The organism is Pontibacter sp. HSC-36F09 (genome assembly GCF_024171605.1).
GTDB lineage: Bacteria > Bacteroidota > Bacteroidia > Cytophagales > Hymenobacteraceae > Pontibacter.
Map to the genome: position 1 here is coordinate 692,058 of NZ_JALKAA010000002.1, position 57,671 is coordinate 749,728.

Sequence of the window (57,671 nt, forward strand, 5' to 3'; positions counted from 1 at the left end):
ACGAACTGTTTGTGGAAAATGCCGACGGCTTTATCAAATTTGCTTTGGGTGAAAACGTGAAGCATTCCAACCGCGCTCCTGCACACAACGTGCGCTTCCCGCAAACAAGAATGGGTGTGGAGCAGGTATACGTAGATGCTTTCCAGCGTGCCAAAGAGTACGAGCAGGCCTGGAAGAACTACAACAAAATGTCGAAGAAGCAGAAAGCTGCTGCCGGTGAGCCACGCCGCGACATCGAACTAGAGACCCTGGTAGAAATTCTGAATGGCAAGCGCCATATTACGTGCCACTCTTACGTGCAGTCAGAGATCAACATGATGATCAAAGTTGCCGACCAGATGGGCTTCAAAGTGAATACCTTTACCCACATCCTGGAAGGGTATAAAGTAGCTGACAAAATGCGCGACCACGGTGCCGGCGGTTCTACCTTCGCTGACTGGTGGGCTTATAAGATGGAGGTGAAAGACGCCATCCCGCAGAACGCCGGTATTATGCATCACCTTGGCGTGACCACAGCTATCAACTCTGATGATGCTGAAATGGCCCGTCGCCTGAACCAGGAAGCTGCCAAAAGCGTGAAGTATGCCGGGGTGAGCGAAGAGGATGCCCTGAAAATGGTGACCCTGAACCCAGCTAAACTCCTGCACCTGGACGACCGCATGGGTAGCATTAAAGTAGGCAAAGACGCCGACGTAGTGCTATGGAACAACCACCCGCTTTCGATCTACGCCCGTGCTGAGAAAACATTTGTGGACGGCATCGCTTACTACGACCTGGAGCGTGACACGCAAATGCGTACCGAACTGGAGAAGGAGCGCATGCGCCTCGTGCAAAAGATGCTGCAGGCCAAAACAACTGGTGCCAGAACACAGGGCCCGCCAATGCGTCGCGCCTCTGTGGTACACTGCGAGGACGTAGAGCACCACGCGGAAGAGGACTACATGGCTTACTAAATTGTTAAATTGTAAAATGGCTAAATTGCTGTTTGGGGATTGTGAAAATCGCAAGCGAACTAACAATTTAACAATGCAGCAATCTAACAATCAATAAGATGAAAATTCACACAAGATATATTTCCGCTTTCGTGGCTCTTATGCTGAGCGTGCCTGCCTTTGCGCAGGTGCCGGTGCCCGCCGCGAAGCAAAGTAAGCCTGTACTGCTCACAGGTGCTACCCTGCACGTGGGCAACGGCAAGGTGGTAGAAAACGCCGCCGTTGGTTTCGACAATGGCAAGATCACCTATGCAGGTCCGCTAAGCGGCGCAAACCGCAACGGGCACGAAGTGATCGACGTGGCCGGGCAGCACATTTATCCAGGTCTGATCCAACCGAACTCACAGCTTGGTCTGAACGAGATTGAGAGCGTGCGTGCTACGCTGGATATGCGTGAAGTGGGGCAGTTTAACCCGAACGTGCGCGCTGTGGTAGCCTACAATACCGACTCTGATATTGCCCCGACCATACGTGCCAATGGCGTTTTAATGACGCAGGTAACGCCGGTGGGCGGAACGATTTCGGGTTCTTCGTCGGTCGTGCAACTGGACGCCTGGAACTGGGAAGATGCCATTGTGAAAGCCGACATAGGTATACACCTGAGCTGGCCGAACATGATCATCAACACAGGTATGGCGCCTAACCCGCGCATGGCCAGCATGGGCCAGAACCGCGAGCAGGCCATTGTCGAACTGGGTCAGTTGCTGCGAGACGCTTCAGTGTACAAGCAGGCCAAAAACGAAAGAGAGAACCTGAAACTCTCCTCGCTGACAGGTTTATTCGACGGCTCTAAAAAGCTATACCTGCACGCCAACTATGGCAAGGAGATCATTGAAGGAGTGAACTTCGTGAAGCAGCACGGCGTGAAGGACATCGTAGTAGTAGGTGCCCGCGACGCAGTTGCCGTAGCCGATTTCCTGAAAGCTAATAACATTGCCGTGATCTATTCTGGCGTACATGCTCTGCCCTCCCGTTCTGACGAGGATGTGGACATGCCATACAAAACGCCATTCCTGTTGCAGCAGGCCGGTATCCCTTTCGCTTTGGACTATGACCTGAGCACACACGGTATCCGTAATCTGCCTTTTATAGCCGGTACAGCGGTGGCCCACGGTCTTGACAAGGAGCAGGCACTGGCTGCGATCACCCTCAACACGGCCAAAATCCTGGGCGTAGACCAGCAGGTAGGTTCTGTTGAAGTAGGCAAAGACGCGACCATCGTAGTTTCCGCCGGTGATATCCTGGATATGCGCACCAACAATGTAACGCACGCCTTCATCCAGGGCCGCAAGATCGACCTGAACGACAAGCAGAAGTACCTCTACGAGAAGTTCAACGGCAAGTACCGGACAGAGCAGCCTGCTACTGCAGGTCCAAAAGCTCAGAAATAAAATTTTACACTCTCACCTTAAACGAAAGAGCGCTGCCCGGTTGAGGCGGCGCTTTTTGTTTTTGTTGCTATCGCAGGTGCTGTGATGGCGCGAGCGTCCACGTTCGTGTCTACGATAGTGGGGCCTCTGGCCCGGGTATAGGTATAGGTATAGGTATAGGTATAGGTATAGGTATAGGTATAGGTATAGGTATAGGTATAGGTATAGCGGGAATGTGGTTTTGCATAGGACCAGTTTTTAACTGGCGTAGCGGCGGCTTTTGCAGGTATAGCAAATAGTTTCGTTGCATTGCTTCGCCTGTGCGGCGGGCACCTTCTTTTTGTATTGACACAAAAAGAAGGCAAAAAAGTCAAGACTCCCCAAACTCGCTGAACGCTCAAACAGTGGGTAGTCATTTAAGTGCACCTGGCTCAGGAAATTTGTTTCATAGCCTAAGGGGCAAGTTACTCTTGCTATACCTGCAAGCGTGCTGATACAATAACTACAACGCTTATACTTATAAATTCGCAACGGCAGGAAAGTCCCCCTTTGAAGGGGGCAGGGGGATGTTAAGCGTGCCGGAAAATCTTATCAAAAACCCTGAGATAGACCTCTGCTACAACTCCACCACCAACGCCCCTAACTCCGTCACATCATAAAACGCTATACCTGCCTCTGCCAGTTGTGGCCTTAATCGCTGCAGGTACCAGGGGGCATTGGAGGCGTCGAGTACTAACTGTTTGAAGCGGAAGGGCTGCAGTTCCTCGGGCTTTATTCGCACGTTTTGGGTGATCAGCAGGTAATCAACTTCAAAATCGGGGAGTGGCTGCACTTTGATCGGTTTCGAAACCACGAGCAGGCGCTTGCCCTGCCAAACAAGCAGACTGTTGTTGTCAGGTAGTATCACGTGGCTTATACCTGTAGTTGAAGCATCTGTGAAGGTATAGGTATTGGCTTGTTGCACACCTTTGTGCCACAGGTAGGGCTGAATATTGAAGGTATAGTTCTGTGGCGCCAGCGGTTGGTCGCTTAATACTGCTCCCTGCTGTCCGCGTACAAAGCTGAGCGCAGTGGCATTGCGCATGTTGTAGACCACTAAACTACGTTGGTTGCGCTGCGAGCTTATTTCTATAATTTCCTGAACCGCCAGCATGGCCACCACAACAGTAGCCAAAGCAAAGTAGCGGAGTTTTTTGTACGAGAAAAATAGAATGATGAGGAGCATCAGGGCATAAAGCAGCCAGGCTTGGGTATAGCTGATATCGATGCCATTTATCAGGGCCTCCGGAAGCTGGTGCACCCGTATGGTGAATTCGTTCATGAACCAGATGGACCAAAAATGGGATTGGAACGCCAGGTACGACAGAAAAGGCACCCACGAGAAGGCCAGGGCTGCCACACCGGTATACAGCGCCAGGGTAGAAAGCGGCACGACGACCAGGTTAGCCAACCAGAAGTAGACCGGGAACTGGTGGAAATATAGCAAGCCCAGCGGGAAGGTGATGAGTTGCGCGGCTACCGAAATCGTAGACAAAGCCCAGACCTTATCCAGCAGCCAGTTATCAAATGTCACGATCTTGTAGAGCAAAGGCTGCAGGTATACGATGCCGAGTACGGCCAGGAAGGAGAGCTGAAACCCGACGTCCAGCAGGTAGTAAGGTTCGTAGAGCAGCAGGAAAAAGGCCGCTATACCTAGTGTATTGTAGATGTTGGGGCGGCGGCTGATGGTGCGCGCTACCGTTACCAAACTGAACATGACCACAGCCCGGAGTACTGAGGGAGAAAGACCCGTGATAAAGGCATACATCCACAGAAAAGCGATCAAGAAAGCAGCTACAACTATTTTTTGGCGGCGGGTGCGGTTCACATACACCAGAAACAACATCAGCACACTGTAGATCAGGCCCACGTGTAGTCCCGATACGGCCAGCACGTGCGTAGTGCCGGTGTTGTTGTATACCTGCAGAATCTCGTTATCCAGTTCGTCTTTTACACCCAGCAGCAACGCCGAGGAAATGCCATATTCGCGACGCTCTTCTATAGATTCTTTCAGCAGCACGTCCAGTTTGCGACGAAGTTGAATGCTGTAGTGTAGGACCGGATTCGGCGGATCGGAGCCTATGAACTGGTACTGCTGCGGCTGCAAAAAATGGCGGTGGTATACCTGTTTGTTGGCCAGGTACTGACGGTAGTCGAATTGGTTGGGGTTGGCAGGTGGTGCCACAAGCAGAGGCGCGCCTTTTATCAGCAGCCGGTCGCCATAACTTACTTCATACTCCCGCTTAGAGTCATGTGGCACGGAGAGCTGCACTTTGCCCTCTGCAACTTGCCACTGGCCGTTTACCTGCACCTGTTCTATTTGCAGCACCGTGTTCTGGTAGCCGGGTTTCTGCACCACGTAATCATCCACGACACCAACATAGTAAGCGGGCGTAGCAGAAAGCTTGCTCAGGTGCAGCGGGCGGTGCACTTCGGTATGCTGATGCGTGACCCACATGCCGCCGGCAACAAAGCAAAACAGCCCGGCTATACCTGCCAGTGTGTTGGCTTCTACGGATTTCAACCGGCGTGCGACAAGGTATAGCACCAGGTATAGGGCAACAAAAAAGGCAAAGAGCTCAGGGCTATACCTGAACTCTTTGCCTTTGTACAGGTACACGAGTATACCTGCTATAAAGCTAAGAACAATGCGAACAAAAGGGTAGGGAGCCCACCGTTTCATCAGCCCTTAAAGACCATTTTGTAGTGCTGTATATCGCACTCCGTGAACATATTGCCTTCGGCCACGAAGCCGTGGCGCTTGTAGAAGTTAACGGCCAGCAGCTGTGCGTTCAGGTATACCTTGCTGTAGGCATGGTCGGACTGCACATCCTGCAGTACGGCCTGCAACAGCGCGGCACCTACCTGTCGGTTGCGGTAGTCAGCCAGCACGGCAAAGCGCTCCAGTTTTATACCTTGCTCCGTCTGGCGCCAGCGGGCAGCGCCGCAGGGTATACCCTCACAGGTAGCCAGGTAGTGACGGGCCGTGGACTCAAACTGGTCACGTTCCGCCTCACGGGGCACCTGCTGCTCTTCTACAAAAACCTGTTCACGTATGCTGAACGCGGCAGACCTATCCTGCTCACGTTCAGCACGTATTACCTCAATCATCTTGTGTTATCCGATCAGCTGCTATACCTTTCTTTTGCGGCCATTCACGCTCACGGGAGTGCCTTCTTCAGCGGCTTCAGCCTCGAGTCTGGCGGTTTGCCGATCCTCGTCTGCTTTGGTATAGGCCTCCACGATGTCGCGCACCAAGCGGTGACGCATTACGTCTTCCGGCTGCATTTCGATGAAACCGATCCCTTTGATATCGCGCAAGGTATGCAGGGCATCAATAAGGCCGGATTTCTGGCGATGCGGCAAGTCGATCTGCGAACGGTCGCCGTTGATCATGACCTTCGAGGTAGGGCCCATACGGGTCAGGAACATCTTGATCTGCGCCGGCGTGGTGTTCTGCGCCTCGTCCAGCAACACAAAGGCATTGCTCAGGGTACGGCCACGCATGTAAGCCAGCGGTGCGATCTCAATTATCTTGCTTTCCTGATAGTATTTGAGCTTTTCCATCGGGATCATGTCCTCCAGGGCGTCGTAGATCGGGCGCAGATATGGGTCCACCTTCTCCTTCATGTCGCCTGGCAGAAAGCCCAGGTTTTCGCCGGCTTCCACCACAGGGCGGGAGATGATGATCTTCTTTACCTCTTTGTTCTTGAGCGCGCGCACAGCCATAGCCACCGAGATATACGTTTTGCCGGTACCCGCAGGCCCCAGCGCAAACACCAGGTCATTGTTCTCCACCAGGTCTACCAGTTTTTTCTGGTTAGGCGTCTTGGCTTTGATAATGCCGCCCTTGCTGCCATATACAATCACGTCCGGCGAAGTGACGATTACATCTTCCTCCGTAAAAGAGTCAGATGAAAGGTATCTATTTACGCTGTTATGCGTAATCTTCCCGAACTTGTGATAGTGATCGATCAGCGAAGAAAGGATCTCGTGTATTTTAGTTATCTCGGGCGTTTGCCCCTGAATTTTGATTTCGTTGCCTCTGGATATGATCTTGCTGCTCGGAAATGCGGCTGCAAGCTGCTTGATATTCTGATTCTCTGTCCCCAGAAAATCGATAAGAGAGATATTCTCTAATGTTATTACTTTCTCTACCAAATGTTTAAGCTTATATAGTACGTTGGTAATATATTCTGTAAATTAGCTAAAATTGTTACAATATGATGACAAATCTACTTAAATTATAGTTCGCTCTATGGCTGTAATTACATTCACCTCCGACTTTGGTTATACCGACCATTATGCGGCTGCTGTTAAGGCCGCCATGCTGTCGCTGCAGCCACAGGCCCGTATCGTGGACATTTCGCATGGCATCGATCCGTTCAACATTCCGCAGGCCGAATACGTGATCGGCTCCGTTTTCCGTGAATTTCCGGAAGGCACTGTGCACCTGATCGCCGTAGATACGCACGGTTGCAAACAGGGCAAATATCATGCTGCGAAATACAAAGGACACTACTTTTTGCTGGCTGACAACGGGTTGCTTTCCCTGCTCACCGACGGGCAGGCCGAAATTGTGGTAGAGCTGCAAACCGATGAGGCTGTGCTGCCTTTCCCGGCCAAAGAACTGCTGGCTCCTGCCGCACTCTTCCTGGCAAAAGGTGGCGATATTGATGTGCTGGGCGAGCGCACTACCAGCTACAAGCAACTGCTTAACCGCCAGTTGCGCCTCAACGACCACGCTGTAACAGGGCACGTCATTCATGTGGACCGCTACGGCAACCTGATCACCAACATTACCAAAGACAGTGTGGAAACCATTGCGCATGGCCGTACCTATACCGTGCACTTTGGCCGCGAAACGGTTGGTCGCATCCACCAGAACTATACTCAGGTAGAAGACGGCGATTGCTGCTGCCTTTACAATCACCTCGGCCAGCTCTGCATCGGCATCAACAAAGGCAACGCCGCCGAACTGCTCGGCCTCGGCTTCGACTCGCAGGTTGATGTGCGGTTTTACCCGGGGGCTTAGTTTTGGAATGAGTGGATGAGTGATTGAGTGTATGAGTGATTGTGTAAATGAGTGAGTTTCTTGATTTGGGGGTTGATTGATGGGGAGAATCGGTGGGGATCTTACACTTCTACATGAAATGGGTTCTGGAGTTTATGGCATAAGCCATACCTTTGTGTGCCTATTTGGTTTGAGTGATTAAGAAAATAACAATTCACTCAATCACTCATTCACTCAATCAAAAATCAAGCTATGCTTATTCGCATTGTACGCATGACCTTTCAGCCGGAGAAGACAGATGATTTTCTGGAGATTTTCCGCAATTCCAAAGACAAGATCAGGGCCTTTGAGGGCTGCAACCATGTAGAGCTGCTGCAGGACCTCAACCACCCGAATATCTACAGCACCTACAGCCTCTGGGACTCCGAGGAAGACCTCAATAACTACCGCGACTCTGCACTTTTTGGTCAGGTATGGAAAGCCACCAAAGCCCTTTTTGCCGACAAACCGCAGGCCTGGTCGAATGTGGCAGTGAACATTTAAACCGTGATCAGTTACCCGTAAACAATTTGCAGGTATAGCCGTGATGTTTTTGACAGTTTAAACAATCCAACTGCTTTTCCTGTACCTTTGCTACGTATACCTGATAACTGTTTATTGCTAACTGTTAACTGTAAAAAATGAATTACTTCGAGCTATACCATATACCTGAGAGTTTTTTGCCGGACGAGAAAGCGATCAAGCGTCGCTATTACGAACTGAGCCGCGAGTATCACCCGGACTTTTATGCCAACGAAGACCAGGGCACACAGCAGAAGATACTGGAGCTTTCCACACTCAACACCAACGCCTATCGTACCCTCGGCGATGCCGACCTGCGCATGCAATACATCCTGAAAGAGCATGGTATACTGGAGGAAGGCAAAAACGAACTACCCGGCGATTTCCTGATGGAAATGATGGAGCTGAATGAGGAGCTGATGGAGCTGGAGTTCGACTTCGATGCCGCCAAACTGCACGAAATAGGAGAGAAGAGCACCGGTGCCATGGCACAGCTGGAAAATGATATATTGCCGGTGCTGCAGCGATACCCTGAGCTTTATGGAGTTACCAAAGAAGAGGCCCTGCAGGAGGTTAAAACCTACTATTTGAAGAAAAAATATTTGTTGCGTATTCAGGAAACTTTATCTAAGTTTGCAACCCGTTCCTGATAGTCGATCAGGGATTGCAGTTCGACTCCGGCCCAAGGTACTATACCTGAAACCGGTCAGAACAAAATGCCTTGGTGGCGGAATTGGTAGACGCGCTGGTCTCAAACACCTGTGAGGTTACACTCGTGCCGGTTCGACTCCGGCCCAAGGTACAGAAACAACAAAACCCACTGATTGTCAGTGGGTTTTGTTGTTTATAGGGGCATAAATACTGGCACAATCTCTAGGATTCTACATTTTTTAGATTTTCTGCTCTTTGGCGCCATTGTTCAGCAAGATCTTTGTCCTTTCTAATGCCTTTGCCACCCATTTCATAAAGCTTCGCTATATATAACATTCCTTGAACGTTTCCCATTTCGGCCGCTTTTTGATACCACTCTAAAGCAACTCTATAGTTTTTCTTAACACCTTTACCTTCGGTATAAAAGATTCCTATGTTTACCATTGAATCTGCATTGCCTTTTTCTGCTGCTTGCAAAAACCACTCTCTGGCCGTTGTATAGTTTCTTTTTACTGCTTTACCATCTAAATACATGAATCCAACTGCATGCATAGATCTTGCCTCTCCTAAGGCAGCGCTCTTTTTATACCACTCAAGCCCTTCACGGTAGTCAGCACTGACACCATGCCCTTTAACGTACATTGAAGCTATGTTGTGCATCGCTGCCGCAATTCCCTGATCAGCTGCTTTTAGATACCAATTCATGGCAACATGCTGATCTTCTATGACACCATGGCCACCTCTAGAATAAATGTTACCTAAGTTAATCATTGAATCCGCAAACCCCTCCTCAGCAGCCTTTTCATACCACTCAATTGCTTGTGTATAATCTTTATCAACTCCCAGACCGTTGGCATAAAGAACTCCTAAGTTGTGAAAAGCACCTACATTACCGTTATCGGAGGCTCGCAAAGACCATTTTAAGGCTTCTTTGTAGTCTACCTCTGTCCCGCGCCCCATTAAGTAGGCAATTCCTAAATTAGCCATAGCGTTTAAGTTTCCCTTTTCTGCAGCTATTCTATACCATCTTAATCCTTCAGCAGCGTCTGCCTCTACGCCTATACCTCTACTATACCAAATTCCAGTAATAAGCATTGCATCTGAATTACCTTTCTCTGCTGCTGCTAAATACCACTTGATTCCTTGTTTAGCACTTTGGTCGACACCTAACCCTTCTGAATATAGCCGACCAATCTGAAGCATTGCGTTTGATAGTCCCATTTCAGCAGCTTTAAAGTAATACTGCATCGCTGCCTCATACATCTCTTCCGTTTTAGCAGAGTTACCTTTAATATACATTGGAAGCGCTTTTAGTGCAGTATTAAGTTGTACAACAACCTTCTGGTTTTCTTCCTCACCATTGTTAAACTTGATGTAGTTATCTACTTCAATTAGTAAGGAGTCATTTAGGGCGATATCTACGTAGTCATTATTTTGAGTGAGGTTGTGAAGTGCATGTATTTTCACTAAAGCAACCTCGGAATTCCATTCTTTCAAAAGCCTTTCTGCAGCAATTGCTTTTTCAAAAGCTATAGAATACTCAGCATTTTCTAATGCGAACTGCGCTTCACTATAGTTAATTTCCCAGGAGTCAGACTTGGTGTAACTCTGCGCATTTGCAGGCGATACTGCTATAAAAAAAATAAACAGCAGCACTATGATACTTCTCATACTATGTAAATTTTTTAGTAGTTCTGTTAAATATATATAAATTCTAATAAAGATTTTTTGTTCTCAGGGGATGTTTTTTAGAGTGATTGAGCCACAGCCACCTTCCCATACCTTACCATTGAGCTTATTAGCTGTACTGGACAATCCATAGATGTTGGATGAAACTACTTCTGCAGATTCTGCAATATGATAGTCTGCAGCACTCTTCTTGCCTCTATCTTCCTCATTCTCAAGGTATAGTGTGGTGTTAATAACTGATTTATATATTTTTTAAAGAATATTCAGTTTGTGCTCACTTTGGAATTATAGGAGAATTGTTTTAGCAGTTTGGGGGTGATGATGAATGCTTTCTCTGTTAAAACATCATTCAAACGCGAGAGACAAAGATTTTGAAGATCTGTAAGTATTAATACTTATGGATTTATCACTTATGAATGAAAAAGCGAGTGGTTTTTAAATATTATAATTTTCTAATGTAATATAAGTATAGTTATTAGAATATATAGGAAGCACATAAATTTGCTGGGAAAATACTGATGCTGTATCAGTATAAATTCTTCCAACCCAGCCAATTCATGAAATCCAACACTGCTTTCTCCACCTCGAAAAGGAGCGGTAAAGTCTATGATGTTTTCAAAGTACTTTTGAAGACGCTGCCGCTCTTGCTTATCTTCTGTGGAGGGTTCTTTCTATCGCATAATGCCCATGCCCAGAGTCAGTATACCCACGATTTCTCTACTCCGGCAGCCTTAAGTGGTTATTCAGCCTCCTGGCCCTGGAATACTACTGCCACCATCTCTGTCGGAGGTGTGGAATATGAGTTAACCCAAAGTGGTAATGGCAGCTGGGAGAACAGAGGCAATGGAGGCGCTAATAACAGTGCAAGCCTTTATTATAGTACAGCGTCTACAACCCAGGTAACCATCAAACGCAAGGATAACCAGAATTTTAAGTTCTATGGTCTTTGGATGAGTTACGATTGCTTCGGCGGTAGTTATACACCGCCTCACTTAACTGTAACCTATACCGGGAGCAGTCTGCCGCAGGATAAATTTAATGAACGAAACCAGCAGGGGCTGGCGCTTTCAAAAAATGTGGAGGTTAGCTCAGTTACTCTTTTCTTTTCAGGACTTCATACCTTAAACCTCGACGACCTGGTTGTAGGGAATATTGGTGCACCCTTATCCAGTAATGCAAATCTATCAAACCTGACTTTATCACAGGGTTCTTTGTCGCCGGCTTTTCAAGCCGGCACAACCGCTTACACAGCAAGCGTAGCCAATACAGTAACTTCGGTTTCAGTTACGCCTGTCAAAGCTGATGCTAATGCAACTGTTAGTGTAAACGGAACTGAGCTGACTAGTGGCGTTACTTCCATACCAGTTAATCTGTATGTTGGCGCCAACACTATAACTGTTTTAGTAAGGGCACAGGATGGTACGACCAAATCCTATACCGTTACAGTGACGCGGGCTGCTGCTCCACCGGTAGCACCTTCCACCCCCGACCTGGCAAGCGCAAGCGATACAGGGCAGAGCAATAGCGATAACATCACCAACGATAACACGCCGACTTTTACCGGAACGGCAACTCCTAATACTACGATTAATCTATATGCTGGATATACCCTGGTGGGCACTTCCACTGCCGACGGCGCTGGTAACTGGTCAGTAACAAGCAGTACCCTGCCAGATGGAGCCCGTACCATTACGGCAAGAGCGGAAGATGGGGCAGGAAATCAAAGCCCCGCTTCAGCCTTCTTAGATGTGAGGATAGATACAACGGCGCCTAACACTACCATAATCGCTAGCCCAGCTGCTCTTACGAACGCAACCAGCGGCACCTTTAACTTAACAAGCAGCGAGGCTGGCAACAACTTTCAAGTAAGTGTGGATGGCAGCCCGTTTACCTCCGCTGCCACGCCACTTACGTTGACGGGGTTAAGCGAAGGTACGCACACCCTACAAGTGCAGGCTGTGGATATGGCCGGAAATGTGGATCCTACACCTGCCTCCTATACCTGGACGGTCGACCTGACAGCTCCGGTCGTGACAAGCATCACCCGCCACAACCCGGCAACAGCAACTACCAACGCCAGCACTGTTACTTACCAGGTTTCCTTCAGGGAGTCCGTTATGGGCGTAAGTACAGATGATTTCTCCCTGGTAAGTACAGCAACGGCAAGCGGTACCATTGCAGGTGTAAGCGGATCGGGAGAGCGATACGAGGTAACTGTCTCCGGCATTAGTGGAGCCGGCACGCTGCGCCTGGATCTGAAGAGTGGTTCCGGTATTAAGGATGCGGTCGGCAACGTACTCACTTATGCCTATACCTCCGGCCAGGTATATACATTGGCCCCGCCGCTAACGGCCTCTATCACCTCGCTGAGTCATGTGAGTTGTAATGGCGGAGCCAATGGGCAGGCTACTGTAACGGCAGCTGGCGGACTGGCACCTTATACCTATTCCTGGGGTACTGGTGGTGGAACTTCGCCAACGGCCACGATGCTTGCTGCAGGTAACTATACCGTTACCGTTAGAGATGCCCTGGGGAATACTGCCACGGCTGTTGCCAAAATTATGCAGCCTAGCGCATTAAGAACTAGTACTTCCCAAATCAATGTTTCGCAATATGGCGGAGCCGATGGCCAGGCTGCTGTCTCACCAGCTGGTGGCGTGGCACCTTATGCCTATTCCTGGAGCCCGTACGGGGGGACAGCCGCCATTGCAACAGGGTTACGTGCCGGCGTGTATATGGTGGTGGTGACGGATGCCAACGGGTGTACTGCGAGCCGTACGATTACCATTACGCAACCGGCAAACACGGCCCCGGTGGCCGTCAACGATAACTATTCGGTAAACCGCGGCCAAACGTTGACTGTACCTGCACCCGGCCTGCTCGGCAACGACACCGATGCCGAGGGAGCAACCCTGACTGTAACTATGGTGAGTGGCCCGACACATGGCACACTGACCCTGAATGCAAACGGAAGCTTTACCTATACCCACAATGGTTCCGCCTCCTCTTCAGACTCATTCACCTACAAGGCCTCTGACGGTGCTGCACTGAGCAATACCGCCACCGTGATCATTTCGGTGCTTACGCCTTCTACTACCGTGGCATCCATTACCCTGCTGGACAGAAACCCCACCAACGCAAGCAGCCTGCGCTATGCCGTCACTTTTGCTGAACCGGTAACCGGTGTGGATGCCGCTGACTTCTCCCTGACTACCACTGGTACTGTGGCCCGTACGATAGGATCCGTAACTGGCTCTGGTACCAGCTATACGGTGCAGGTCAATGACGTGAGGGGAGACGGCACCCTGCGCCTCGACTTTACAAGTCTGGCAGGTGTGACGCCGAACGTGCGTGCCGCCTATACCTCTGGCCAGGCGTACATCATCGATACAACGGCGCCTATCGCCTCCTTCTCCAGTGTTCCTTCTGTCCTGACTAATTCTAATTCAACTTATTTTGGTTTTGCGAGCAGCGAGCCTGGCGATACCTATCAGGTAAGCATGGATGGCAGCGCCTTTACCTCCGCTACCTCACCTCATAATCTTAGGGATATAAGCGAAGGCACGCATACCTTCCAGGTGCGAGCAACAGATCTAGCCGGAAACGTAAGTCAGCCGGTGTCCCATACCTGGACGGTCGACCTGACGGCACCGGTCGTAACGAGTATCACCCGCTTTAACCCTACAGAGGCCACCACCAGCGCCACAACGCTTATTTACCTGGTCACTTTCAGCGAGCGCGTGGCAGGCATAAATGCAGAGGATTTCGCTCTGACTCAAACGGGAACGGCAACAGGCACCATAGAACGTGTCATTTGGCGAGACAACAGGGTATTTGAGGTGGTCGTCAATAATGTGAGCGGAAGCGGCACCTTGCGTCTGGATGTAAAAGCGAGTGGCACAGGCATTACGGATTTGGCCAATAACGGGATCACTTCAGGTTATACCTCCGGCCAGTCTTATACCATAAACACCACCCCACCAGCCATTACCTCCGTTTCAGTGCCTGCCGATGGTACGTACAGGGAGGCACAGCAACTGGACTTCACGTTGAACTTCAGTAAAGCCGTCATAGTAAATACCCCGGGCGGAACCCCAGCGATCGGCCTTACCATAGGCACATCTTCCCGTCAGGCGTATTACCTGGGCGGCTCCGGCACCTCAGCGCTGAGTTTCCGCTACACCGTGCAGTCCGGCGATCTGGATACGGACGGCATCACGCTGTCTGCTGCCATTGCCCTGAACGGCGGAACAATAACTGACGCCTTTGGCAACACGGCGGTCCTGACGCTGAACGGGGTGTCTTCTACGGCCAATGTTTGGGTAGACGCCGTCGCGCCAACGCTGCAAACAGTCACCATTGCCTCGTCTAACAGCGACGTCACGAAAGCAAAAGCAGACGATATCGTCACGCTTCGCCTGGAAGCATCCGAGCCCATCGCCACGCCAACTGTGACCATCGCAGGACACACGGCTACGGTAACGGCCACTGCTGCCAATACCTACATTGCCACCTATACCCTGACTGCGACAGATGCGGAGGGCACGGTTCCCTTCACCATCAACTACCAGGACCTGGCGGGCAACGCGGGCACAGCTGTCAGCGGCACCACCAATGGCAGCAGCGTTATCTTCGACAGAACATCGCCGACCGGAACGCTTGCCATCAACGGCGGGGCCACTCATACCGCTTCCCCAGGGGTTGCACTGAGCCTTACAGCAACCGATGCGCTGACTGGTGTAGCCAGCATGCGCTTCTCTAACGATAATATTGCATGGAGTGCCTGGCAGTCTTTTGCGACAAGCAAAACCTGGACCCTGCCTGCTGGCAACGGCAACCGCAAGGTATACGCGCAGTTGCGCGACGGAGCCGGCAACATCCGTCTGGTAGAGTCACAAATCATACTGGACAATGTGCCGCTCACGCTCACCCTCTCCAGCGGTGTGGGAGCGGCCACCAACACGTCTTTTGAAGTAACCTTCACATTCAGTAAAGCCGTAACCGGTTTCTCACTTGCAGATCTGATAGTGACGAATGCGACGGCTTCCAACCTGATGACCGCAGACAATAAGGTATACAAGGCAACGATAACGCCTTCCTCCGAAGGAGAAGTAAAAGTAAGCGTAGCAGCTGGTGCAGCAATTGATGTCGCGGGCAATGGCAACACAGCCTCTAATACCATCAGTACCCTGTATGACAATACAGGACCGACACTGGTAGTTGCTACCACAGCTCCGAACCCGACCAACGCTCCTTTTGACGTGAGCTTCACTTTTGCTGAGGAAGTGAGCGGCTTTGACCTGGCGGATATTATCGTTGCAAACGGTACGGCTTCCAACCTGACTGTAACAGACGGCAGGCGCTACAGTGCGCTTATCACGCCGGCAGCAAGCGGTGAGGTAGCCGTGAGCGTGGCAGCAGAAAAAGCGCAGGACGCAGCCGGCAACAACAATACCGCTTCCAATATTCTGAAGGTGCGTTACGATGCCGAGAGGCCGACGGTGGTGCTGTCTACAAACGCAACAGATCCTACCAATGCACCCTTTACGCTTACCATTCGCTTCAGCAAAGAGGTGACCGGTTTTACAGTGGAAGATCTGGAAGTATCCAATGGACTTGCCTCCGCCTTTACCAGTGTGTCTGCACAGGAATATACAGCCCTGATTACGCCCCAGGCAAACGGAGCAGTGATCATTAACATGCTGGAGGACGTAGCCTGGGATAGAACAGGAAACGGAAATAAAGCTGCTTCCGCCTTATGGTTGTTTTTCGACCAGACCCGACCTACCGTAGCCCTCGCTTCGCCGGCGCCGGCTACTGTGAATGGTGCGTTTGATTTAACCATTAAGTTCAGCGAACCGGTAATAGGCTTCGCCGAAACAGGTATAGCCCTTGTAAACGGAACAACCTCCCGTCTGGTGGCCATGTCTGCCGATGAGTATACGGCACGCATTACCCCGCTTGCTGACGGGGAGGTGAAGCTACAGATAAGCAACAATGCAGCGCTCGACTCGGCTGGCAATCAGAACCTGGCTTCTGCCGAGCTAACCCGACGCTACGACAGTGCAAGACCACAGGTAACGGTAGCAAGCATTGTTACCAGCCCTGTCAACGCCGCCTTTACGGCACAGTTCACCTTTACCGAAGCAGTGGCAGGCTTTGATTTAACGGACGTGACCGTTACGAACGGAGCAGCTTCTGATTTTGTAAAAGTGAGTGCCACAGCCTATACCGCTCTTATTACACCTGCCTCAAACGGCGAAGTAACCGTAGCGGTGGCAGCGGGCAAAGCCAGGGACGAGGCAGGCAATGATAACCAGGCTTCCAACGTGCTCAAATTAAACTTTGATACAGACAAACCTACCTTGCTACTCGCTTCTTCGGCACCGGCTGCAGTAAATGCACCATTCAGCGTGACCTTCACCTTCAGCAAGGAGGTAAGCGGTTTCGAGATAGGTGATATTGCCATTACCAATGGCGCGGCTGCTGATTTTGCGGTAGTCAATCCGAAAACTTATACCGTACGGGTTATACCTGCTGCGGAGGGAGAAGTGCAGGTAAGCGTGGCAGCCGATAAGGCCCTGGACGCGGCCGGCAACGGCAGCGGCGCCTCCAATATGCTGACGCGCCGCTACGATACCTTGCGACCAGCTGTGGTACTCAGTACGGGCGCTCCGGATCCTGTCAACAGTGCATTCTCCATTAATATTGAGTTTAGTGAAGACGTTGCAGGATTTGCAGCTACAGGTATAGCCGTTACCAACGGCACACTCACCCGATTCAGCCAGGTTGACGGGCGACGATACAGTGCGCTGGTAACCCCTGCGGCAACTGGTGAGGTAGCAGCTCAGGTTCCTGCCAACGCAGCGACGGATGAGGCCTCAAACGGCAACTTGCCATCTAACACACTCACCCGGGTTTATGACGCAGTTCGTCCTGCCGTAGTGCTGGCAACCGCTGCTCCAGACCCGTTAAACAGGTCTTTCCAGGTAAGTATAACGTTCACTGAGCCTGTGACAGATTTTGCAGCGCAGGATATAACGGTATCAAACGCCACGCTCTCAGGTCTGACGACAGCAGATAACAAGCTGTATACCATAGAGGTAAGCCCTGCGGCAGACGGACTGGTGACACTCTCGGTGCCTGCCGGTGTAGCGCAGGACGCTGCTAGTAATGATAATACTGCTTCTGAAAAGTTAACCAGAACCTTCAATGCTACCAGACCGGCACTTGCCCTGTCCACCAACGCCACCAACCCGACCAATGCTGCTTTTGAGGTGACCTTCACTTTCAGCACGGCAGTGAGCGGATTTGAAGTGAGCGATATTGCGGTGAACAACGGAGCAGCTTCTGCCTTTACGCAAGTCTCAGCGCAGGTATACACGGCCCGAGTTACGCCAGGTGCCGTAGGTGAAGTGATCATTAACGTGAATGAAAATGTGGCCCGCGATGCTGCCGGTAACGGCAATACAGCGCCCACAACCCTGAAACTGAACATCGACAAGACGCAACCAACCGTCGTGCTGACCTCCGGTGCACCTGAGAGGCTGAACGCAGCCTTCGAAGTAACTGTCGTATTCAGCGAAGCGGTAACCGGATTCACAGCCGCTGATGTAACGGTTGTAAATGGTACGGTGACAGGTTTCTCGGTAGAGAGTGACAAGGAGTATACCCTGCAGATCATGCCGCAGACGAACGGAGAGGTACGTGTATCGCTCGCTGCCGGAGTGGCGCAGGATGCAGCCGGTAACCTGAACCTTGCTTCAGAACAACTCATCCGATTCTATAACAACACAAGGCCAGCAGTGGAAGTGGCAACAGCGGTGACCAGCCCTGTCAATGCCGCCTTTACAGCTCGCTTTACCTTCTCCGGGGCAGTGGAAAGCTTTGAGCTGACCAACATCACGGTAGAAAACGGAAGTGTTTCCAACCTGACAAAGGAAAGCGCTACGGTATACACCGCCCTCGTGACACCAAGTTCAAATGGTGTGGTGACAGTCGCCGTAGCCGAGAATCAGACACAAGATGCTTTCGGTAATGGCAACCTGCCTTCCAACCGACTGCAGGTAAGCTACGATGTGAGCCAGCCTGTTCTGGTGCTGTCGACAACCGCGGCTGATGTGGTGAAGACCCCATTTGAAGTAACCTTTTCCTTCAGCAAGTCCGTGACAGGCTTTGAGCTGGGAGATATCACGGTGACCAATGGCTTGGCCTCAGCCCTGAAAGCGGTAAGCTCGTCAGTGTACACAGCCCTGGTAACGCCGCTGGCCGATGGTGAAGTAGGTATAGCTGTGGCTGCTGATGTGGCCCGCGATGCTGCCGGTAACGGCAACAAGGAGGCGGTCGCCTTAACCAGAGTGTACGACGACACCAGACCAACCCTGGTCCTGAGCACAGAAGCGAAAAGCCCGATCAATGCTGCCTTTGAGGTTGTATTTACCTTTAGCGAGCCGGTTTCCGGTTTCTCTCTGGAAGATATCTCAGTAGAAGGTGGGACTATAGCCGTGCTGTCTCCTTCCGGAACAAGCAAGGTATACACGGCTACCATCACGCCAACTACAGAAGGGGAAGTTGCTGTAGAAGTTGCTGAGGATGTGGCACAGGATAGAGCCGGTAACGGCAATCTGGCCTCTGATGTGTTACGCCTGCAGTATGACAAATCCCGTCCGGCGGTTACGCTTGCCACCACTGCTCCGGCCCTGACCAATGCCGCTATACCACTGACGATTGAGTTCAGTGAGCCGGTAACAGGCTTTGCCTTAGCCGATATCAGGGTAACAAACGGTGCAGCCACTGACCTCACCAAAGTGAGCGAAACAAGGTATAGCGCCCTCGTGACCCCGACCGTTGACGGAGCGGTAAGTATAGCTGTTGCCGAAAACAAAGTAGCTGATGCTGCAGCGAACAGTAACACAGCCTCAAACCTGCTGAGCCTGACTTACGACGGTACAGCACCTGCCGGCTACGTAGTAGCCTGGAGCGCTGCGCGTGTGGATGTGTCGAACCTGGAGGCTATTGCGCTGCTGCTTTCCGGAGCTGAGCCGGGTACTACCTATACCTACCACATCACCAGTGGTCAGGAAAGTACAGGAGTATCAGGAACGGGAGAGGTGACAGAGGAGAGCTTCGATATAGCAAACCTTGACCTGGAAGAACTGCAGGATGGCACACTGACCGTGCGGCTATACCTGACGGACAGGGCCGGAAACAAGGGCGGTGAAGTAACGGCACAGGTTATTAAAATTACCCGCAACATCGCTTCCGTAACAGCACCCGATATGATCGAAGTGCCAATCCGAACTACTTTTGCGCAGGTGCCGCTGCCAGCTACTGTTGGCGTTTCCTACTCTAACGGCGAGACAGCGCAAGTGAAAGTACGCTGGGAAGCCGGCGCCTACAACGGGCTTGTGGCCGGACCTTATGTGCTGACCGGTATACTGGAACTGGAAGAAATGACCACTAACCTGGAGAACCTGACAGCGAAAGTGACCGTGGAAGTACAGCCCAACAAAGTGCCAACGGCACTGGCCTTCAGCGCCACTACCTTTAAGCCGGAAGCCACGGCAGACAAGGTGATCGGCACGCTCTCCACCACCGACCCGGATGACACGGAATTTGTCTATACGCTGGCAAGCGGCGAGGGCGACACGCACAACGCGATCTTCGAGATCCGCGGCGACCAGGTATACCTCAAATCCAACAAGGGCCTGTCAGGTATGACCACCTTCACCATCCGCGTGCGCAGCACTGACCCTTACGCGAACACGATCGAGCGGGCTTTTACCTTAACCAAGGAAGCTTACGACCGCACGGTGGACCAACTCAAGATCGTCAACGCCTTCTCTCCAAACGGTGACGGCATCAACGATAACTGGACCATTCCGGAACTCAGGTTCTACAACGAGGTCTACATCCAGGTGTTTGACCGCTCGGGCGTACGCGTGTTCGAGACGAATGATCCGGAGAAGGGCTGGGACGGACTCGGTCCGAATGGGCAGATCCTGAAAGGGGGCTACCTCTTCACGGTGGAAGTGAAGGACATCAACTGGGTGAAGCGCGGGGTGGTGACCATCCTGGGTAAATAAGTCGGCAACGCAAGAGATTCTTTGAAATGAAAAAGTTAATTCTATCCCTATTATTAGTTGCTTCTGTTCTGGGCGCAAATGCCCAGAACAGAAAGCATATTGCCAACTTCCAGCTGTTTCAGCACTACTACAATCCTTCGCTGACGGGCTACGAGGGCTCCCAACTCAAGGGCTTCCACCGCAACCAGTGGACAGGCTTTGAGGGGGCCCCCAGAACCTACTTTGCCTCGGCCGAGCTGGATCTGGCCGACCTTTCGGGCTGGCAGCAGAACGACGTGCTCAAAACAAAGCAGCACGATTTCTTTGATCGCCAGGCCGGCGCCCGCCATGCTTTCGGCGTGAGTGTGCTGCAGGATACCTTCGGCCCCTTCTCGGAAAGCCAGGTGCACCTGGGCTATGCCTCCCGCGTGCGGCTATCTGAAAAGCTGAGCCTGCGCTGGGGCGGCGCCCTTACATACAGCGCCCAGCGTCTGGACGGCAACAGACTGACGGTGGACAACGAAAATGATCCGGAGTTTCAGGGGGTGCTGGGCCAGCGTTTGCGCCAGGGCAAGCTCGACCTGAACCTGGGCTGGACGCTGACGGCCGATAAGTTTTACTTCGGTTATGCCATGCAGGACGTGACCAAGGGTGGTATTGTGTCGGGCGGAGACGAGTTTTTGCAGGACCTCTATACCCGCAAGCACCTGTTGCAGGCGGGCTACCGCAAGGCCCTCTCTGATCAGTTCGGACTGGTGGCCAATGCCCTGTTGCAGTATGATGATGAGCTGAAGGAGAGCGCCGAACTGCAGCTTAAAGCCGTGTACCAGAACATGCTCTGGCTGGGGGGCAGCTACCGCCAGGACCTGGCCTGGAGCGCGACTGCCGGTTTGCGCCTGGATCAGTTCCGCATCGGTTATGTCTATGAGATCCCGGTGCAGAACGCCCGGCACGTGAGCCGGAGCACCAACGAGATCTCCCTGACCTATAATCTGATCCCGGTGAAGTATCCGAAGTATGGAAGACAAGTGACAATCTGGTAAAGCAAAGTGAACATGAAGAAGATCGTATACACCATCGGGTTGATGCTGGGGGTTATTGTAACGGGCCAGGCCCAGACCAAACTCCTGGAAACGAATGCTGAAATGGCCGGTGTGGCCCTGGTGGGAGAGGAGATGCTCCTGATTACCAAAAAAGAAGATGGCGGCCAGTACCTCTATACCGCCCGTCGGACTAATCCGGAAGCGGCCGAGCGGGCCCTTTCCCTGAACGCTGGTCAGGTGAACGCCGTGGTGGGCGGCAACCTGGCAGCAGGCGAAGTGTTCGTCTACCACAAGTCGGGCCGCAAGGCAGAGAAGATCAGCATCTACAAATGGACAAACGGGGGATTTGTGAAGGGGGCGGAACTGCCTGTGCCCCAACTGCGCAACCACTCCTACAACCTGGGCCTGTACCTGACCCAGGACCGGCGGCAGCTGTATATTGCCGCTGAGTTGGCAGGCTCGCAAGGCTATGATGACCTATACCTGAGCGAGTGGAATGATGACAGCTGGTCGAGGCCAAGGAATCTTGGCAGGCAAGTAAATTCCAAAGCAGCTGAGTTTGCCCCTTTTGTCAGCAACGATTCCCTTTTCTTTTCGCGTCAGCAGGGAGAGACGGCCTACATTTATGGAGCGCCCCTAAAGAACGGACAAGCGGGCGAGGCGGTGCGGCTGGCTGGTGTGGTCAATGGGAAAGAGGCCTACAACGCCTACTTGAGCAAGAGCAAGGACCAGACGGTCTGGGTGAGTGCAACAGCGCAGGAGCAGCCGCGCTACATTGCCTACCTGTTGGGAGAACAGCCTACAGAAGCGGTAGCAGCTTCCCCGGCACCACTTGCCGAAGCAGCAGCAGCAGCAGCAGCACCTGCCGAAGCTGTTGCAGCGCCCCCAGCTGAGACTGTTGCAGCACCACCGGCTGAGACTGTTGCAGCATCAACTGCCGCAGTGGCCGCAGAACCTGTGAAAGCAGCAGCAATGCGGACTGCTGCGCCGTCGCTGGTGCTCTACAACGAGTTTAATCGGGTGCATCTGAGCCTGCAGCAACTGGCAGGCTTGTCGCGCTTTTTGCGCCAGCAGCCGGACGGTGCCTCCTTTGTCATCAAAGGTTACTCGGACGGTTACGGCGAGCCTGCGGCCAGGCAGCGGGTAAGTGAACAGCGCGCCCAAAGCCTGAAAAACTATATGCAGCGTTACTTTGCAGACAAGGGTTTCGAGATGGAAATAGAGGGCGAGGCGCTGCCCGACAAAGGCAAGGCCCACCGCAAAACCGAGCTATACCTGGTACAATAGCAAACTTATTGTTAGTCGGAAATGAATGCAAGAGGCCACTTTGTTAAGAAGTGGCCTCCTATCTTTTTTACGTGTTTCGGTAGTTTTTTTATCACTTAATACGCCCTTACTATCACAATCCCACATCTTTCCTCTAAATTACATCCCTTCAAAAGACTGCTCGTACGCATAATCCGTACAGAGTAGGCAATACAAAAGAATTATACCTTAAAACTAAAGAATAACGAATGGCGACAGGTCTTCTCGCACTATTGGATGATGTGGCGGCACTGGTGAAAGTCAGTGCGGCAAGCTTGGATGACGTACCCACGCAAGTGGCAAAAACGACCGGTAAAGTGTCCGGCATCGTGATCGACGATACAGCCGTGACACCGAAGTATGTGGTGGGCCTCGATCCGAAACGCGAGCTCTCCATCATTTACCAGATCGCCAAAAAATCTCTCATCAACAAAGCGATCTTTCTGGGGCCAGCCGCGCTGGTACTCGGCTACTTTGCGCCAGCAGTTATACCTTACATCCTCATGGTGGGTGGTGCTTACCTGTGCTTCGAGGGCTATGAAAAAGTGCACTCCATGTTCAGCAAAAGCCACGAACCTACTGATGAGCCGACAGAGGATATGAAAGTGATTACCCCGGAGGAGCTGGAAAAAGAACGGGTAGGCAGTGCCGTGCGCACAGACTTTATCCTTTCAGCAGAGATCATGGCCATTGCTTACGCCACTGTGGCCGGCAGTCCGTTGATGAACCAGATCGTGGTGCTGTTTACAGTGGCCATCTTCATTACCATTGCCGTGTATGGCTTTGTGGCCCTGATCGTGAAAGCAGACGACATTGGAGTGCACATGGCTCAGGACAAATTTCACCCGACCACCCAGAAAATCGGACGCGGCATTGTGAAGTCTATGCCAAAATTCCTGGTGATACTAGGGTATTTGGGCACAGCTGCGATGCTGTGGGTGGGCGCTGAGATCATTGCGCATGGCTTGCACCTTCCGCTGGAGGTGCTGGAAGGTCCCTTTGCTGATATACCTGCCCTTGCCTGGTTTGTAAAAGTGCTGGTGCTGGCCTTGGGTGGTTTGCTGCTCGGCGCTGTCATCGCGATGGTGATCAACTTAGGCAAAAAAATGTTCAAAAAACCAGCTGAGAAGGTAGCCCACTAAGCCTTAACTCCCTTTTGCGGCATACCTGACAGCTGTTTCTGTCACTAATTTCAGGATGTTTTTGAGCACCGGGCTATTGTCGTTTTTACGCCAGGTCACATACAGGTTTGTGTTGTAGGGCAGGGGGATGAAACGCACGTTTGGTAAAGCACTGAACGAATAGGAGTAAGGCAGAATCGTCACTCCCAGGCCTTTGGACACCAGCCCCAGTATCATGCCTCCAAAGTCTGTCTCGATGCGCACGTCCGGTATGAAGCGTTGGTCTTCGAAGATCTGGCGAAGGCCTGCGGTATAGAACGTAGTTTGCGCCAGGTTCGACAAAATGAACTTGTCATTTTCGAGATCGTGCATACCTGTGAAGTTCTGCTCGGTGAGGCGGTGGCTGTGGGGCACGACCAGTGCATAAGGCTCCGAGTAAAGCCACTCCGACTGCAAAGCCGGGTTTTCGGCGGGGTCGCGCCGGAAGGCTATGTCCATCTGGTAGCTAAGCAGCAACTGCTCAAAGCTGATGTCAGTCGGCTCCACCAGGTCCACCTTCAGCTCCGGCAGGACAGTGGAAATGCTCGTGATCAGATCCGGCATGAAACCGTAAGCGATAGAACCTGGATAACCGATCCGAACGGTACCAAAAGCCCCCTCGTGTATTTTACGCGCCTGCAAGTGCACACGGTTAATCTCATCAAGCAGCGGCGTCCACTGCTCGCGCAAAAACGCGCCTGCCTCGGTCAGCTTCACACTCCGCTTGTTTCGCTCGAACAGCAGTACACCCAGTTCCACTTCCAGCGCTTTGATCTGCCGGCTGAGAGCAGACTGTGTGATGAACATGCGCTCGGCCGTGTTCCAGAAGTGCAGTTCCTGCGCCAGTGCCAAAAAGTACTTAATCTGCTGTAGCTCCATTCGCTGTGATTCGTTTTCTGCATTAGTCAAGCGAATAAAAGCATTTTTTAGCCCGTTTTCACCTGTTTACTTTGCAATAAATAATTTAATGTGAATTAAACGATGGCTACACTACGAAAATATATGGGAGAGGTAGTAGGTTGGGGAGGTGCTTTTTTTTCGCTTGCGGCCTTCAGCCTGAACAGCATGGGCCTCACGCATGGGCAATCAGTAGAGTATCTGGGCATGAACATCATCGGGTGTTTACTCCTGATCTTTTACGGCTTGTCTAAGAAAGCGCACGCTAGCTATGTGTTAAACGGCATCTTTCTGCTTGTCGCTGTCATTGCGCTGGCCAGGGCCTACTTCCTACAGGTATAGCCTGACAACTTTAAACTATCCAGGCTCCCCGGAGCACACGATCCCCTGCAACTGAAAAGCTGCAGGGGATTTTTTATGTCGATGGTATAGTGGCAGGTAGCTTGAGGGCTCTGGCTCCTTCCTCTGTCTATCCTCTTTGGTTATTTGTGTTGCGCCTTGATTAACAATTGCTTAGAGACGTAAAACAGAGCTACGGTACATTGGTTATTTTTCAATCGGGAGGCAACCCTTTTGGGATTTAGTCCGTGATGGGAGCGCAAATTCTGGAACAGTGAGCAAAACAGAAGGCGAAGTATTGGATGAGCTGCTACGTCAGTGTCTGAAACAGGACCGCGGGGCACAGAGAGAGCTTTACCGGCTCTTCTTCGGGTATGCCATGAGTGTTTGTGTCCGTTACTCGCAGGATGCTGAAGAAGCGAAAGATGTGCTGAACGACGGGTTTATGAAGGTGTTCACCAGACTGGATCAATATCACCCGCCCAAGCCGTTCAAAGGTTGGCTGCGGCGGATCATGATCAACACAGCGCTGGACAACTACCGGCATAACCTGAAGAACTATCACCTGCAGGACATCGACAAAGCAGAGCCGGCCTCCGATCCGTTTGATGTGGAGCAGCAGCTTAACTACGAGTACCTGATCTCACTGGTGCAGCAACTGTCGCCTGCCTACCGGGCTGTTTTCAATCTGTATGCCATAGACGGCTATACCCACGAAGAAATAGCCGAAACGCTGGATATAGCAGTGGGTACGTCGAAGTCGAACCTGGCCAAGGCGAGGGCAAATTTGCGGGAGGCATTACAAAGAAGCAAAATCGATGAGCGCAAACAATATGTCTGACGAGGAGCTGGACCGCCTGTTCAGGAAATCAGCTGGGCAATACGACCCTCCCTTCGACGAAGAGGCGTGGAAGGCGATGGAACGCAAACTGGACGGCGCGCAGGGCGGCTGGGCAGGTATAAAACGCTTGTTACCCATCGTGCTGCTGGCCTTGCTGGTGACGGTAGGCGTCGTCTGGAAATTGATGGAAAGAGAAGCGCCAATTCGGGAGACCATTGCTATACCTGCAGAACAAGCAGCAAAGCAAGATGCGGGAGTAGCTGCTATACCTGATCACACCAAAGGGCTGGAGCAAACTTTCTTACCGAAGCCTGATTCACCCGCTGCGCCATATCTTGCCGTGCAGCCAGGTTCCGGAGTCCACTTAGCAGAGAAAACCGTGCGGGAACGCACCGCTATACCTGAGCACCGTACTATACCTGGCGCTGCTATACCTGACAGCCGCGTCACCAGGGTAGAGGAGCCTTTGCAAACTGTCGAATCAGTGATAGCAAGGGTACCCCATTCAGTTGCAGGTATAGCCCGGCAGGCAGCGGCACTGTCTATACCTGACACTGCTCCAATACCTGCCGATAGCAGTCAGGCAGAGGAGCGGGGAGAGCGGGTGTTCCTGCGCAGTGTCCGGGTGACGCTGGTTGCGGCGCCAGATATCACCACCGTGCGCTTCAAAGATCCGGATGCGGTAAGTGCCAATGCGGGGGTGCTGTTTAGTGTGCCCCTTACCAGGAGGTTGAGCCTGGTGTCGGGTGCTGTGTGGGCGAACAAATTGTACCAGGCCACGCCCGAAAACTACAAACCCTCCCCGGGCTACTGGGACGGCAAACGGCAACCGGATGTGATTGCCGCGCAATGCAAGGTGCTGGATATACCTGTCAACCTGCAGTACCAGGTGCTGGGCTGGGGCAAGAACATGCTGACAGTGCAGGCGGGACTATCCAGTTACCTGATGCTCAACGAAGCATACACCTATACCTACTACTACCCCGGAAGAGAGCCCTACCGTAACACCCGGGAATTCACTAACGAGAACAGACACTGGTTCGGGATACAGAATCTGTCTGTAGGCTATACGCGTCAACTGTCTCCTGCCATCACGATCGGAGCAGAGCCCTTCGTCAAAATACCGCTAGCAAGTATTGGCGAGGGGCGAGTGAAGCTCATAAGTGCAGGAGTGTTTTTTACAGCCGGCTTTACTTTAAGATAACAGCTTCAAATTTTTACGGGAATTCAACACTCCACGCTATGGCATGCCTAAGGTTGTGTCAGGAAGAATCTCTGTGCTTTTACTTTTTAAATCACTTCTCCTTAATTTTTAATAAAGATGAAAACCTATCGAATTAATTTCGGAATACTGCTTGGCGCGCTGCTGAGCCTGTCCTTTATGATGACCGCCTGTGACGACGACGACGATGACAACACCGTAATACCAGGCGATGAGATCGTGGCCCTCAAAGAAGTAGCGCTGACCGGTGCCAACGAGGTGCCTGCTGTCACTACCCAGGCGACCGGTACCTTCAAGGGTACTTATAACATGGATACCAAAGTGATGAACTATACCATCACTTTTCAGGGTATCACGCCAACTGCCATGCACTTTCACAAGGGCGGCGTGACTGTGTCCGGACCGGTTACGATACCGATTAACCCCGGTACCAGCAATGACCCTTACTCCAGTGCAAACCCTTACAATAGTCCACTGACGCGATCCACTTCCCCACTCACAGCTGCACAGGAGGCGGAGTTGCTGGCCGGAGAGTGGTACATTAACATACACAGCGACCAATTCCCTAACGGGGAAATCCGGGGACAGGTCACACGCTAAAGCTATGACATGTTGCCCGGCTGTTCTGCTCACTGGCGGCCGGGCAACTATGTCAGTCTGTAGAAGTAGAGGGCAGAGAGGGCATCTATGAGACGGATTGATTTTGCTTTTTGTACATTTTTTATTATGTTTAAACATATAATCACAACAGCTTACAGTTTAGCATGACGATGCGACTCTGAAATTACTCCCTCTCAAATGATTGAAACCCAAGACGAGCTATTAAAAGACCTGGAAGCCATCCGGCAGATTCCTATTGTACCCACCATGCTCGAAGTTATATGCCAGACTACCGGAATGGGGTTTGCGGCCATTACACGCGTAACAGAAGACAGATGGCTGGCATGCAGTGTGCGCGACGAAGTGAACTTTGGCCTGGAAGCGGGAGGAGAATTGCAGGTGGAAACAACGCTTTGTAATGAAATAAGATCACACCGCAACCCGATCGTGATCGATAATGTGGCAGAGGACCCGCTTTACTCCGACCACCATACACCCAGAATATACGGACTCCAGAGTTATATCTCCATACCTATCATTCTCAAAAACGGAGACTTTTTCGGCACACTCTGCGCCATTGATTCCAAGCCAGCTTCTCTGAACAACTCCAAGGTGATCAACACATTCAAGCTGTTCGCCGAACTGATCGCCTTTCATCTTCAGAGTATAGATATGCTGGAGCAAAGCCATAAAGTTGCTACAGAGCTGAGGCAGGAGAATGAAGGCCTGGCCAGTGCCAATTTTGACCTCGGTAACTTTGTGTACACTGCCTCGCACGACCTGAAATCGCCGGTGGCCAACATTGCAGGACTGATAGAGGAACTTTCGGATTCTGTTTCGAAAGAGAACTTAAACCGGACAGAGATCAAGCAGATCACGGATCTGATCAAGTCATCTCTCAAGCGCTTTTCCACCACCATACGGGACCTGACTACGCTCGTGGAAATCGACAAGGTGAGCGACGAGGAAAAATCTGAGAAGCCTGACTTGCATGAGATGGTAGAAGCCGTGAAACAGGATCTGCAGAGCATGATTTTAGCCTCTGGCGCGCAGCTGAACGTGATTGCCGCTGACGCTGAGGTGGCGGGCTTTTCTAAAAAGAACCTCAAGAGCATTTTAGGCAACCTGATCAGCAACGCCATCAAGTACCGCTCGCCTGATAGAGCGCCAAAAATCAATATAAAGCTGGAGAAGTATGCAGGCAGATCCTACCTGTCGGTGCAGGACAACGGACTAGGCATACCGGTTGAAAAGCAGGAAAGTGTCTTCACCATGTTTGGGCGCATCCATGAGCATATAGAGGGTAGTGGCATTGGCCTTTATATCGTGAAACGAATGGTCGACAATGCACAGGGAGAAATCAAGGTGAGCAGCGTGATGCACGAGGGTACTACCATCACGATTATTTTTTAGGAAAGCCCATTCAGAACTTTCCAACATAATGACCCCAAAGAATCAGGACACTGATTTTTGTTCATGTCCCTTTCTCTTTCTCCATTTCTTCAATGAGATAAGTTAGAGGCGTAGCTTAGATTACCTTATTCACAAGACTTAGCAGCCTTTGCGCAAATTATCTGCGTAGTCATTGGGCAATTCGGATTCCTCAACGGCTCTGGCGGCTTTCTCGAAGTCGTAAGTGAAACGGATAAACTCCACCTCTATACTGTCTTTATTCAGCACCGAACTGTGCTCATTGATGGTCAGCATGACATAACCTCCCCGGTTGTCGGCATCTTTGGGTTTGCCCACCGAACCAATGTTGATGGCATGCCGGAAGTGGGGCTGCTCTCCTTCGGCACTGTCGAGGATTCGGTGGTAGGGCTTGTGCGTGTGGCCAAAGCACATGATATCTGCATCGGCGTCCTTCATAATACGCAGCAAGCTTTTCTCGTCGCGGTCTTCGAACAGGTACTCGTTGATCTTTCGCGGACTGCCGTGCACCAGCAGCAGGTTCAGTTTGTCGTTATTCAGTTCAAACGCTACTTTGATGTGTGCAGGCAAGGTACGCAGGTAGCGGCGCTGCGCAGGGTTGATGATCTTGTTCGTGAAAGCGATTGAAACCGCGCCATTGGCCTTTTCCTCCTCTGTTTTGTAGGCGCAACCGCAGTCGTCGCTCTCCCGGCCTATGCCAAAATCGTAATTGCCCGCTATGGTAGGGATGTTGCGTTTGCGGATCTCATCAATCACCTCATTTGGCCAGATGTTATACCCCACCAGATCGCCGAGGCAGTAAATGAAGTCAGCCTGGCGGGCCTCTACGTCTGCAAAAAAGGCCTCTAGAGCAGGCAGGTTGGCGTGTATATCACTGAAAAGGGCTATCCGGGTCATGGGTAACGTGATTGATAAAGGAGCTACTGCTAACAATACAAATCAGAAATCAGGTATGCGTTCTTAGGTATGTTTGCTAACTGAAATTACTTTATGATTGCAATATTACGATTAAAGCTTAGCTCCCGCAACGGGGCGCCGTTAACGAATTGTTATGGATGGATGCTAAATTCGTAAGGTAGGGACTAGCTGCGCTCAACCACGATATACCTGGCTGAGAAGCCGTTCTGCTTATAGAGTAACTGAAGTGCCGTAATCAGGGAAGCTATACCTGTTGCTTTGGTCTGCCGGCCGCCCAGCGGACGAAGGTAGTTCTGGAACCCGCTACCAGGCACGCGGAGCACGACACGCCGCGCGTCGGGCTCTTCTACTTCGGTCAGCGCTTTGGCAAGCACCGCCTGGCGCATGTAGGGGAGGGCTGTTTTCATGCTGCGGTAATCCGAAAAGGCATAAAGGCGGTAGTAGGAGCTGAGCTTGACAGAATTCACGCTTCAAAAATAGCGTATAAAACTTTACCAGTACATCATATCCAGCAGATTGATTTTAGTAGTGTAGGGTTCCAGCGCACGCTTGGAGGCCAGCCCCCTGATCAGCCCAACGATATGGTTCTCCGGGTTGCTCCATACCTCCGCAAAGAAATCGCCCATGTCGTACAGCTGAATGCGGTAGCCGCGACGGCCCCGCTCAGCCAAGAAAGTCCCATGAGCCCATATCATTTCTAATCTGCCAGCCAGTGTGTGGGTGTTAAAAAAGCTGAGATTCGGGCTATGGTAAGGATATTCGGGTGTAGATGCTGTATTAATCACTGCAGGACTCCTCAGGGTTGTCGTAATCCCAGTACACTTCTATAGTAGTGGGCTTATACAGGTAGGCAGGTATGGGGGTATAGATGATCAGCTGCCAGCCAGCCTTCTGCATGTCCTCCCGGTGCAGACGCCTTACCTGCCACATCAATCTCTCATGTATTTCCAGTCCAACAGGGCGGTGACTCCCCACATACGGACTTCCCTCCTCAAATTTGAATGTGGTCGTATGCATAAACTACAATTTTTACAGCTATCCCTTATACTACGTAAGTTGTTATGATTTAAGGTGCAGATTTCGAAAGATTTATCTGTTGGGAAGCTCTAACCTGTTTATAAAGTTCTTTCGCGAAAAGAATCCTAGCTATAATTAATATAAACATTATTATAATGTCTTTAATTAAAACAATATATTATATGAAACGTAATATGGTGCTAGTAACCTAATCTACACTGTGAAATCCCTGAAGCCAATAAAGGAGAGCACTCTATGATCAAACTCTTAACCTTATGCTTACTTATAATTGGCGCATATCCATCTTTTGCTCAGTTCAATTCAATAACATTTCTGAGTCAAATTCCCATTTCTGCAAATACAGGTGAAAAGCCGCAATCGAAAGTATGGGCATATGCAGGTACATTCTGGACAGTGTTGCCTGATAATACTGGTACGCATGTCTGGAAATTAGTTGGCACTCAATGGGTGAGTGTTCTGAAGATTTCTGACAAGACTACTTCGAAGGTTGATTGTAAAGTAGTTGGAGAAGTAACACATGTCTTGCTGTTTCATGAGTCTAATGATGAAAATCTTCCTGCATATTTTGATATAGTTACATTAAGCTACATCGCTGAAGATGAAAACTATTCAGACCATAAAGCAGCATCCAATCTATCACTTGGAAATGGCGTTGAGACAGCAACCTTTGATATTGACGGCAAGGGCAGGATGTGGCTCGCGTACGCAAGGGCCAACAAGGTAAGGGTAAGGTATAGCGATTCACCATATAGCAGTTGGAGTGACGAGAAGGAACTAACAAGCGGTTTAAAAAGTGATGACATATGTGCAGTAGTAGCCTTGCCAGGAAGAGTGGGTATTTTCTGGTCAAACCAGAATTCTAAAAAGTTTGGCTTTATGACGCATGAAGATGGAGTTGATACCAACACGTGGTCAGTAGTGGAAAATGTGGATCACAAAACGAATGGAAGCAGAGAAGGTGGGCTAGCGGACGACCATCTGAACATGGCCGTAGCCAACGATGGCACACTATACTGCGCGATCAAAACAAGTTATAAACACAGCGACCAACCAATACTTGGACTTTTTGTGCGAAGACCCTCAGGCATATGGGACAATTTGTATAGTGTTACCAAGCAGGGCACCAGAACCCGACCAATTGTTATTCTGAACGAAGTAGAGAAAATTATTAGGGTAATTTATACTGAAAGAGAAGGGGGAGGCAATATTGTTTATAAAGAGTCTTCACTGGACAATATTGATTTTGGAGATGAAAGTTCAAATGATCCTGACGAGCAAAAATCCAATAGGGAATTTGTCTTGATAGAGGGGTTCTATAACAACGTAACAAGCACTAAAGACAATTTTACCGATGATATTGTCATCATGGCTTCCAGTGCAGGCAACTCACCTAGCCGACCAGTAGCAGTGAGTGTACTGGCAACCTCCAGAATAATCCCACTACCCGTCGAACTTACCAGTTTCACTGCCAGATTGGCGGCAGATGATGCAGTTTTGGAATGGAAAACGGCCTCAGAGCAGGATAATGACTATTTCAGCGTAGAGTCGAGTATAGACGGCCGTACTTTTACTCCGATCGGTCGGGTGAATGGCAATGGGACCACACAGTTGCAAAGAAGCTATTCCTTCACGGATAAGAATATTTCAAGGTATAGGGCAGCGGGCATCTACTATAGGTTAAGACAAGTTGACTACAACGGTGAGTTTGAGTTCAGCCAGATCAGGCATGTAAGTGCGCCCGGCCTTCCTGACGCCATAACTCTAAAGGCATTCCCAAGCCCTTTTGATGACTACCTGGAGGTTCTGATCACTTCCAGTGAAGAACAAGCAAGCTCTATTGTACTCTATAACGCGCAGGGGCGAATCATGCAATCTCAAACCATAGCGCTCAAAAGGGGGATTAACACGATTTCGTTAACAGAACTGAACCTGGCAGGCGGCATCTATTTCCTGAAAGTCACTACTGCAGAAAAGCAGAATGTCCTGAAACTGGTTAGTGAATGATTTCTTTATGTAGACTTCCCCGAACCTCGGCCATTCTAATGTTACAAAAGCCCAACACCAACATCATCACTTACAAGAATTCTCCACCTTCTCAAACAGCATAAAATGCTGGATCGGCAGGAAATCCTCCTGGCGCTTCAGGCGAAAGCCGTTTGCCTCCAGCTCTTTTCTGATCTGCTCTTTGGTCATTTTGTGTAAGGCCCTGATCTGGACATCCGGGTCTTCAGCCTTATACTCGAGCAGCAGGAGTTTGCCGTCTGGCTTCAGAGCCTGGTGAATAGACCGAAGTATCTCTTTTGGATAAGCCAGCTCATGGTACACGTCCACCATCAGGGCAATGTTTACTGTTTGGGCTGGCAAATTAACCTGCAGACTGTCGCCTTTAACGACCGTCACATGGCTGGCTCCCTCTTTATCCCGTCGAGACTGGAGTGTCTTTATGAACCGATCCTGCACTTCCACTGCGTATACCTTGCCTTCCGGCACCTTAGGCGCTATCTGAAAGGTATAGAAACCGGTGCCGGCCCCAATGTCGGCTACCACCATGTTGGGCTGCAGGTTCATGTTCTCTATCGTGCGGGTAGAGTTCTCTTCTTCCTGCCGCGTGTCGCGGTTCAGCCAGTTGCCGCCGGTGGCCGTCATGATAGCGGCGATCTCACGGCCCATGTATACCTTGCCGGTACCTCCTGATGAGGGGTTTTTGTAGGTATAGCCCTCCTGCGCTACAGTGGTTGGCTGCTGGGCCTGGCAAGCGTGGCAACTGCTGAGGCACACGGTTGTGAGCAGCGCAAGCAGGAAAGTAGAGCCGGGAAAGTGGGAGCGCTTTGTCATATAGTGAATTTCTCCAGGCGCTGGGTCAGGTCGTCTATCAACTGCTCAGTCCACTTTTCTGCCACAAGCTCGTAGTCCGCTGCATCCCAGTTTTGCAGGTAGGCCTTCTCCAGCCACACGTTGTCCTGGTTGGGCCCGATGGTGTAAAAGTTGCGGTCCAGCTTAAAAAGCAGGTCTTTAGTCAGGTCGAAATTGTCGGCGCCCACCCGTTGAAAGCCCTCCAGACGCAGGCGCAGTCCCATCTGGTTGACATTTCCCTTGTCTAGGCTGATCTCGGTGGTGGCGTCGGAGCCTGGTTCGCGCGTCCAGGTGTCTACCAGTTTCTCTAATTTAAAGTCATGGAAAAGCGGGATAACATCCGCCAGATGCTGATGGATATGCTGCGCCAGCTCGGGCAGCACAGATTCGTAAAGCTTGCGTAAAGCCACTTTGTCTTTAATGGGGGAATCTTGCATGATAAAACGGTATGCTGTTCTTTCTATACGAGCAGACCCTTGATTTTGCCGCCCGGCAGGAAGGATACTTACTAAACGATTGCAGATAGCATTTCAGGTATAGCAGGCCGCCTTAAAATTGCTGAGTGGGGCTTTTGGTCTATTTTTTGTAACTTGTGCTGAAATTTATCATTCACTTTAACATTCTATGAAAGAACAGATCATATCGGCCGGCAAGGTATCCGGCATAGTGGCCCTGTTGGCGCTGGCAAGCTGTACTTCGGTGCAAACGCCACAGACACAGGACACACAAGCTGCCACCGAGCAGAAGCAGGCAGAAACCAACGTGCTCCTGCAGGAGTGGAGCGGTCCATACCAGGGCGTTCCCGCCTTCGACAAAATGAACCTGGCCGACCTGAAGCCGGCAATGGAGAAGGCCATGGCCCTTAACCTGGCTGAGATCGAGGCGATTGCCAACAACACGCAGCCTGCCACCTTCGAAAACACGATCGAGGAGATGGAAAGAGCAGGCGAGGAACTGGATCGCGTGTTCACCTACTACGGCATCTGGGGCAGTAATATGTCTACACCGGAGTTCCGCGAGGTTCAAAAAGAAATGGCTCCGAAAATCTCCGAGTTCAGCTCTAAGATTTCTCAGAACGAGAAGCTTTTCCAGCGCATCAAAACGGTATACGAAAACTCGCAGAAGAACCCGCTGCCAGCTGACCAGCAGCGTGTTGTGGAGCTCATCTACAAGAACTTCGCCATGGAAGGTGCTGATCTGAGCCCGGAAAAGAAACAACGCTACGCTGCCATCAACAAGGAGCTTTCTTCGCTGTACACTGCTTTTGGCAACAATATTCTGGCCGATGAGGAGAAGTATGTGGTATATTTCACCAAAGACCAGTTGAGCGGTTTGCCGGAGTCGTTCGTGAAAGCTGCTGCCAAAGCTGCCGCCGACCGTGGCAAGCCGGGTCAGTATGCGGTAACCAACACCCGTTCTTCTATGGACCAGTTCCTGACTTACTCGGACGAGCGCGGCTTGCGCGAGCAGGTATGGAAAAACTACTACTCTCGTGGCGATAACAACGACGCGAACGACAACAAGCAGAACATCGTCAACATCTTGAAACTGCGCAAAGAGCGTGTAGGGTTGATGGGTTACGACAACTATGCTGAGTGGCGTCTGCAGGACCGCATGGCCAAAACACCAGAGGCGGCGATGGAGTTGATGATGGCCGTATGGCCAGCTGCTACCGCCCGTGCCCGCGAAGAAGTGGCCGACATGCAGAAACTGGCCAATGCTACCAGCAAAACCAAGATCACGATCGAGCCTTGGGATTACCGTTACTACGCCGAGAAAGTGCGCAAAGACAAGTACGACCTCGACTCCGACGAAGTAAAGAACTACCTCGAACTGGGCAACCTGACGCAGGCTATGTTCTTTACAGCAGGCGAACTGTTCAACTTCAACTTCAAGCCAGTACCTGAAGGAACTGTACCTGTATTCCATGAAGATGTGAAGGTATGGGAAGTGACCGACAAGACTACTGGTGACCATATCGGCCTCTGGTACCTCGATCCGTTCGCGCGTCAGGGCAAGCGCTCTGGTGCCTGGGCAACTACATATCGTGCCCACACTACTTTCGATGGCAAAAAGAACGTGCTGTCGTCTAACAACTCCAACTTCGTGAAGCCTGCGCCGGGTGAGCCTGTGCTGGTATCGTGGGACGATGCGACTACCTTCTTCCACGAGTTCGGTCACGCACTGCACTTCCTGGCCTCTAACGTGAAGTACCCGACGCTGAACAGCGGCGTGCGTGACTACACCGAGTTCCAGTCGCAGTTGCTGGAGCGCTGGTTGTCTACCGACAAAGTGATCAACCAGTTCCTGAAGCACTACAAGACCGGCGAGCCAATGCCGAAAGAACTGGTAGCCAAGATTGAGAAGGCTGCCACCTTCAACCAGGGGTTTGAAACGACAGAGTTCCTGGCTTCAGCCCTGATGGATATGCACTTCCACCTGGCCGACCCGAACAACCTGGATCCGGACAAATTTGAGAAAGAGACACTTGCTAAATTAGGTATGCCAAAAGAGATCGTGATGCGTCACCGCTCACCGCACTTCGGGCACGTGTTCTCCGGCGAGGGCTATGCCACCGCTTACTATGGTTACATGTGGGCTGATGTGCTGACTTCGGATGCCTCCGAGGCTTTCACAGAGGCGCCTGGTGGATTCTACGATAAAGACGTTGCCGCCAAACTGGTGAAGTACCTGTTTGCGCCACGCAACTCTATGGATCCGGCCGAAGCTTACCGTATGTTCCGTGGCCGCGATGCCAAAATCGATGCGCTGATGCGTGACCGTGGTTTCCCGGTGCCGAATACACAGGGTAAAAAATAAACCTTTTCCATCATAAAACAGAAAAGCCGCTGAAGTCAGCGGCTTTTCTGTTTTATACCTGCGAGCTCTTAAGCTGGTTGATTGGATACACTGCTGTTCCATATGTCTTTGTGCAGCTTCCAGCGGTTGTTTTCCTTCTTCCAGACAACGAGGTACTTGCCATGGTCTATCTCCTGGTCTCCCGCTGCATACAGTTTGTAAGTGCCTGTTTCTATGGCCGCCTCCTCGTATTGCTCCAAGTCAACGGTGTTAAGTTTCAGTCGTTTCAGGCCCATGTCCCGGGCTCCCTGCCAGAAATTCTGAACGGCCGCCTTGCCTTGCAGCATATCGAAGCCAGTCGGGAGGAGCATGGCTTCGTTTGTGTACAGATCTGCCATGCCGGCGGTGTCACCCTGTTCAAAAGTTGATTCGAATTGCCGATTGGCATTTTTGATCTCTTCCGAGGTGGTTGTGCTTATTGTTTCCATAGTTATGCTATTTGTATAAGTAGATTATAAAAATCCAGTTTCCTACCTCACCAGTTGCTTACAGTAAGGCGGTTAAAGTGGGCTTCAGCCGCTCAGACTTGTATGGCATGCTGTGATCTGCAAAGTGTCTCTGTCTAAAAGGATACGCATCGACCGAATAGTTATACTTAATATGATAGTTTCTTTTTTAACATCTTTAGCGAATACACCTTTTTGGAAAGTTTAAGATAGTGTATTGATAGCCAAGCCTCTATAAGATAGTGTTCGGCCTTTGAAATTGATCCGGTTCAGGTGGGGCAAGGCATGTGGGAGAGAGTAATGGAAAAATCATTAAAAAATAACCTCTTCATAACAACCTTTTAATTAGTGCTGCGTAACTCTTGAGTTGAAAAGAAGTGTGGGTACGGATTAGGTGAGAAAACTGACCAACTCTGCCCAAACCCTCAGAATACCGATTGCCACCTATGGATGAATTTTCTCTATTTACTAGCAAGCTTCAGTCTTGCGATTTGATTGTACTGACAGAAGCGGACGAAATACGTACTTATTGTCGCTTTTATGCCAATGGCCTTTACCAGGACCGAATGTTTATTTCGGATGTCTCTGTGAAGGCAAACCTGGCGCAACTCAGCAGTGAGGAGGACGTCATCGATTGGAATGGGGTACAAGATCTCCGGAAAAAATACTGTGCGTCTTTGCAGTCCAGGGAGAACTTAAATACTGCGCCATCCGCGGAGCCGGTCTAGCAATTTTCAAATAGCTTCTTTAGCGGATTATCACATGGAGGCATGCTGTCAGGCACGTTTTCCGGGGAAGGTAAGGCGTATAAAAAGCGAAGGCTCCCTTATGAGGAGCCCTGCTTTTCAAAGGATTGCCTGAAAGGCAACCTTCAACTTTTAGCCGGTGCAAATATAGGGATAATTATACCTGCAATTGGTGCATTTCGTGAAAAAAAATATTCTTTTTGAACTATCTTTAAAAGATGTTATTAAACCTGACTTCAGTGATACTTTAGGGTAGTGTCTGGCAAGAAGAAGTTGACCTATAAAATATAACAGAAAGAGGGAGCCCAGGCTCCCTCTTTCTGTTTCTCGTCATGAGATTATAGCAGACGCTTTCTACTTATCGCTTTGGTAGCCAACAAGCTTGATCATCTTATTGTAGTTGCCCAACAGTAAGAAAGAAGGAGCCCATTGTCCTACGAAAAGCGCTTCCTCATCCTTCTTCATAATCTTTAGCGTTGCCGATACGGCCATAGAGCCCAATGCAGCCCATAAAAATACATCGGATGGGATACGGGAGGTATAGTCTTCGATGGCTGCAGCTACTGGTCCTTCCTTATGCTGAGGATTGATTCTGTCAGCCTTGTTCTTCAAATCCTGTGCGTCTCTTTTAAGATCTTGTGTGTCCATAGTTCATATTTTGTTTAGATGGTACAATACCATACAGAACGAAATAGAATGATGATTGTTTGCAAAAATTGAAAAATATGGAGGATGCATAGCCCGGCAGAGCCGTTAAGGACTATATTATTGCAACAATATATGTAAATTGGCAGCCTGAAACGGCGGACTACCTTTGGGGGTCCCCTTTTCGAGACTGAACCCGATAGACAGCCTATATTTTGGAGCTTTCCACACTTCTTGAATCACTGGCCGGCACGCCCCAAACCACCCTGGCATTAGGAGTGCTTTTGCTACCGCTACTGGCTTTCGTGCTGCTATACCTGGCGGGCAAAAAGCTACCCCGGCAGGGTGACTGGCTGGGGATTGGCGCCACCGGACTTGCCTTTGCACTTTCGATCTATCTCTTTACCCAGATCTGGAATACGGAAGTATACCACAGCCGGGCCGTCTGGTTTAAGCTGCCTTCCAGCTTCATAGCCGATTTCACAGCAGGTATACTGCTCGATAACCTGACGGTGCTGATGCTGGTCATCGTCACATTTATCTCTCTGCTGGTGCAACTCTTTTCGGTGGGCTACATGCACGGCGACAAAGGGTATAGCCGCTACTTCGCCTACCTGGGCCTCTTTACTTTTAGCATGCTGGGTATTGTGCTGGTTGATAACCTGCTGCTGCTCTTTATGTTCTGGGAGCTGGTGGGCTTGTCTTCCTATCTGCTCATCGGTTTCTGGTACGAGCGCCCGGCTGCCGTGGCAGCCAGTAAAAAAGCTTTCCTCGTCAACCGCGTAGGCGATATCGGGCTGTTGCTCGGCCTGTTTGCTTTCTATACCTATTTCCGTACGTTCGATCTGGAGGCCTTGCGTACCTTGATGGGGGCAGGGGAGTGGTTGAACGGGACCTTTGTGACAAGCTATACCTTTGAGGGACAGTTTTGGTCAGTTGAGTTAAGTTCGCTGTTTCTGACGCTGGCCGGGCTCGGTCTGTTTATGGGCTGTGTGGGCAAGTCGGCGCAGTTTCCGTTGCAGGTATGGCTACCCGACGCTATGCAAGGCCCGACACCTGTCTCCTCGCTGATACATGCTGCGACCATGGTAGCGGCTGGCGTATACCTGGTGGCGCGCTGCTATGCTTTCTTCACAGTAGATGCCCTCACGGTCATCGCTATTATTGGCGCCATCACGGCTTTGCTCGGTGCGCTGGCGGCACTCACGCAATACGACATTAAGGCAGTGCTGGCCTTCTCCACGATCTCGCAACTGGGCTACATGGTAATGGGCATGGGCACCGGAGCACACGACGCTTCGCTCTTTCACTTGACTACGCACGCTTTCTTCAAGGCAGCGCTTTTCCTCAATGCCGGTATTATCATCCACGCCATGCACCGCGGACTGCACCATGCACATCTGCTTGCCGGGGTAGACCCACAGGATATCCGTAACATGGGAGGTCTGCGCAAGGCAATGCCACTCACCTTCTATACCTATCTGCTGGCTGCGGCTGCGCTGGTCGGGTTGCCTTTGTTTTCCGGTTTCCTTTCCAAAGATGCCATCCTTTCAGGCAGTTGGGCCTGGGCACAGACGATGAGCCAGGCCAATGGAAACAACCTGTACTTTATAGTGCCTGTAATCGGCTTTACAGTTGTGTTGCTCACGGCTTACTACATGGGGCGGCATCTTTGGTTTATGTTCTTCGGTTCGTTCCGTTTGCCTTTCGATGTGCGAGCGCTGCGATTGTCGGCTGGTCAGGAGATGGAGCGGGTGATGCTTATACCTGTAGTATTATTGGCGGTGTTGTCGCTGGGTATTTTCTTTTCTCTCAACCCGTTATCCTTTGCCGGAAGTTGGGTGATGCAGGGCATCAGCTTGACACAACTTTCACAGGAAGGCACTCAGCTTGCCGATAGTTTGATTAAGGCTGTGACAACGCAGGATGCTGCCAACGGCACTGCTCACCTGATGATCGGGCTGCTTTCAGTTCTGCTAGGTATAGCAGGTATAGCCCTGGCCTTTGGCAGGTATAAAGGAAAAAGTAGTGAGGCACTCCTGCAGGAACAGCCACGCGGTACTCTGGCAAAGCTGACGTATCACCATTACTACCTCGATACCGCCTACGACAAGGTGTTTATAAGACCCGTGTTGCAGATGGCCCGCATGCTATACCGCTTCGACAAACGTGTGATCGACTATACCCTGGACTACGCGAGCAAATGGCTGGTGGTGTTCTCCAAAATCGTAAAGTGGTTTGATAGTTGGGTAGTGGATGGCAGCGTGTGGCTGATCGGGGTGATGGCCAAAGTGCTCGGCCGTTTCGGGCGCGGACTTCAGAATGGCAAGGTGCAATCTTACTACGCTTACTCCCTTTTCGGATTTATTCTGATAATACTATACATCATGCTGAATTGATGTTAATTTCGCGATCAGGTTCTACAGGATGATCGGATTAGCAGGATGAAGGCTATACCTGTATACCTCATACAGAATTCTGCTTCCAGCTTGTGGAGCAATTGCGCAAATCTATACCTATGCTCAGGAGGAGCTGTGGCTGAAAACAAAAAGGACCCGGCATCACATCGGGGAAAAGCATAACAATACAGATACACACATGCGTAGTCGTGTGTCGTGATACGTGATAAAAGTGTCGTAACATATTGATGAATTATACTCTTTCCAGCCTTATTTTTCTTCCTCTGCTGGCGGCGCTCGTGGTGTTGCTGCTGCCGACGCGCATGCAGCGGGGCATAAAAGCAGTAGCGCTGGGTGGTACGCTGTTGCAACTGGCCGTAGCCGTGTGGCTATACCTGGGTTTCGATGGTGCTAAGGTGGCGAACGGACAGACAGGCTATCAGTTTGTGGAAAAACTCGACTGGATCGGTTTCTCCTTGGGTAGTCTGGGACGCTTTCAGATCGAATATTTTGTGGGCGTGGACGGTGTAAGTATCAGCATGGTGCTGCTCACAGGTATAGTGGGTGTGATCGGCGTTATCTCGTCATGGAACATCACCAAAAACGTGAAGGGCTATTTCTCGCTATACCTCTTACTCATGACCAGCGTAATGGGCTGTTTCCTGGCGCTGGACTTCTTCCTGTTCTACCTCTTTTTTGAGTTCATGCTCCTGCCCATGTACTTTCTCATAGGTATGTGGGGTGGGCCGAAACGGGAGTATGCCGCGCTTAAATTCTTCATCTATACCCTGATCGGATCGCTTTTCATTTTGGTCGTAATGATCGGGCTCTATACCTCTGTGATTGATCCGGAGGCGACGGCGCAGCAAATGGGTCTGATCGGGCAGGACGTTCCTGCCAGTCTGGACATGGTTCGCCAAGTACAGCAGATGCTGCAACAGGGCGCAATCAGCGAGGCCGACATGGTGCGGACCTTCAGCATACCAGCCATGATGGAGCCGGCTAACTTTATACCGGGCAGTTTGCTCCATGTATTTTCAGGAGTTTCCCTCTTCGATCTCCCGATTCGCTTTGTGGCTTTCCTGCTGGTGCTGGCGGGTTTCCTGATCAAGGTGCCGTCTGTGCCGGTGCATACCTGGCTTCCTGATGCGCACGTGGAGGCACCTACACCTATCTCGGTACTGCTGGCGGCAATCCTGCTAAAGGTGGGCGGCTACGGTCTGATTCGCATTGCCTACCCTGTTTTCCCGGATGCTGGTGCTTACTTCTCTACTTTTGTCGGCGGGCTGGGGGTGCTCTCTATTATATATGGGGCTCTCTGTGCATTGGCCATGAATGATCTCAAAAAACTGATCGCTTACTCGTCGGTATCGCACATGGGCTTTGTGCTGCTGGGCCTGGCCTCGCTCACCAATGAAGGCGTGAATGGCGCTATTTACATGATGTTCAGCCACGGCCTTATCTCGGCAATGCTTTTCCTGGTGGTGGGAGTGATTTATGACCGCGCGCACGACCGCATGATCCTGAATTTTCGGGGACTTGCCAAACGCATGCCGGCCTATACCGCTTTTGTTGTGATCGCTTTTTTTGCTTCGCTGGGTTTGCCGGGCTTCTCGGGTTTTATCGCCGAGCTGCTGGTGCTGCTGGGTAGTTTCAGTGCACCGGAAGCAACAGGTATGCTGCCACGCTGGATGGCGATCGTAGCTGTGATCGGTCTGCTGCTGTCTGCGGCTTATTACCTGTGGGCGCTGCAGCGTATGTTCTTCGGCAAGTACTGGATCTTCCCGGAGTTGCGAGGGAAAGCCCAGCTCACCGATCTAACCAAACGCGAGTACCTGATGCTGTTGCCGCTGGCTATTCTGGCTTTTGTCTTCGGCATTTTTCCGCATCTGCTCCTCGACAAAACAGGCATGACAGTGACAGGCTTTACGGAGCTGGTGCTGCGAAACGGACAGGAGCAGCTCAACATCCTGCAAGCGATTTTACAGAGATAACACCTTGGTGCTATAAGCATTATCAGGGACACTACTATACCTTATACCGACACGTGGAAGAACAGGCAGCACAACTCCCCCAGGCCATCGACAGTATTTTAGCTGGAGCAGGGTCGCTGCTGCCCGAATTACTGCTGGCCATTTTCTTCCTGCTGCTGGTCACGCTCGATCTCTTCAAATCCAAAACAGTGAAGCGGCTGTTGCCTTGGGTGGCGCTGACCGGGCTTTTTTCTGTACTAGTGCTGTTGGTGCTGGGGCCACAAGGTATAGACGGGGTGCAGTTTCTCAACCTGCTGCGCTCTGACGGTATCGCGCGCTACACAGGTATACTCTTCAGCTTGACAGGCATCTTTACCATCCTCCTCTCCCTGCAAAACCCGAAAATAGAAAGACGCAAACAGGGCGAAGGCCGGGGCGAGTACTATGCCCTGATCCTAATGCTCGTGCTGGGCCTCAACCTGATGGCCAAATCAGTGAACCTGCTGATGGTTTTCCTGGCGATTGAGGTTGTTTCCATTGCTTCCTATATCCTGACGCTCACCCTGAAAGAAGAAAAAAAAGCTGTGGAGGCCGGTCTGAAATACGTGCTTTACGGTACCTTGTCGGCAGGAGTGATGCTCTACGGCATGTCCTTTTTCTACGGCCTGACTGGCTCGCTGGACTATACCCTGGTTTCGTTCTGGCGCAGTCTGCTCGATGCCAGTCCGCTGATGGTGACGGTGGCGGCCATACTCGTGTTTGCCGGTTTCCTGTTCAAAATATCCGCCGCTCCTTTCCATTTCTGGACACCGGAAGTATACCAGGGGGCACCGATGCCGATTGTAGCGCTCTTCTCCACGGGTCCTAAAATGGCGGGCATCATCGTCATCATGCGTTTTGTGGCTGCCTTTGCTGATCCGACCATTGCGGGTGCCTTTGCTGATGTGCAGCTTTTCTTAGGTATAGCCGCCCTGGCTACGCTTGCGGTAGGTAATTTTACAGCACTTTGGCAGCGTACGCCTCGTCGCCTGATGGCTTTCTCATCGGTGTCGCATGCGGGTTTTCTGCTTATGGCGCTGCTGGCTTTTGGCAGTGACTATACCGTAAGCGTGCTGTTTTATATGACGGTGCTGCTTTTCATGAACTTCGGTATTTTCCTGTTCCTGCAGATGGCCGAAGAAGACTGGCAGGTGCACACACTCGAAGATTTTAAGGGAATGGGGACTCGTGTTCCTTTTGCCGGCGTTATGGCGCTGCTCTTTCTGCTCTCACTTACGGGTCTTCCGCCACTGGCCGGCTTCATGGGCAAGCTGCTGGTTTTTAGCAACGTTTGGGAAGCTTATACTGCCAACGGGCAGCCGATGCTGTTGGTTTTGCTCGTGGTGGGTATTCTGTTGACAGGGGTGGCTTTATTCTACTATATCAAAATACCATATCACCTTTTCCTGAAAAGGAATCAAACTGCCGAAAATTTAGTTATTTCACTGTCAAATAAGCTGCTGCTGGTTTTTTTCGCCCTGCCGCTGCTGGTCCTCTTTTTTAAACCTGACCTGCTGCTGCAATGGATACAGAAACTGCTGGCCTAGATACTTTTACAGCCCTATGAGCGATTCCATTAAGCACGAATGCGGTATAGCCCTGATCAGGCTCCGAAAACCAATCGAATATTACGTTGAAAAGTATGGCACTCCGATGTACGGTGTCAACAAGCTATACCTGCTGATGCAAAAGCAGCACAACCGCGGACAGGACGGGGCAGGGGTAGCCAGTATCAAGATAGCTGCCGGTCCGGGTATGGAGTATATCAACCGCTTCCGTTCTGTAAAGACCCGCGCCATCGACAGCATTTTCGGGAAGATCGGCAAGGAGTTTAAAAAGCTGAAGGAAGATCAGCCTGAGAAAGCCCTGAATACGAAATGGGTATGGGAGAACCTCCCTTTTCTGGGCGATGTATACCTGGGGCACCTGCGCTACGGTACGCACGGCGTCAACAGTATAGACAACTGCCACCCGATGGTGCGCGAAAACAACTGGCGCAGCCGCAGCCTGGCCGTGGCCGGTAACTTCAATATGACCAACGTGGACGAGCAGTTCCAGAAACTGATCGAACTGGGCCAGCATCCAAAGCAAAAGACTGATACCATTACGGTGCTCGAAAAGATCGGCCACTTCCTGGACGAGGAAAACCAGATGTTGTTCGAGTCTTACAAAGACGAATACTCCAACAAAGAAATCACCTCCCTGATCGAAGATAACCTGAGTCTGCAGCGTGTGCTCAAGCGTGCCTGTAAGGACTTCGACGGTGGCTATGCCATGGCAGGCCTGACGGGTTATGGCGCCTCTTTTGTGGTGCGCGACCCGAACGGTATACGCCCGGCCTACTATTACATGGACGACGAGGTGGTAGTGATCGCATCAGAGAAGCCTGCCATCAAGACTGCCTTCGACATTGAGTATAGTGAGATCCGCGAGATCACGCCGGGCCACGCCTTAATCGTAGACAAGGCTGGCAATGCTGATCTGAAAGAGATCATGCCGCAACTCGAAAAGAAATCATGCAGTTTTGAGCGCATCTACTTCTCCCGCGGCAACGACCCGGAGATCTACGAAGAGCGCAAGAACATGGGCCGTCGCCTGTGTCCTCAGATTCTGGAAGCCATTGACTACGACCTGAAAAACACGGTTTTCTCATACATTCCGAACACAGCGGAGTCGTCCTGGCTGGGTATGATGAAAGGAATCGAGGATTACCTGCGTACCTACCGCAAGCGAGCCATCTTGAACCAGGAGCTTTCAGAAGAACAGCTTGACGAGATCCTGCAGTTCAAGCCGCGTGCCGAGAAACTGGTGATCAAGGACGTGAAGCTGCGTACCTTCATCACCGACAACGATAGCCGCGACGACCTGGTAACGCACGTGTATGACACGACTTACGAAGTGGTGAAGAAAGGCATCGACACCCTGGTAGTACTCGACGACTCTATTGTGCGCGGCACAACACTCGAGAAAAGCATCATCCGCATGCTCGACAAGCTGGAGCCGAAGAAGATCATCATCGTTTCGTGCGCACCGCAGATCCGCTACCCGGATTGCTACGGCATCGATATGTCGCGCGTGAAGGAATTCGTGGCTTTCCGTGCCATGCTGGCTTTGCTGAAAGACCGTGGTCTGTACTACAAAGTAGACGAGGTATACGACAAGATACAGGCTGTACAAGGTACACCGGCCATCATGGAGACAAACTATGTAAAAGAACTCTTCGACCTTTTCACGCATGAGGAGATCTCAGCGAAAGTGTCGGAAATCGTGAAAGCGCCGGAGGTGAATGCCGAAGTGCAGGTGATCTACCAGCGTATCGAAGACCTGCACCTGGCCTGTCCGAACCACAGTGGCGACTGGTACTTTACTGGCAACTACCCAACGCCGGGCGGTACCCGTGTGGTGAACCGTGCCTTCATGAACTTCGTGGAAAACAAGGCCGTTCGCGCCTATTAATAAAGATTCAATTTCCTTTCAAAGGCCTGTTCTGTATAAGAACAGGCCTTTTTTGTGTTGCCATAAGCACGTTATGAATGGTATTGTACAAGCTTCAAGCCACTACAAATTTTGAACAATTCTTTACTCCCCTGCTTTTAATCTACGCTGGTTTCAATGGTGCTTTCCCTATTCATGGCTATGCAAAATACTGCCCATCTCAAAGGTCAGTATCGTTACCCTATTCTGTTTCTGACCAGCTAAGAGATCATTCTCTGTATCCTGAGCAGGCAAACAGTTGTCGACTTCTTAGCCTCGGTGAGTTCTTTTATCACCTTGCCACTTTGGGGATTTTACTCTTCAGTATCCCGGTGCTTGGAGCAGTATTTACCATGGCATATTCCTATAACTACTGTTCAGAGGCTGTGCACCTGCGAAGGGAAAAAGTAAATGGTAATAATAGCAAAGAGAGAAGCCTTTGCTAGCAAAGGCTTCTCTCTTTATCTGAGTGTAGATCGTTTAGTTTCCTCGCTTGGCTACTCTCGTACCGGATTTTCCAGTATCGAATCTTGGAGCACCATCTGGCTTTGTCGTACGAATCGGGCCCATTCTGTTAGAAATAATAACTGGCACGGCACCTGTCACAATTTTACCTTCCTGTACATCTGACTTCTTATACAGTGCAACAGTAAACCAGTCATCGACAAAAGCTTCATCATCAAAGGTAAAGCAATCCATAAATGTTATGGCATTTTTGGCCGTATCCAGAATACCTTGCTTGAAATAGCTGGTGGTCTTGGTTTCACTTCCAAACTGATATTCTCCTTTCACATCGATATAATATTGGCTAAGGTCGAGGTTAGAGGTATACTTAATCAAGTAGTCGTATTCGTAGCAACTGCCATTCGAGCGCAGTCTCTTCGGAGTGACACTTGATTCGGTTTGTGAAAGACTAAGCTGGGCAGTGCTTGCCGCAAAGTCTACTGAATTGGCCGTGCAATCGCCGTGGTTGTTGACAGTTGCCCGGACCTTTCCGTTTTCCTGGCCATATACCCAGCTAACTTCCGCTATACCCTGGGCGTTAGTATTTGTTGTGTTTGTGCTCACGGAACCGCCGCCTTCCACTACCTCCCAGCTAACCTGAGCGTTTGAAACTGGTTGCCCGGAAGGGTCTGTCACTCGAACCTGTAGAGGGGAAGTCATCGCCTGGCCCGGTAATCCGAGTTGGTCATTGCCCTCATGTACAGCAATGGTATTGCACACTACCGCGTCGTCGTCATCACAGCTTACGAGGGTGGCACATAAAATCAGAATGAAGGAGAAACTTATGCTGTTTAATAGCTTCATGAAAGATAATATTGGGGGTGGAAAAAGATAGAACAGTCAGGTAAGCACAATGCTAAAGGTGAGGAGCATTGAATGGAGAGTGCTTATAAATACGATTCTATCTTATAATTGTTATATAAGGTTTGCCTATTTATTCTTTAAATATGATTTAATTGGATGTATTTATTTCATTAAGTCTGCAATCGCCATAATAGCAAAAGCGATGGTGCCGCCATAAACGGCAAATTTCGTGATAGGGGAGGCGTTGGCAAGGAAGGCGGTGTGCTGGTTGTATTTGATAACGCCCATGAGCGTGAGGGACAGGTACAGGAAGAGCGCCAGAGGAATGATGTTGAAGAGGATTTCGAAGATGTCACTTGCCATGGCTGCTCCTATATTTGGATGGGTATGGTGCAAATATAGGTATAAATAACCGGCCGCCGTATCTTTGCGCCAAACACGACACCAGCTTTAGTCCCCTATACCCATGACCTTCACCAAAATCTGCAAAGCCTTCCACGAGCTTACCCCAAACGAACTGTACGACATGCTGCGGCTCCGGAGCGAGGTATTCGTCGTGGAGCAAAACTGCGTGTTCCCCGACATGGATGACAAGGATCAGCTGTGCCATCACGTCCTGCTTTACAACGAAAATCAGGTATTAGTCGCCACCTCCAGACTAGTACCAAAAGGTATAGCTTATCCGGATATGATGTCGATCGGCCGCATTGTAACAAGTCAACTGGTACGTGGCACGGGTGTAGGCAAGGAGTTGGTTGAACTGTCGATTGAGGAATGCTATCGACTATTCGGAAAGGGACCGATCCGGATCGGGGCGCAGCTGTATGCTAAGAAATTTTACGAACGCTTCGGCTTTGAGCAGTCCAGCGAGGTATACGATGAGGACGGTATTGACCACATCAAAATGGTGAAGCAGGTATAGCAAGTAGTTGATATATAGTGCTTTTTCATTATCTTGTTTTGTAATCCCGAGACGCTATGAAAACAAGGTTTGTATACCGGTATGGTTTGCTGCTCGCGCTGTTCTTTGGGCTAAACGCCTGTATAGAAAAAGAGGACGACTACATCAGCAAGTACTGCCCGGGCTCCTGCACGGAGGTAAACGGGCAGGTGTTGAATGGCAGCGGACAGCCCTTACGAGGGATGCAGTTGCTGGCAACCTGGCAGAACCTACGAACATTCAAAGCGGGTGGAGGAGGTGCTACCCGAAAAAAAGCTGTGGCCTATACCGATGACAGCGGCAACTATACCTTGCGTTTCCTGCTGCGAGATGATGAAATGCTGGAAGGGCAAATTGAAGTAGTGCCGCAAGGGCGAAATTGCAACCAGACGACTTGCCAAAGCTATACCCTGTACTGGGATGAACTGAAACGCGATACGACTTTCAGTCACGATTTCCTGATCGATTAATGCGCCTGTGACTGTGGCTATACCTGTCTAAACTGCCCAACCCTATGCATCATCCGCTAAACCGTTATCTTCTTGTCTTTGCTTTTCTGGTATGCTTTTCGGTTGCTGCCCAGGCGCAGCGTGTTCAGCGTGTTGGCCTGCAGGTAGGGTCCGCATCCCCGATTGGCGATTTCAAGAAAGACCGTTTTGAGGACGACTACCCACCGATGGCCAGGAGAGGCGTAACTGTGCAGGGGACCTATCAAGTAGACATAAAGCCATACCTGGCAGTAGGCGCCTCGGCAGGTTTTCGTTTCCATCGCTTCGATATGGACGCCTTTGCGGCACCTGACGACGAACTGGCGCTACGACGGGAGGCAACTGGCTGGAAGAGTACCCATGCGCTGGCGGACCTGTACCTTCAGAGCCGTCCTGGGAGCCTTTTTGGGTATGTGAAGGGATCTGTAGGAGGGGTTTACAGCAAATCGCCCGGAGTGCAGGTGGATACACCCTATGGCCCCATCCGCCGCAGTTCCGACACAGCAGTGGCTCCCGCTTACGGTATTGCCAGTGGCTTTGGCATACAGGATGGCCGGTTTCTGTTTTCGGTAGAAATAGGCTTACTTGCTACCCAACCCTCCTTTGAAGTAACCAATGCCCAAGGTGTAAGAAGCACAATAAGGCAACCCATGCACACGATTAACTCCATGCTGGGCCTGAGCTATACCTTGTAAAGCGCTGCAAAAGAAAATGCCCGAGCTATATTGCCCGGGCATTTTCTTTTGAATTAATCAAGCCACTTAAATTACCATCACCAGTTCAGCAAAGGCATCCACTAGCTGCAGAAGTCTGGTTGTTAGCACAACTTTCTGATCCTCTACCTGCTCCTGCAAATCGATAGTAGTTTGCGCTGCCAGTGCGTTTGAGCTAGCCAGGTTGGCAGATGGTTGATGTTGCTGGCACGTCGCGTCCTGGCTGTAATAAGTCGCAGCGTAGGAATTTTGCCTGGTTTCTTTGCTGTCGCTCTCCTGCGACAGGCTTATAAAGAGTAGTCCTCCTAACAGGATAAGTCCTGAATTCTTCATAGCGGTGCAGGGTTTACTTGCGCAGGATGACCAGGGCTTCGCCAGAAAGCTCCACCTGCGCCTGCTCGGACAACGTGTACTGCAGTGCAGGTATAGACACGTTGAGTAAGGTTAGGTGACTGCGGTTGCGGATATCCAGATTCGCCTGCTGAATCTTATTGTCCGGATGAATGAGCAACTTGGAATCACTTTCCGGGCTGGTGCCTGTCACGGCCTGCAGGTGCTGTAACTGATTTCCGTGCAGTTGCACCATCACCCCGTTGTCAAGCTCCAACCTGAGGCTGTCCTGCTTAAATCCCATCAGCGAAGTGTTCAGGTAACTGGCTGTATTCAGGCGCTTGCTGTTGGTTATCTGCTTGCCATTCAGGGTATGTGTCGCGTTAGCGCGCAGTGTCTTCAGCACAGGGGTTTTGATGACGAGGTGTGGAGTGCCCCAGCCACGCACGCCTTTCTGCGTGTCATCGGTGGTCACATCTATCTGCAGTTTTTTGTTGTCCTGGCTGATCTGCACGACTTCTTCGTTTCCTTTGTACAGGTATACCGCATGCTCGTCGCCGGGTTCAATCAGCACTTTTAGCATATCGCCGGCATTCACCTCCACCTCCTCAAAGCCACTGAAGTCCATGGCAATATAGTTTTTGTAAGGATCCTGGTAAGATTTGGTATTGTATTCGGCTTTCAGAGCGATGTTGTAAGTGGCCAGTGCGCTAGCAAGCACCACTAAAGCGAAGAGTAAGAGTTTATTGCTGGTTTTCATGGTTTCTGCTCGATTTCTTGTTCGTAATTTTCTGATTTGTATACTTCGTAGCGCTTCTGAATCTCGTCCAGGTCTATTTCCAACAAATAGATATTTCTGAAAAACGCTGGCAAATCCTGCTGCAGAAAACGCTCCTTCCGTTGCGCCTTCACCTTCTTCACGGCATCCGGCGTCACAAAAAAACCAAGGCCGCGCTTGTTGTAGATCACCTCTTGGTTCTGAAGCTGCTCGTAGGTGCGCATCACGGTATTGGGGTTCACCTGAAAGGTTACTGCCAGATCGCGTACCGAGGGTATCTTGTCTTCTGCAGCCCACTTGCCCAGTAATATCTGGTCGCTTACGTGCCCTGCAATCTGCAGGTAGATGGGTTCATTCTCTTTAAATTCCATGCTTTTCCTCCCCTAAACTTGCTTTTCCTTTATTTTGAAATAAGCCACCAACCAACTTACAAGTGCCAGCACAACCAGCAGCAACAGCAAAAGCGGCTCATTCCCTTCGTAAGCACCTACATCGAAACGTTTGTCATTTTCCATAAAATAGGCCCCTGAAAAAGGAGTCGCCGATGCCAGGTCGCGGCCGAGCATGGCCTGCACCACTTGCTTATTCAGGTTGTAAAGCAGCAAAATGCCCAGAAAACCTGCAAAAGCCGTTTTGATAAAGTGATGCTTGTTGAAGTAAGCCGAGCCCACCAGCATCAGGGCGTTGAACAGCGCATAAAAGGCCAGTAGCACATGCAGGGGCGGTTCAGACGTAAGAATGTTCATTACTTCATGCTCAGGTCCTACACGCGGATCAATGTTGAGCAGAATGTAGACGATCAAATAAAAAGAAGGTATAAACAGCAACAGGTAGATGGGAAACGAGTACAGCCAGCCGACCAGGTACTTCTCGAACTGAGACGCCGGCAAGGTCAGAAAAGCGATCGCCTTCTTCTTATCGCCCAGTTGCGCAAATACGGTGCTTGAAAACACCATACCTGCCCCCATGATAAAGAACAGGAAAAAGATAGACTGCTCTGTAGCCAACATAGGCCTGGACGCCATATAACTGGCCATGCCGATGATAAGAAACATGGCGCCGAGTAGCACAGCCAGTGACATCAGGTAGGTTTTGTAGTGCTCCACTGTATGCTTGCGAAACAGCAGCGCAAAGCGGCTCAGGTTAAAGTGATTGTTCATAGTGAGGTCTTTGAAGGATTTCGGTTACAGATGTATTGCCACTGGTGATGGCGTTGAAGAGCAGTTCCATGTCTACTTTGCTGTAGTTGCCCATCACGTTTAGCAGAATGGCCTGCCTGCCACGCAGCGCATCTTCAGCATAAAGAGCATTATGGGCTTCGGATTCAGGTATGGTCGTGAAAGTGAGTCGTTCACTGATCGTATCAAGCGACTCATTCAGCACGATCTCCCGGTCGTGCACCACCACCAATGTATCGATCAGGCTGTCGAGGTCGCGCACCTGGTGGGTGGAGATGATGATGCAGCGATTCTCGGTGAGGGCAGAGGCAATGATGCGGCGGAACTGTACCTTGGAAGGTATATCCAGGCCATTGGTCGGTTCGTCCATGATCAGCACGCTGGTGTTGGTGGCAAGGCCGAAGGCGATGATGGCCTTCTTCTGCTGACCAAACGACATTTTGCTGAACACAGCGTGCGCTGGCACCTCAAACTCGGAAAGGTAACGGTAAAAGGCCTCTTCGTCGAAGAGGGGATAGAAGGGCGCCGTGTTCGCCACAAATTGCCTGGCTGTTAGTGACGGCATGTAGATTTCTTCCGGAATGAAATAGAGATCCCCGAGCATAGCCGGCTGGCGCTTGTGCGAATCGAATCCGTTTACCTGACAAGTGCCCTCCAGAGGAGAAACCAGCCCGACCATGTTCTTGAGCAGTGTGGACTTGCCCGCTCCGTTCTTGCCCAGTAGCCCGTAAATATGGCCCTCCTGCAGCGTTAGGTTCAGGTTCCGGAACAGCAGCGACTTGCGGCTATACCCGAAACTAAGGTTCTTGATCTCAATCATTTGTATTTGTTTTAGTGTATTAGTTACATAGTACACTACAAATGTATATATAGTTTTATCAATACCAAATTATTTTTTAAAATATTTAGATAAGGGTATATAAGCTTAAGATGAAGCAGTTGGGATAACAGTGGGTCTGCTTTTTACCATTATCCGGGGATTCAGGAGAATTGAAAAACAATGAAAGGAGGTGAGGCTTATAAATCAGTTATACCTATACCTAGGAAGAGGTGTGATTAGAAAGGGCCAGGTATACCTGCTCCGCATCCTGCTTCTCGAATATTTTCTGGGAGGCTCCGAAGTCAAGCACAAGTTTGGCGGTTTGCTGCTCCGTTTCTGGTTTAAAATAAGCGTAGCACAGTTTGCCCACATCCAGCAGGAAGGTAGCACGTGTAGCGCCGCTGCCGAGCTGAATGCTTATAAAGTTGCTGTTATCGTGCTGCATGGCTATACCTGGGTTCTGCTCAGGTATACGTTAGTTTCGGAATTTCTGCGTGATCATCAAGCCATGCTCTTTGCTCTGCAGCACGCCTATACCTACCCGCCCAAAGCGCAGGTGCAGGATGTTGGCCCGGTGGCCAGGCGATTCCATTAGCCCTTCGTGGGCAATGGCAAGGGTAGGGGCCAGGGCCAGGTTCTCGCCAGCTGCCCTGAACGGAATATGGGCAGCCCGGATTCTGTCCGCTGCACTGGCTCCCTCCGGCGAGACATGCGAAAAATAGCCGCGCGAGAACATATCAGCTGCATGTTGCCGGGCAATCCTGGTAAGGGCCGTATCCGCCTGCAAAGGCTGCAGTCCTTTGGCAATGCGTTCCTCGTTCAGCATTTCGAGCATGTGGGCCTCCAATGCCGGTTGTGGCTCGTAGTCATCGGTCTTGAAGGGTAACTCGATAAACTCTTCCGTTTTCGTCGCAATAGTGAGTTCGTTGAGGGTACGCTCCGCCACCCGGTCAAACACGGAGGTCAGTTCATCTTCTGCCAGATGGGTATAATTGCCAAAGCGGCCTGCTACTCTGCTTTCGTGCACATAGGTCTGAAAGCGCTCCGGAATTGGAAGCAACAGCAGCAGAACGGAAATGATGGCAATGGTGATGGTGCCACTCAGCACACCCGGCAGGGCGCCAAGTGCTTTGTTCACGGGGTGGGTGTGCAGCTCGTCTGAGAACAGATCCAGGACAAGTGACCCGATGAACTGAATGAGCATACTCGAGAGCACCGCAATGACAAAAAAGGAGATGGGCGGAATCCAGTACACATTCCAGTCGGTGGCACGGCTGAGCCAGTCGGCGAGCGTAGGGTATAGCCGGAAACTCAGCACCAGACTGCCCACCCACCGCACCAGATCCAGCAGACTGAAGGCAAAACCACGGCGCCAGCCCATGTAGGCACTAACCAGCACAATCAGTATCAGAAGAAAGTCAAGGGCGTTCATCAAATGCTTTTAGTGGTGTGGGTATATGCTTGGTAAAAGTTAATAAAAGGATGCAACACAGGTATAGTACCGTTCCCAGATTTCCGGTTTGTAAAGTCTGTCGTCTGAAATCCCTTTTCTTGTTCCTTCTTACGATTAGGCAGAAAGTAATGGTTATGAGGGTAGTTATTGATCATAATAAATCAGATATGGCACGACTCTTTCCAGGCTTTCTGCGTAGACGGAAAAGTCCTGAAAAGGACATCATCAGCTACCTAAGTTAGAAAATCCTTATGAATATTACCGTATACCCCGGCAGTCCCTACCCGCTGGGTGCCACCTGGGATGGAGATGGCGTGAACTTTGCCCTGTATGCCGACAATGCCACTGGCGTAGAACTGTGCCTCTTTAACTCGATTGAAGACGAAAGCGAATCGGTGAAGATAAAGATGAACGAACGCACCCACCAGGTATGGCACGCTTACCTTCCCGAAATCAAGCCCGGGCAGATGTACGGCTACCGTGTTCACGGACCGTATGATCCGGCTAATGGCCACCGTTTCAACCCAAACAAGCTCCTGATCGACCCCTATGCCAAGGCTATTTCGGGTACCATCGACTGGCACGACTCCCTTTTCGGCTACGAGGTAGGCGGTTCTGAAGAGGACCTGGAGATGAGCACACTCGACAGCGCTCCCTTTATACCTTATAGTGTGGTGGTAGACCCGAATTACGACTGGGAGGGCGATAAACCACCCAAAATCCCTTACCACAAGTCCATTATTTATGAGGCCCACGTCAAAGGCTTCACCAAACTGCACCCGGATATACCGGAGGAGATCCGTGGTTCGTATGCGGCCATTGGCCATCCGGTCACCATCAAGTACCTGCAGGAATTGGGGATCACAGCGATCGAGCTGATGCCCGTCCACCACTTCATCACCGACCGGCACCTGGCCGACAATGGCTTGACAAACTACTGGGGCTATAATTCGATCGGTTTTTTTGCGCCGGACGTGCGCTACTCGAGTAGTGGCACATTAGGTGAGCAGGTGGTGGAGTTTAAAAACATGGTGAAAGCGCTGCACAAGGCAGGTATAGAGGTGATCTTGGATGTAGTGTACAATCACACCGGAGAGGGCAACCACATGGGTCCGACGCTCTCTTTCCGGGGTGTGGACAATTCATCGTACTACCGCCTGGTGGAGGAAGACAAGCGCTTTTACATGGACTACACTGGTACGGGCAACACCCTCAACGCCATGATGCCGACGGTGCTTCGCCTGATCATGGACAGCCTGCGCTACTGGATCCTGGAAATGCACGTCGACGGCTTCCGCTTCGACCTGGCCGCCACATTGGCGCGCGAGCTGCACGAGGTGGACCGCTTGGGTTCCTTCTTCGACATCATCCACCAGGACCCGGTTATCTCACAGGTAAAGCTCATTGCGGAGCCCTGGGATATTGGGGAGGGTGGCTACCTGGTGGGCAAGTTTCCACCGGGCTGGGCCGAGTGGAACGGCAAATACCGCGACTGCATACGCGACTACTGGCGCGGGGAGGAGAGCACCCTGGGCGAATTTGCCGAGCGCTTTACGGGCAGCTCCGACCTATACCGCGACGACTTTCGCCGTCCCACAGCCAGCATCAACTTTATCACGGCCCACGACGGTTTCACGCTGCACGACCTGGTGTCGTATAACGAGAAGCACAACGAGGCCAACGGCGAAGACAACAACGACGGCGAGAGCCACAACCGTTCCTGGAACTGCGGCGCCGAAGGCCCAACGGAAGACAAAAAGATTATTGAACTCCGAGACAGGCAGAAGCGCAACTTCCTGACCACGCTGTTTTTGTCGCAGGGAGTGCCCATGCTGGTGGCCGGTGACGAGATAAGCCGAACTCAGCAGGGCAACAACAACGCCTACTGCCAGGACAACGAAATATCCTGGATCAACTGGCTCAATGCCGACAAAGAGCTGTTGGCTTTTACACAAAGATTAATAGAGCTGCGCCGCAACCACCCGGTGTTCTGCCGACGACGCTGGTTTCAGGGACAGCCTATCAAAGGGGTGGGAGTGGAAGACATCGCCTGGTTTCAGCCTGACGGATCGGAGATGACGGAAGAGCGCTGGAACCATGATTCTGCCAAGTCGTTGGGCGTGTTTCTGAATGGCCGAGGTCTGCATTCGGTTGGCCCCAAAGGCGAACAGATCATTGACGACAGCTTCTACCTGATTTTCAACGCGCACCACGAAGACGTAGACTATATCATTCCCGAAGCCAGGTATGGTGCGCAATGGACCAAAATACTGGATACTTACCACAATGAGATTAAAGATGAAGGGCCTACCGTGGAAGCCGGTGAAAACATACGGATCGGAAGCCGCTCTATCGTACTCCTGCATCACCCGACCGGACAATTGGTTAGCGGGTAATAATCAATTTAAATAAAAACAACCATGGAACTGAACATTAAACACAATAAAGAATACCAGCAGTTTACCGCCAGTCTGGGCGAAGAAGATGCTGAACTTGCTTACGCCACTCCTTCTGAAGAAGTGATGGACTTTACGCACACTTTTGTGCCAGAGTCGGCACGGGGCAAAGGCGTAGCGAACAAGCTGATTGAGGAAGGCCTTTGCTACGCAGAGGAGAACGGGAAGAAAGTGATTGCTACCTGCCCGGTTGTAAAAAAATTCATCGACAGAAACGCGAACTATCAGAAGTTGTTACAGGAATAGCCTGTACGCAGTTAAAGAGAAAGGTATAGCCAGTCTGTTAACAGGCTGGCTATACCTTTTTGTGTCAGGATTTATAGCGCGCTATGTAGGCGATGGCTGAAAGGACCAGGGGGTGCTTGGCCTGCATTTTCTCGATGAGTTGCTCCATTACAAGGTAATCACTGACCGCCGTGCTGATTTCACCGCAGAGCAGCAGGTACTTATACCTGATGACGCTGATGTAGCACTTATCATCATTGTGAAGCATAAAGTTGCAGATGTTCAGGTATAGTTCCTGAGCCGCTTTATCGCTCAGGTCGATGTTTAAAGTATCTTTTATCGCTTTTCTGGCGCTTTTCTTTTGCATAATAGTA

The 57,671-nt window shown here is 50.9% G+C and carries 49 protein-coding genes and 1 tRNA gene (1 of these 50 only partly in view); 26 read left to right on the top strand and 24 right to left on the bottom strand.

Annotated elements, in window-relative coordinates; all coding sequences use genetic code 11:
* Positions 1 to 953, top strand: partial view of an amidohydrolase family protein gene (locus L1278_RS08980; protein ID WP_253403030.1) — the end only. 2,074 nt of this gene lie to the left of the window's left edge; 953 of the gene's 3,027 nt are visible here — the last part of the coding sequence; its start codon lies beyond the left edge, outside the window; the stop codon is at positions 951 to 953.
* Positions 954 to 1,051: 98 nt separating this feature from the next.
* A complete protein-coding gene (locus L1278_RS08985) occupies positions 1,052 to 2,383 on the top strand; it encodes an amidohydrolase family protein (RefSeq protein ID WP_253403032.1) in 1,332 nt (443 codons plus the stop codon).
* 17 nt (positions 2,384 to 2,400) lie between these two features.
* On the opposite strand, the gene L1278_RS08990 is transcribed toward L1278_RS08985, so the two are convergent.
* The 4 genes from L1278_RS08990 to L1278_RS09005 all read right to left on the bottom strand — a co-directional run bounded on the left by L1278_RS08990 (position 2,401) and on the right by L1278_RS09005 (position 6,562).
* The gene (locus tag L1278_RS08990; RefSeq protein ID WP_253403034.1) at positions 2,401 to 2,727 is read right to left on the bottom strand and encodes a hypothetical protein; all 327 of its coding nucleotides are present in this window, start codon (positions 2,725 to 2,727) and stop codon (positions 2,401 to 2,403) included.
* Between the two features lie 251 nt (positions 2,728 to 2,978).
* Positions 2,979 to 5,084, bottom strand: coding sequence for a ComEC/Rec2 family competence protein (locus L1278_RS08995; protein WP_253403036.1), 2,106 nt, complete (start codon positions 5,082 to 5,084; stop codon positions 2,979 to 2,981).
* Positions 5,084 to 5,512 (bottom strand): GNAT family N-acetyltransferase, encoded by a 429-nt coding sequence (locus tag L1278_RS09000; RefSeq protein ID WP_253403038.1) that lies wholly within the window; start codon positions 5,510 to 5,512, stop codon positions 5,084 to 5,086. Before L1278_RS09000 ends, L1278_RS08995 begins: the two co-directional genes overlap by 1 nt.
* A gap of 21 nt (positions 5,513 to 5,533) precedes the next feature.
* Positions 5,534 to 6,562, bottom strand: coding sequence for a PhoH family protein (locus L1278_RS09005; protein ID WP_253403040.1), 1,029 nt, complete (start codon positions 6,560 to 6,562; stop codon positions 5,534 to 5,536).
* Between the two features lie 97 nt (positions 6,563 to 6,659).
* On the opposite strand from L1278_RS09005, the gene L1278_RS09010 reads away from it, so the two are divergent.
* The 4 genes from L1278_RS09010 (at position 6,660) to L1278_RS09025 (ending at position 8,778) form a co-directional block, all read left to right on the top strand.
* Positions 6,660 to 7,436 (top strand): S-adenosyl-l-methionine hydroxide adenosyltransferase family protein, encoded by a 777-nt coding sequence (locus L1278_RS09010; RefSeq protein WP_253403042.1) that lies wholly within the window; start codon positions 6,660 to 6,662, stop codon positions 7,434 to 7,436.
* A gap of 231 nt (positions 7,437 to 7,667) precedes the next feature.
* Entirely contained in the window at positions 7,668 to 7,958 is a 291-nt protein-coding gene (locus L1278_RS09015) for a putative quinol monooxygenase (RefSeq protein WP_253403044.1), read from the top strand.
* A 137-nt stretch (positions 7,959 to 8,095) separates the two neighbouring features.
* On the top strand, positions 8,096 to 8,626 hold the full coding sequence (gene hscB / locus L1278_RS09020) for a Fe-S protein assembly co-chaperone HscB (protein WP_253403046.1): 531 nt from the start codon (positions 8,096 to 8,098) through the stop codon (positions 8,624 to 8,626).
* Between the two features lie 68 nt (positions 8,627 to 8,694).
* A tRNA-Leu gene (locus L1278_RS09025) sits at positions 8,695 to 8,778 on the top strand.
* Between the two features lie 71 nt (positions 8,779 to 8,849).
* Here the strand turns inward: L1278_RS09025 and L1278_RS09030 are convergent.
* Complete coding sequence (locus L1278_RS09030) at positions 8,850 to 10,298, bottom strand: tetratricopeptide repeat protein (RefSeq protein WP_253403048.1); 1,449 nt, start codon at positions 10,296 to 10,298, stop codon at positions 8,850 to 8,852.
* A gap of 575 nt (positions 10,299 to 10,873) precedes the next feature.
* Between L1278_RS09030 and L1278_RS09035 the strand changes: the two genes are divergently transcribed.
* The 4 genes from L1278_RS09035 to L1278_RS09050 all read left to right on the top strand — a co-directional run bounded on the left by L1278_RS09035 (position 10,874) and on the right by L1278_RS09050 (position 23,870).
* Positions 10,874 to 20,401 (top strand): Ig-like domain-containing protein, encoded by a 9,528-nt coding sequence (locus L1278_RS09035; RefSeq protein WP_253403050.1) that lies wholly within the window; start codon positions 10,874 to 10,876, stop codon positions 20,399 to 20,401.
* A gap of 26 nt (positions 20,402 to 20,427) precedes the next feature.
* Positions 20,428 to 21,423 (top strand): PorP/SprF family type IX secretion system membrane protein, encoded by a 996-nt coding sequence (locus tag L1278_RS09040; protein WP_253403052.1) that lies wholly within the window; start codon positions 20,428 to 20,430, stop codon positions 21,421 to 21,423.
* Between the two features lie 12 nt (positions 21,424 to 21,435).
* Positions 21,436 to 22,710 carry a hypothetical protein gene (locus tag L1278_RS09045; RefSeq protein ID WP_253403054.1) on the top strand — a complete coding sequence of 425 codons (1,275 nt, stop codon included), beginning with the start codon at positions 21,436 to 21,438 and terminating at the stop codon, positions 22,708 to 22,710.
* A 227-nt stretch (positions 22,711 to 22,937) separates the two neighbouring features.
* Positions 22,938 to 23,870: a DUF808 domain-containing protein gene (locus L1278_RS09050; RefSeq protein WP_253403056.1), complete on the top strand. Its 933-nt coding sequence runs from the start codon at positions 22,938 to 22,940 to the stop codon at positions 23,868 to 23,870.
* Between the two features lie 3 nt (positions 23,871 to 23,873).
* Here L1278_RS09050 and L1278_RS09055 read toward each other — a convergent pair whose 3' ends face one another.
* On the bottom strand, positions 23,874 to 24,767 hold the full coding sequence (locus L1278_RS09055; RefSeq protein WP_253403058.1) for a LysR family transcriptional regulator: 894 nt from the start codon (positions 24,765 to 24,767) through the stop codon (positions 23,874 to 23,876).
* Positions 24,768 to 24,869: 102 nt separating this feature from the next.
* Between L1278_RS09055 and L1278_RS09060 the strand changes: the two genes are divergently transcribed.
* From L1278_RS09060 to L1278_RS09080, 5 genes are all read left to right on the top strand, one after another.
* Positions 24,870 to 25,127: a hypothetical protein gene (locus L1278_RS09060; protein ID WP_253403060.1), complete on the top strand. Its 258-nt coding sequence runs from the start codon at positions 24,870 to 24,872 to the stop codon at positions 25,125 to 25,127.
* A 271-nt stretch (positions 25,128 to 25,398) separates the two neighbouring features.
* The gene (locus L1278_RS09065; protein WP_253403062.1) at positions 25,399 to 25,965 is read left to right on the top strand and encodes a sigma-70 family RNA polymerase sigma factor; all 567 of its coding nucleotides are present in this window, start codon (positions 25,399 to 25,401) and stop codon (positions 25,963 to 25,965) included.
* Complete coding sequence (locus tag L1278_RS09070; protein WP_253403064.1) at positions 25,943 to 27,169, top strand: hypothetical protein; 1,227 nt, start codon at positions 25,943 to 25,945, stop codon at positions 27,167 to 27,169. Before L1278_RS09065 ends, L1278_RS09070 begins: the two co-directional genes overlap by 23 nt.
* Positions 27,170 to 27,286: 117 nt before the next feature.
* A complete protein-coding gene (locus L1278_RS09075; protein WP_253403065.1) occupies positions 27,287 to 27,787 on the top strand; it encodes a CHRD domain-containing protein in 501 nt (166 codons plus the stop codon).
* A 198-nt stretch (positions 27,788 to 27,985) separates the two neighbouring features.
* Positions 27,986 to 29,200 (top strand): ATP-binding protein, encoded by a 1,215-nt coding sequence (locus tag L1278_RS09080; protein ID WP_253403067.1) that lies wholly within the window; start codon positions 27,986 to 27,988, stop codon positions 29,198 to 29,200.
* Between the two features lie 138 nt (positions 29,201 to 29,338).
* Here the strand turns inward: L1278_RS09080 and L1278_RS09085 are convergent, their stop codons facing one another.
* The 4 genes from L1278_RS09085 to L1278_RS09100 all read right to left on the bottom strand — a co-directional run bounded on the left by L1278_RS09085 (position 29,339) and on the right by L1278_RS09100 (position 31,153).
* The gene (locus L1278_RS09085; RefSeq protein ID WP_253403069.1) at positions 29,339 to 30,115 is read right to left on the bottom strand and encodes a metallophosphoesterase; all 777 of its coding nucleotides are present in this window, start codon (positions 30,113 to 30,115) and stop codon (positions 29,339 to 29,341) included.
* 185 nt (positions 30,116 to 30,300) lie between these two features.
* Complete coding sequence (locus L1278_RS09090) at positions 30,301 to 30,603, bottom strand: hypothetical protein (protein ID WP_253403071.1); 303 nt, start codon at positions 30,601 to 30,603, stop codon at positions 30,301 to 30,303.
* Between the two features lie 24 nt (positions 30,604 to 30,627).
* Complete coding sequence (locus L1278_RS09095) at positions 30,628 to 30,921, bottom strand: hypothetical protein (RefSeq protein WP_253403072.1); 294 nt, start codon at positions 30,919 to 30,921, stop codon at positions 30,628 to 30,630.
* Positions 30,914 to 31,153, bottom strand: coding sequence for a hypothetical protein (locus tag L1278_RS09100; RefSeq protein WP_253403074.1), 240 nt, complete (start codon positions 31,151 to 31,153; stop codon positions 30,914 to 30,916). Before L1278_RS09100 ends, L1278_RS09095 begins: the two co-directional genes overlap by 8 nt.
* A gap of 255 nt (positions 31,154 to 31,408) precedes the next feature.
* On the opposite strand from L1278_RS09100, the gene L1278_RS09105 reads away from it, so the two are divergent.
* On the top strand, positions 31,409 to 33,178 hold the full coding sequence (locus L1278_RS09105; protein WP_253403075.1) for a T9SS type A sorting domain-containing protein: 1,770 nt from the start codon (positions 31,409 to 31,411) through the stop codon (positions 33,176 to 33,178).
* Positions 33,179 to 33,244: 66 nt separating this feature from the next.
* On the opposite strand, the gene L1278_RS09110 is transcribed toward L1278_RS09105, so the two are convergent.
* Together L1278_RS09110 and L1278_RS09115 are read right to left on the bottom strand one after the other, a co-directional pair.
* A complete protein-coding gene (locus L1278_RS09110) occupies positions 33,245 to 34,009 on the bottom strand; it encodes a class I SAM-dependent methyltransferase (RefSeq protein ID WP_253403077.1) in 765 nt (254 codons plus the stop codon).
* Positions 34,006 to 34,464: a hypothetical protein gene (locus tag L1278_RS09115; protein WP_253403079.1), complete on the bottom strand. Its 459-nt coding sequence runs from the start codon at positions 34,462 to 34,464 to the stop codon at positions 34,006 to 34,008. Before L1278_RS09115 ends, L1278_RS09110 begins: the two co-directional genes overlap by 4 nt.
* Positions 34,465 to 34,651: 187 nt before the next feature.
* On the opposite strand from L1278_RS09115, the gene L1278_RS09120 reads away from it, so the two are divergent.
* Positions 34,652 to 36,847, top strand: a complete 2,196-nt coding sequence (locus tag L1278_RS09120) for a M3 family metallopeptidase (protein ID WP_253403081.1) — start codon at positions 34,652 to 34,654, stop codon at positions 36,845 to 36,847.
* 68 nt (positions 36,848 to 36,915) lie between these two features.
* On the opposite strand, the gene L1278_RS09125 is transcribed toward L1278_RS09120, so the two are convergent.
* A complete protein-coding gene (locus tag L1278_RS09125) occupies positions 36,916 to 37,314 on the bottom strand; it encodes a DUF4440 domain-containing protein (protein ID WP_253403083.1) in 399 nt (132 codons plus the stop codon).
* A gap of 1,118 nt (positions 37,315 to 38,432) precedes the next feature.
* Entirely contained in the window at positions 38,433 to 38,726 is a 294-nt protein-coding gene (locus L1278_RS09130) for a hypothetical protein (RefSeq protein WP_101445454.1), read from the bottom strand.
* A 212-nt stretch (positions 38,727 to 38,938) separates the two neighbouring features.
* On the opposite strand from L1278_RS09130, the gene nuoL reads away from it, so the two are divergent.
* The 4 genes from nuoL to L1278_RS09150 all read left to right on the top strand — a co-directional run bounded on the left by nuoL (position 38,939) and on the right by L1278_RS09150 (position 46,590).
* Positions 38,939 to 41,122 carry an NADH-quinone oxidoreductase subunit L gene (gene nuoL / locus L1278_RS09135; protein ID WP_253403085.1) on the top strand — a complete coding sequence of 728 codons (2,184 nt, stop codon included), beginning with the start codon at positions 38,939 to 38,941 and terminating at the stop codon, positions 41,120 to 41,122.
* Between the two features lie 248 nt (positions 41,123 to 41,370).
* Complete coding sequence (locus tag L1278_RS09140) at positions 41,371 to 43,116, top strand: NuoM family protein (RefSeq protein ID WP_253403087.1); 1,746 nt, start codon at positions 41,371 to 41,373, stop codon at positions 43,114 to 43,116.
* A 53-nt stretch (positions 43,117 to 43,169) separates the two neighbouring features.
* Positions 43,170 to 44,681, top strand: a complete 1,512-nt coding sequence (locus L1278_RS09145; RefSeq protein WP_253403089.1) for an NADH-quinone oxidoreductase subunit NuoN — start codon at positions 43,170 to 43,172, stop codon at positions 44,679 to 44,681.
* A gap of 16 nt (positions 44,682 to 44,697) precedes the next feature.
* Positions 44,698 to 46,590, top strand: a complete 1,893-nt coding sequence (locus L1278_RS09150) for an amidophosphoribosyltransferase (RefSeq protein ID WP_253403091.1) — start codon at positions 44,698 to 44,700, stop codon at positions 46,588 to 46,590.
* Between the two features lie 498 nt (positions 46,591 to 47,088).
* Here the strand turns inward: L1278_RS09150 and L1278_RS09155 are convergent, their stop codons facing one another.
* Positions 47,089 to 47,772 (bottom strand): Ig-like domain-containing protein, encoded by a 684-nt coding sequence (locus tag L1278_RS09155; RefSeq protein ID WP_253403093.1) that lies wholly within the window; start codon positions 47,770 to 47,772, stop codon positions 47,089 to 47,091.
* Between the two features lie 306 nt (positions 47,773 to 48,078).
* Positions 48,079 to 48,279 carry a hypothetical protein gene (locus L1278_RS09160; protein WP_253403095.1) on the bottom strand — a complete coding sequence of 67 codons (201 nt, stop codon included), beginning with the start codon at positions 48,277 to 48,279 and terminating at the stop codon, positions 48,079 to 48,081.
* Between the two features lie 103 nt (positions 48,280 to 48,382).
* Here L1278_RS09160 and L1278_RS09165 point away from each other — a divergent pair, with 103 nt between their 5' ends.
* The 3 genes from L1278_RS09165 to L1278_RS09175 are packed head-to-tail and all read left to right on the top strand — an operon-like array spanning position 48,383 to position 50,039.
* Positions 48,383 to 48,838, top strand: coding sequence for a GNAT family N-acetyltransferase (locus L1278_RS09165; protein WP_253403097.1), 456 nt, complete (start codon positions 48,383 to 48,385; stop codon positions 48,836 to 48,838).
* A gap of 56 nt (positions 48,839 to 48,894) precedes the next feature.
* On the top strand, positions 48,895 to 49,326 hold the full coding sequence (locus L1278_RS09170; protein WP_253403099.1) for a carboxypeptidase-like regulatory domain-containing protein: 432 nt from the start codon (positions 48,895 to 48,897) through the stop codon (positions 49,324 to 49,326).
* Between the two features lie 44 nt (positions 49,327 to 49,370).
* Positions 49,371 to 50,039, top strand: coding sequence for a hypothetical protein (locus L1278_RS09175; RefSeq protein ID WP_253403101.1), 669 nt, complete (start codon positions 49,371 to 49,373; stop codon positions 50,037 to 50,039).
* Positions 50,040 to 50,105: 66 nt separating this feature from the next.
* Here the strand turns inward: L1278_RS09175 and L1278_RS09180 are convergent, their stop codons facing one another.
* From L1278_RS09180 to L1278_RS09210, 7 genes are all read right to left on the bottom strand, one after another.
* The gene (locus L1278_RS09180) at positions 50,106 to 50,390 is read right to left on the bottom strand and encodes a hypothetical protein (protein WP_253403103.1); all 285 of its coding nucleotides are present in this window, start codon (positions 50,388 to 50,390) and stop codon (positions 50,106 to 50,108) included.
* A 13-nt stretch (positions 50,391 to 50,403) separates the two neighbouring features.
* Positions 50,404 to 51,147: a hypothetical protein gene (locus L1278_RS09185; protein ID WP_253403104.1), complete on the bottom strand. Its 744-nt coding sequence runs from the start codon at positions 51,145 to 51,147 to the stop codon at positions 50,404 to 50,406.
* Positions 51,144 to 51,536: a GntR family transcriptional regulator gene (locus tag L1278_RS09190; RefSeq protein WP_253403106.1), complete on the bottom strand. Its 393-nt coding sequence runs from the start codon at positions 51,534 to 51,536 to the stop codon at positions 51,144 to 51,146. Before L1278_RS09190 ends, L1278_RS09185 begins: the two co-directional genes overlap by 4 nt.
* A gap of 12 nt (positions 51,537 to 51,548) precedes the next feature.
* A complete protein-coding gene (locus L1278_RS09195) occupies positions 51,549 to 52,325 on the bottom strand; it encodes a hypothetical protein (protein ID WP_253403108.1) in 777 nt (258 codons plus the stop codon).
* Positions 52,309 to 53,163, bottom strand: coding sequence for an ATP-binding cassette domain-containing protein (locus tag L1278_RS09200; protein WP_253403110.1), 855 nt, complete (start codon positions 53,161 to 53,163; stop codon positions 52,309 to 52,311). Before L1278_RS09200 ends, L1278_RS09195 begins: the two co-directional genes overlap by 17 nt.
* A gap of 220 nt (positions 53,164 to 53,383) precedes the next feature.
* A complete protein-coding gene (locus L1278_RS09205; protein ID WP_253403112.1) occupies positions 53,384 to 53,608 on the bottom strand; it encodes a hypothetical protein in 225 nt (74 codons plus the stop codon).
* A 30-nt stretch (positions 53,609 to 53,638) separates the two neighbouring features.
* Entirely contained in the window at positions 53,639 to 54,595 is a 957-nt protein-coding gene (locus L1278_RS09210) for a CvpA family protein (protein WP_253403342.1), read from the bottom strand.
* A gap of 272 nt (positions 54,596 to 54,867) precedes the next feature.
* On the opposite strand from L1278_RS09210, the gene glgX reads away from it, so the two are divergent.
* Both glgX and L1278_RS09220 read left to right on the top strand, forming a co-directional pair.
* Positions 54,868 to 57,012 carry a glycogen debranching protein GlgX gene (gene glgX, locus L1278_RS09215; protein WP_253403114.1) on the top strand — a complete coding sequence of 715 codons (2,145 nt, stop codon included), beginning with the start codon at positions 54,868 to 54,870 and terminating at the stop codon, positions 57,010 to 57,012.
* A 24-nt stretch (positions 57,013 to 57,036) separates the two neighbouring features.
* Positions 57,037 to 57,318: a GNAT family N-acetyltransferase gene (locus L1278_RS09220; protein WP_253403116.1), complete on the top strand. Its 282-nt coding sequence runs from the start codon at positions 57,037 to 57,039 to the stop codon at positions 57,316 to 57,318.
* Positions 57,319 to 57,382: 64 nt separating this feature from the next.
* Here L1278_RS09220 and L1278_RS09225 read toward each other — a convergent pair whose 3' ends face one another.
* A complete protein-coding gene (locus L1278_RS09225) occupies positions 57,383 to 57,664 on the bottom strand; it encodes a hypothetical protein (RefSeq protein ID WP_253403118.1) in 282 nt (93 codons plus the stop codon).
* Between the last annotated feature and the right edge of the window lie 7 nt (positions 57,665 to 57,671).

Coding starts and splice junctions, on each gene's coding strand:
- L1278_RS09170 (WP_253403099.1), top strand. CDS start 48,895: ATGAAAACAAGGTTTGTATACCGGTATGGTTTGCTGCTCGCGCTGTTC.
- L1278_RS09190 (WP_253403106.1), bottom strand. CDS start 51,536: ATGGAATTTAAAGAGAATGAACCCATCTACCTGCAGATTGCAGGGCAC.
- L1278_RS09140 (WP_253403087.1), top strand. CDS start 41,371: ATGAATTATACTCTTTCCAGCCTTATTTTTCTTCCTCTGCTGGCGGCG.
- L1278_RS09010 (WP_253403042.1), top strand. CDS start 6,660: ATGGCTGTAATTACATTCACCTCCGACTTTGGTTATACCGACCATTAT.
- L1278_RS09045 (WP_253403054.1), top strand. CDS start 21,436: ATGAAGAAGATCGTATACACCATCGGGTTGATGCTGGGGGTTATTGTA.
- L1278_RS08985 (WP_253403032.1), top strand. CDS start 1,052: ATGAAAATTCACACAAGATATATTTCCGCTTTCGTGGCTCTTATGCTG.
- L1278_RS09080 (WP_253403067.1), top strand. CDS start 27,986: ATGATTGAAACCCAAGACGAGCTATTAAAAGACCTGGAAGCCATCCGG.
- L1278_RS09160 (WP_253403095.1), bottom strand. CDS start 48,279: ATGGCAAGTGACATCTTCGAAATCCTCTTCAACATCATTCCTCTGGCG.
- L1278_RS09150 (WP_253403091.1), top strand. CDS start 44,698: ATGAGCGATTCCATTAAGCACGAATGCGGTATAGCCCTGATCAGGCTC.
- L1278_RS09060 (WP_253403060.1), top strand. CDS start 24,870: ATGGCTACACTACGAAAATATATGGGAGAGGTAGTAGGTTGGGGAGGT.
- L1278_RS09210 (WP_253403342.1), bottom strand. CDS start 54,595: ATGAACGCCCTTGACTTTCTTCTGATACTGATTGTGCTGGTTAGTGCC.
- L1278_RS09070 (WP_253403064.1), top strand. CDS start 25,943: ATGAGCGCAAACAATATGTCTGACGAGGAGCTGGACCGCCTGTTCAGG.
- L1278_RS09035 (WP_253403050.1), top strand. CDS start 10,874: ATGAAATCCAACACTGCTTTCTCCACCTCGAAAAGGAGCGGTAAAGTC.
- L1278_RS09100 (WP_253403074.1), bottom strand. CDS start 31,153: ATGCATACGACCACATTCAAATTTGAGGAGGGAAGTCCGTATGTGGGG.
- L1278_RS09115 (WP_253403079.1), bottom strand. CDS start 34,464: ATGCAAGATTCCCCCATTAAAGACAAAGTGGCTTTACGCAAGCTTTAC.
- L1278_RS08995 (WP_253403036.1), bottom strand. CDS start 5,084: ATGAAACGGTGGGCTCCCTACCCTTTTGTTCGCATTGTTCTTAGCTTT.
- L1278_RS09105 (WP_253403075.1), top strand. CDS start 31,409: ATGATCAAACTCTTAACCTTATGCTTACTTATAATTGGCGCATATCCA.
- L1278_RS09155 (WP_253403093.1), bottom strand. CDS start 47,772: ATGACTTCCCCTCTACAGGTTCGAGTGACAGACCCTTCCGGGCAACCA.
- L1278_RS09015 (WP_253403044.1), top strand. CDS start 7,668: ATGCTTATTCGCATTGTACGCATGACCTTTCAGCCGGAGAAGACAGAT.
- L1278_RS09030 (WP_253403048.1), bottom strand. CDS start 10,298: ATGAGAAGTATCATAGTGCTGCTGTTTATTTTTTTTATAGCAGTATCG.
- L1278_RS09125 (WP_253403083.1), bottom strand. CDS start 37,314: ATGGAAACAATAAGCACAACCACCTCGGAAGAGATCAAAAATGCCAAT.
- L1278_RS09195 (WP_253403108.1), bottom strand. CDS start 52,325: ATGAACAATCACTTTAACCTGAGCCGCTTTGCGCTGCTGTTTCGCAAG.
- L1278_RS09000 (WP_253403038.1), bottom strand. CDS start 5,512: ATGATTGAGGTAATACGTGCTGAACGTGAGCAGGATAGGTCTGCCGCG.
- glgX (WP_253403114.1), top strand. CDS start 54,868: ATGAATATTACCGTATACCCCGGCAGTCCCTACCCGCTGGGTGCCACC.
- L1278_RS09220 (WP_253403116.1), top strand. CDS start 57,037: ATGGAACTGAACATTAAACACAATAAAGAATACCAGCAGTTTACCGCC.
- L1278_RS09040 (WP_253403052.1), top strand. CDS start 20,428: ATGAAAAAGTTAATTCTATCCCTATTATTAGTTGCTTCTGTTCTGGGC.
- L1278_RS09180 (WP_253403103.1), bottom strand. CDS start 50,390: ATGAAGAATTCAGGACTTATCCTGTTAGGAGGACTACTCTTTATAAGC.
- L1278_RS09165 (WP_253403097.1), top strand. CDS start 48,383: ATGACCTTCACCAAAATCTGCAAAGCCTTCCACGAGCTTACCCCAAAC.
- L1278_RS09120 (WP_253403081.1), top strand. CDS start 34,652: ATGAAAGAACAGATCATATCGGCCGGCAAGGTATCCGGCATAGTGGCC.
- L1278_RS09205 (WP_253403112.1), bottom strand. CDS start 53,608: ATGCAGCACGATAACAGCAACTTTATAAGCATTCAGCTCGGCAGCGGC.
- L1278_RS09130 (WP_101445454.1), bottom strand. CDS start 38,726: ATGGACACACAAGATCTTAAAAGAGACGCACAGGATTTGAAGAACAAG.
- L1278_RS09110 (WP_253403077.1), bottom strand. CDS start 34,009: ATGACAAAGCGCTCCCACTTTCCCGGCTCTACTTTCCTGCTTGCGCTG.
- L1278_RS09175 (WP_253403101.1), top strand. CDS start 49,371: ATGCATCATCCGCTAAACCGTTATCTTCTTGTCTTTGCTTTTCTGGTA.
- hscB (WP_253403046.1), top strand. CDS start 8,096: ATGAATTACTTCGAGCTATACCATATACCTGAGAGTTTTTTGCCGGAC.
- L1278_RS09225 (WP_253403118.1), bottom strand. CDS start 57,664: ATGCAAAAGAAAAGCGCCAGAAAAGCGATAAAAGATACTTTAAACATC.
- L1278_RS09050 (WP_253403056.1), top strand. CDS start 22,938: ATGGCGACAGGTCTTCTCGCACTATTGGATGATGTGGCGGCACTGGTG.
- L1278_RS09085 (WP_253403069.1), bottom strand. CDS start 30,115: ATGACCCGGATAGCCCTTTTCAGTGATATACACGCCAACCTGCCTGCT.
- L1278_RS09075 (WP_253403065.1), top strand. CDS start 27,287: ATGAAAACCTATCGAATTAATTTCGGAATACTGCTTGGCGCGCTGCTG.
- L1278_RS09185 (WP_253403104.1), bottom strand. CDS start 51,147: ATGAAAACCAGCAATAAACTCTTACTCTTCGCTTTAGTGGTGCTTGCT.
- L1278_RS09055 (WP_253403058.1), bottom strand. CDS start 24,767: ATGGAGCTACAGCAGATTAAGTACTTTTTGGCACTGGCGCAGGAACTG.
- L1278_RS09200 (WP_253403110.1), bottom strand. CDS start 53,163: ATGATTGAGATCAAGAACCTTAGTTTCGGGTATAGCCGCAAGTCGCTG.